Annotated in this window: 48 protein-coding genes, 2 pseudogenes and 1 CRISPR repeat array; of the genes and pseudogenes, 17 read left to right on the top strand and 33 right to left on the bottom strand. The window is 33.1% G+C overall.

All coding sequences use genetic code 11. The features are described from left to right. From PLX19_RS22640 to PLX19_RS22600, 9 genes are all read right to left on the bottom strand, one after another. The coding region (locus PLX19_RS22640; RefSeq protein WP_272191109.1) for a hypothetical protein at window positions 1-1,078 on the bottom strand (1,078 nt) is incomplete at its 3' end. A 13-nt stretch (window positions 1,079-1,091) separates the two neighbouring features. After that, window positions 1,092-2,180 carry a hypothetical protein gene (locus PLX19_RS22635; RefSeq protein ID WP_272191108.1) on the bottom strand — a complete coding sequence of 363 codons (1,089 nt, stop codon included), beginning with the start codon at window positions 2,178-2,180 and terminating at the stop codon, window positions 1,092-1,094. 96 nt (window positions 2,181-2,276) lie between these two features. Beyond that, window positions 2,277-2,570 carry a hypothetical protein gene (locus PLX19_RS22630; protein ID WP_272191107.1) on the bottom strand — a complete coding sequence of 98 codons (294 nt, stop codon included), beginning with the start codon at window positions 2,568-2,570 and terminating at the stop codon, window positions 2,277-2,279. Window positions 2,571-2,593: 23 nt separating this feature from the next. Further along, window positions 2,594-2,782, bottom strand: coding sequence for a hypothetical protein (locus tag PLX19_RS22625; protein ID WP_442869085.1), 189 nt, complete (start codon window positions 2,780-2,782; stop codon window positions 2,594-2,596). Window positions 2,783-2,871: 89 nt separating this feature from the next. Next, window positions 2,872-3,321, bottom strand: coding sequence for a hypothetical protein (locus tag PLX19_RS22620; protein WP_272191105.1), 450 nt, complete (start codon window positions 3,319-3,321; stop codon window positions 2,872-2,874). A 520-nt stretch (window positions 3,322-3,841) separates the two neighbouring features. Then, on the bottom strand, window positions 3,842-4,090 hold the full coding sequence (locus PLX19_RS22615; protein WP_272191104.1) for a hypothetical protein: 249 nt from the start codon (window positions 4,088-4,090) through the stop codon (window positions 3,842-3,844). 95 nt (window positions 4,091-4,185) lie between these two features. After that, on the bottom strand, window positions 4,186-4,761 hold the full coding sequence (locus tag PLX19_RS22610) for a TraM recognition domain-containing protein (RefSeq protein WP_272191103.1): 576 nt from the start codon (window positions 4,759-4,761) through the stop codon (window positions 4,186-4,188). Between the two features lie 200 nt (window positions 4,762-4,961). Further along, window positions 4,962-7,121: a SpaA isopeptide-forming pilin-related protein gene (locus PLX19_RS22605; protein ID WP_272191102.1), complete on the bottom strand. Its 2,160-nt coding sequence runs from the start codon at window positions 7,119-7,121 to the stop codon at window positions 4,962-4,964. 159 nt (window positions 7,122-7,280) lie between these two features. Beyond that, window positions 7,281-7,490 carry a helix-turn-helix transcriptional regulator gene (locus tag PLX19_RS22600; protein ID WP_272191101.1) on the bottom strand — a complete coding sequence of 70 codons (210 nt, stop codon included), beginning with the start codon at window positions 7,488-7,490 and terminating at the stop codon, window positions 7,281-7,283. Window positions 7,491-7,634: 144 nt separating this feature from the next. Between PLX19_RS22600 and PLX19_RS22595 the strand changes: the two genes are divergently transcribed. Continuing rightward, window positions 7,635-8,027, top strand: a complete 393-nt coding sequence (locus PLX19_RS22595; RefSeq protein ID WP_272191100.1) for a helix-turn-helix domain-containing protein — start codon at window positions 7,635-7,637, stop codon at window positions 8,025-8,027. 396 nt (window positions 8,028-8,423) lie between these two features. Here the strand turns inward: PLX19_RS22595 and PLX19_RS22590 are convergent, their stop codons facing one another. After that, entirely contained in the window at window positions 8,424-9,554 is a 1,131-nt protein-coding gene (locus PLX19_RS22590; RefSeq protein WP_272191114.1) for an AimR family lysis-lysogeny pheromone receptor, read from the bottom strand. Between the two features lie 781 nt (window positions 9,555-10,335). Between PLX19_RS22590 and PLX19_RS22585 the strand changes: the two genes are divergently transcribed. Next, on the top strand, window positions 10,336-11,301 hold the full coding sequence (locus PLX19_RS22585; RefSeq protein WP_272191099.1) for a Replicase RepFR55: 966 nt from the start codon (window positions 10,336-10,338) through the stop codon (window positions 11,299-11,301). A gap of 481 nt (window positions 11,302-11,782) precedes the next feature. On the opposite strand, the gene PLX19_RS22580 is transcribed toward PLX19_RS22585, so the two are convergent. Next, the gene (locus tag PLX19_RS22580) at window positions 11,783-12,403 is read right to left on the bottom strand and encodes a DUF3967 domain-containing protein (protein WP_272191098.1); all 621 of its coding nucleotides are present in this window, start codon (window positions 12,401-12,403) and stop codon (window positions 11,783-11,785) included. Window positions 12,404-12,682: 279 nt separating this feature from the next. Here PLX19_RS22580 and PLX19_RS22575 point away from each other — a divergent pair, with 279 nt between their 5' ends. The 4 genes from PLX19_RS22575 to PLX19_RS22560 all read left to right on the top strand — a co-directional run bounded on the left by PLX19_RS22575 (window position 12,683) and on the right by PLX19_RS22560 (window position 14,909). Beyond that, the gene (locus PLX19_RS22575; protein WP_272191097.1) at window positions 12,683-13,906 is read left to right on the top strand and encodes a ParM/StbA family protein; all 1,224 of its coding nucleotides are present in this window, start codon (window positions 12,683-12,685) and stop codon (window positions 13,904-13,906) included. Between the two features lie 19 nt (window positions 13,907-13,925). Continuing rightward, complete coding sequence (locus PLX19_RS22570; protein ID WP_272191096.1) at window positions 13,926-14,252, top strand: hypothetical protein; 327 nt, start codon at window positions 13,926-13,928, stop codon at window positions 14,250-14,252. A 39-nt stretch (window positions 14,253-14,291) separates the two neighbouring features. Then, on the top strand, window positions 14,292-14,564 hold the full coding sequence (locus PLX19_RS22565; protein ID WP_272191095.1) for an RNA chaperone Hfq: 273 nt from the start codon (window positions 14,292-14,294) through the stop codon (window positions 14,562-14,564). 90 nt (window positions 14,565-14,654) lie between these two features. Beyond that, window positions 14,655-14,909, top strand: coding sequence for a hypothetical protein (locus PLX19_RS22560; protein WP_272191094.1), 255 nt, complete (start codon window positions 14,655-14,657; stop codon window positions 14,907-14,909). A 295-nt stretch (window positions 14,910-15,204) separates the two neighbouring features. Here the strand turns inward: PLX19_RS22560 and PLX19_RS22555 are convergent, their stop codons facing one another. The 4 genes from PLX19_RS22555 to PLX19_RS22540 all read right to left on the bottom strand — a co-directional run bounded on the left by PLX19_RS22555 (window position 15,205) and on the right by PLX19_RS22540 (window position 18,837). Then, the gene (locus PLX19_RS22555; protein ID WP_272191093.1) at window positions 15,205-16,416 is read right to left on the bottom strand and encodes a replication initiation protein; all 1,212 of its coding nucleotides are present in this window, start codon (window positions 16,414-16,416) and stop codon (window positions 15,205-15,207) included. A 602-nt stretch (window positions 16,417-17,018) separates the two neighbouring features. Further along, window positions 17,019-17,366, bottom strand: a complete 348-nt coding sequence (locus PLX19_RS22550; RefSeq protein WP_272191092.1) for a short-chain dehydrogenase — start codon at window positions 17,364-17,366, stop codon at window positions 17,019-17,021. A 271-nt stretch (window positions 17,367-17,637) separates the two neighbouring features. Beyond that, window positions 17,638-17,796, bottom strand: coding sequence for a hypothetical protein (locus tag PLX19_RS22545; RefSeq protein WP_272191091.1), 159 nt, complete (start codon window positions 17,794-17,796; stop codon window positions 17,638-17,640). A 255-nt stretch (window positions 17,797-18,051) separates the two neighbouring features. Next, the gene (locus PLX19_RS22540; protein ID WP_272191090.1) at window positions 18,052-18,837 is read right to left on the bottom strand and encodes a bacteriophage abortive infection AbiH family protein; all 786 of its coding nucleotides are present in this window, start codon (window positions 18,835-18,837) and stop codon (window positions 18,052-18,054) included. Window positions 18,838-19,301: 464 nt separating this feature from the next. Here PLX19_RS22540 and PLX19_RS22535 point away from each other — a divergent pair, with 464 nt between their 5' ends. The 5 genes from PLX19_RS22535 to PLX19_RS22515 all read left to right on the top strand — a co-directional run bounded on the left by PLX19_RS22535 (window position 19,302) and on the right by PLX19_RS22515 (window position 21,950). Then, the gene (locus PLX19_RS22535) at window positions 19,302-19,511 is read left to right on the top strand and encodes a hypothetical protein (protein ID WP_272191089.1); all 210 of its coding nucleotides are present in this window, start codon (window positions 19,302-19,304) and stop codon (window positions 19,509-19,511) included. 119 nt (window positions 19,512-19,630) lie between these two features. Next, a complete protein-coding gene (locus PLX19_RS22530) occupies window positions 19,631-19,927 on the top strand; it encodes a hypothetical protein (protein WP_272191088.1) in 297 nt (98 codons plus the stop codon). A 1-nt stretch (window position 19,928) separates the two neighbouring features. Further along, window positions 19,929-20,114, top strand: a complete 186-nt coding sequence (locus PLX19_RS22525; protein WP_272191087.1) for a hypothetical protein — start codon at window positions 19,929-19,931, stop codon at window positions 20,112-20,114. A 101-nt stretch (window positions 20,115-20,215) separates the two neighbouring features. Further along, window positions 20,216-21,397 carry an FtsK/SpoIIIE domain-containing protein gene (locus PLX19_RS22520; protein ID WP_272191086.1) on the top strand — a complete coding sequence of 394 codons (1,182 nt, stop codon included), beginning with the start codon at window positions 20,216-20,218 and terminating at the stop codon, window positions 21,395-21,397. After that, window positions 21,336-21,950 (top strand): replication-relaxation family protein, encoded by a 615-nt coding sequence (locus PLX19_RS22515; RefSeq protein WP_272191085.1) that lies wholly within the window; start codon window positions 21,336-21,338, stop codon window positions 21,948-21,950. The genes PLX19_RS22520 and PLX19_RS22515 overlap by 62 nt, the downstream gene beginning before the upstream one ends. Before the next feature lie 5 nt (window positions 21,951-21,955). Here the strand turns inward: PLX19_RS22515 and PLX19_RS22510 are convergent, their stop codons facing one another. The 8 genes from PLX19_RS22510 to cas3 all read right to left on the bottom strand — a co-directional run bounded on the left by PLX19_RS22510 (window position 21,956) and on the right by cas3 (window position 32,365). Next, window positions 21,956-22,180 (bottom strand): helix-turn-helix domain-containing protein, encoded by a 225-nt coding sequence (locus PLX19_RS22510; protein ID WP_272191084.1) that lies wholly within the window; start codon window positions 22,178-22,180, stop codon window positions 21,956-21,958. A 760-nt stretch (window positions 22,181-22,940) separates the two neighbouring features. Continuing rightward, a CRISPR array of direct repeats spans window positions 22,941-24,099; the repeat unit is 32 nt; unit sequence ATTTCAATCCACGCATCCATAAGGGATGCGAC. A 167-nt stretch (window positions 24,100-24,266) separates the two neighbouring features. Then, on the bottom strand, window positions 24,267-24,557 hold the full coding sequence (gene cas2 / locus PLX19_RS22505; RefSeq protein WP_272191083.1) for a CRISPR-associated endonuclease Cas2: 291 nt from the start codon (window positions 24,555-24,557) through the stop codon (window positions 24,267-24,269). Between the two features lie 9 nt (window positions 24,558-24,566). After that, complete coding sequence (gene cas1c / locus PLX19_RS22500; protein ID WP_272191082.1) at window positions 24,567-25,598, bottom strand: type I-C CRISPR-associated endonuclease Cas1c; 1,032 nt, start codon at window positions 25,596-25,598, stop codon at window positions 24,567-24,569. Further along, window positions 25,595-26,254 (bottom strand): CRISPR-associated protein Cas4, encoded by a 660-nt coding sequence (gene cas4, locus PLX19_RS22495; RefSeq protein ID WP_272191081.1) that lies wholly within the window; start codon window positions 26,252-26,254, stop codon window positions 25,595-25,597. The genes cas1c and cas4 overlap by 4 nt, the downstream gene beginning before the upstream one ends. Next, window positions 26,244-27,104 carry a type I-C CRISPR-associated protein Cas7/Csd2 gene (cas7c, locus tag PLX19_RS22490; RefSeq protein ID WP_272191080.1) on the bottom strand — a complete coding sequence of 287 codons (861 nt, stop codon included), beginning with the start codon at window positions 27,102-27,104 and terminating at the stop codon, window positions 26,244-26,246. The genes cas4 and cas7c overlap by 11 nt, the downstream gene beginning before the upstream one ends. Window positions 27,105-27,106: 2 nt before the next feature. Beyond that, window positions 27,107-29,017 carry a type I-C CRISPR-associated protein Cas8c/Csd1 gene (gene cas8c, locus PLX19_RS22485; RefSeq protein ID WP_272191079.1) on the bottom strand — a complete coding sequence of 637 codons (1,911 nt, stop codon included), beginning with the start codon at window positions 29,015-29,017 and terminating at the stop codon, window positions 27,107-27,109. Further along, entirely contained in the window at window positions 29,014-29,733 is a 720-nt protein-coding gene (gene cas5c, locus PLX19_RS22480) for a type I-C CRISPR-associated protein Cas5c (RefSeq protein WP_272191078.1), read from the bottom strand. Before cas5c ends, cas8c begins: the two co-directional genes overlap by 4 nt. A gap of 199 nt (window positions 29,734-29,932) precedes the next feature. Next, window positions 29,933-32,365, bottom strand: a complete 2,433-nt coding sequence (cas3, locus tag PLX19_RS22475) for a CRISPR-associated helicase Cas3' (RefSeq protein WP_272191077.1) — start codon at window positions 32,363-32,365, stop codon at window positions 29,933-29,935. Window positions 32,366-32,579: 214 nt separating this feature from the next. On the opposite strand from cas3, the gene PLX19_RS22470 reads away from it, so the two are divergent. The 3 genes from PLX19_RS22470 (at window position 32,580) to PLX19_RS22460 (ending at window position 34,551) form a co-directional block, all read left to right on the top strand. After that, window positions 32,580-33,854 (top strand): Y-family DNA polymerase, encoded by a 1,275-nt coding sequence (locus PLX19_RS22470; RefSeq protein ID WP_272191076.1) that lies wholly within the window; start codon window positions 32,580-32,582, stop codon window positions 33,852-33,854. Window positions 33,855-33,868: 14 nt separating this feature from the next. Next, complete coding sequence (locus tag PLX19_RS22465) at window positions 33,869-34,198, top strand: YolD-like family protein (protein WP_272191075.1); 330 nt, start codon at window positions 33,869-33,871, stop codon at window positions 34,196-34,198. A 143-nt stretch (window positions 34,199-34,341) separates the two neighbouring features. Continuing rightward, window positions 34,342-34,551, top strand: a complete 210-nt coding sequence (locus PLX19_RS22460) for a hypothetical protein (RefSeq protein WP_272191074.1) — start codon at window positions 34,342-34,344, stop codon at window positions 34,549-34,551. A gap of 263 nt (window positions 34,552-34,814) precedes the next feature. Here PLX19_RS22460 and PLX19_RS22455 read toward each other — a convergent pair whose 3' ends face one another. Continuing rightward, window positions 34,815-35,789, bottom strand: a complete 975-nt coding sequence (locus PLX19_RS22455; RefSeq protein WP_272191073.1) for a TnsA endonuclease N-terminal domain-containing protein — start codon at window positions 35,787-35,789, stop codon at window positions 34,815-34,817. Between the two features lie 408 nt (window positions 35,790-36,197). Here PLX19_RS22455 and PLX19_RS22450 point away from each other — a divergent pair, with 408 nt between their 5' ends. After that, entirely contained in the window at window positions 36,198-36,788 is a 591-nt protein-coding gene (locus PLX19_RS22450) for an HAD-IA family hydrolase (protein WP_272191072.1), read from the top strand. Window positions 36,789-37,216: 428 nt separating this feature from the next. Here PLX19_RS22450 and PLX19_RS22445 read toward each other — a convergent pair whose 3' ends face one another. The 6 genes from PLX19_RS22445 to PLX19_RS22420 all read right to left on the bottom strand — a co-directional run bounded on the left by PLX19_RS22445 (window position 37,217) and on the right by PLX19_RS22420 (window position 47,365). Continuing rightward, window positions 37,217-37,669, bottom strand: coding sequence for an SMI1/KNR4 family protein (locus tag PLX19_RS22445; RefSeq protein WP_272191071.1), 453 nt, complete (start codon window positions 37,667-37,669; stop codon window positions 37,217-37,219). Between the two features lie 3 nt (window positions 37,670-37,672). Then, window positions 37,673-41,383 (bottom strand): PA14 domain-containing protein, encoded by a 3,711-nt coding sequence (locus PLX19_RS22440; RefSeq protein WP_272191070.1) that lies wholly within the window; start codon window positions 41,381-41,383, stop codon window positions 37,673-37,675. 421 nt (window positions 41,384-41,804) lie between these two features. Then, window positions 41,805-42,410, bottom strand: coding sequence for a hypothetical protein (locus PLX19_RS22435; RefSeq protein WP_272191069.1), 606 nt, complete (start codon window positions 42,408-42,410; stop codon window positions 41,805-41,807). Between the two features lie 50 nt (window positions 42,411-42,460). Continuing rightward, window positions 42,461-43,030 (bottom strand): hypothetical protein, encoded by a 570-nt coding sequence (locus PLX19_RS22430; protein ID WP_272191068.1) that lies wholly within the window; start codon window positions 43,028-43,030, stop codon window positions 42,461-42,463. Between the two features lie 30 nt (window positions 43,031-43,060). Continuing rightward, window positions 43,061-46,495 carry a carbohydrate binding domain-containing protein gene (locus PLX19_RS22425; protein ID WP_272191067.1) on the bottom strand — a complete coding sequence of 1,145 codons (3,435 nt, stop codon included), beginning with the start codon at window positions 46,493-46,495 and terminating at the stop codon, window positions 43,061-43,063. A 249-nt stretch (window positions 46,496-46,744) separates the two neighbouring features. After that, window positions 46,745-47,365: a recombinase family protein gene (locus PLX19_RS22420; RefSeq protein ID WP_272191066.1), complete on the bottom strand. Its 621-nt coding sequence runs from the start codon at window positions 47,363-47,365 to the stop codon at window positions 46,745-46,747. 255 nt (window positions 47,366-47,620) lie between these two features. Between PLX19_RS22420 and PLX19_RS22415 the strand changes: the two genes are divergently transcribed. Then, window positions 47,621-48,286: a recombinase family protein gene (locus tag PLX19_RS22415; protein ID WP_272191065.1), complete on the top strand. Its 666-nt coding sequence runs from the start codon at window positions 47,621-47,623 to the stop codon at window positions 48,284-48,286. 59 nt (window positions 48,287-48,345) lie between these two features. On the opposite strand, the gene PLX19_RS22410 is transcribed toward PLX19_RS22415, so the two are convergent. The 3 genes and pseudogenes from PLX19_RS22410 to PLX19_RS22400 all read right to left on the bottom strand — a co-directional run bounded on the left by PLX19_RS22410 (window position 48,346) and on the right by PLX19_RS22400 (window position 53,026). Further along, window positions 48,346-51,123 (bottom strand): binary toxin-like calcium binding domain-containing protein, encoded by a 2,778-nt coding sequence (locus tag PLX19_RS22410; protein WP_272191064.1) that lies wholly within the window; start codon window positions 51,121-51,123, stop codon window positions 48,346-48,348. A gap of 429 nt (window positions 51,124-51,552) precedes the next feature. Further along, window positions 51,553-51,864 (bottom strand): annotated as a pseudogene (locus PLX19_RS22405) (DDE-type integrase/transposase/recombinase); the annotation flags it as partial. A gap of 85 nt (window positions 51,865-51,949) precedes the next feature. Continuing rightward, a complete protein-coding gene (locus tag PLX19_RS22400) occupies window positions 51,950-53,026 on the bottom strand; it encodes an ETX/MTX2 family pore-forming toxin (RefSeq protein ID WP_272191063.1) in 1,077 nt (358 codons plus the stop codon). A 1,059-nt stretch (window positions 53,027-54,085) separates the two neighbouring features. Here PLX19_RS22400 and PLX19_RS22395 point away from each other — a divergent pair. Next, a pseudogene (locus PLX19_RS22395) lies at window positions 54,086-54,776 on the top strand (IS6 family transposase). The last annotated feature ends 117 nt before the right edge of the window (window positions 54,777-54,893 follow it).

The following is a 54,893-nucleotide window of genomic DNA, read 5'->3' as shown; positions in this document are numbered from 1 at the left end:
TTGGCGGATCTACCGGAGGTTTCGGTTTGTCTCCTTCATCCGTTGGCGGATCTACCGGAGGTTTCGGTTTGTCTCCTTCATCCGTTGGCGGATCTACCGGAGGTTTCGGTTTATCGCCTTCATCCGTTGGCGGATCTACCGGAGGTTTCGGTTTGTCTCCTTCATCCGTTGGCGGATCTACCGGAGGTTTCGGTTTATCGCCTTCATCCGTTGGCGGATCTACCGGAGGTTTCGGTTTGTCTCCTTCATCCGTTGGCGGATCTACCGGAGGTTTCGGTTTATCGCCTTCATCCGTTGGCGGATCTACCGGAGGTTTCGGTTTGTCTCCTTCATCCGTTGGCGGATCTACCGGAGGTTTCGGTTTATCGCCTTCATCCGTTGGCGGATCTACCGGAGGTTTCGGTTTGTCTCCTTCATCCGTTGGCGGATCTACCGGAGGTTTCGGTTTGTCTCCTTCATCCGTTGGCGGATCTACCGGAGGTTTCGGTTTGTCTCCTTCGTCCGTTGGTGGATCTACCGGAGGTTTCGGTTTGTCTCCCTCGTCCGTTGGTGGATCTACCGGAGGTTTTTGTATCACATCTACAATACTAACTACTGTGTTATCTTTTTGATTTCCAAATACAAATTGATTATCTTTTGTTTCTGTCGGAATACTGTTGGATGTAACAACCGCTACATCTTTCGTATTAAGATGGTTAGATTTTGATAACTCTTGATCGAATAACGCAACAACACGTTCTGCTGCTTCACTTGAGCTTTTCATCTGACTTGCAATTTGTTTATCCGAAGAATGCTTTTCCATATGATCTAATACAAACGCAACATTTTGATTAGCTTCTTGGTTTTTTACTGCATTTTCTGCTAAAGAATCAAAATCCTTTTCTTGTAATCTTTCCGGTTCTTTCTTTTCTTCTTGTTTCTTTTTCTCCTCTTTTTTTGAAACAGATGCTTTTTTATCTGTTTTCTTACTATTTTCAGAGTCAAATAAATCACAACCAGATAAAATACCCACAGATAAAGATGTAAACGTAACAGTAAGCCCCGCTTTTTTTAAGAGATTCTTATAATCGATTGGCATTTCTTTTCCTCCCCTATACTTCTTTCAATGCATTATCAATGCTTTCAATTTTTTTCTTTTTCTCTTCATCCGGTAAAGTTGATTGTTCCACTTCTTTCTTTTCTAACTCTTTTACTTGTTTCATTAAGCTTTTATTTCCCTGTGTTTTTGCAAAAGTAAAACACTCCTGATATTTTTTAAGTCTCAAATAAACATCTACAATTATTTTTTCTCGTCGACCATCTATGCTCACCTTATCTTTTAAGCGTATAACTGCCTCATCTTTTTTTGCTAAAACCGCTTTTTCAAAATCAATCACATCATTTTTCACTTGGATCTCATTTATTTTCTTCAAGTTATCAATGGCTACATAATAACTGACGACACTTTCAGCAAATTTTGGTTCATACTGTATGGCTTTATTTGCGTTACCAGATAGTAAATAAGAAAATAAGACCGCCTTTTGATTCTCTTTATCTAATTCTTTATAATCTAATTTTTCAAACTCTTGAATGGCTTTTGAATATTGCTGAATGGAAGCTTGTTGAAGTCCATTTACCAAATGTGTATTCGGCTGATTGGTTCTTGCTTCAACAGGGTTTGATGGAACAGTATATAAGGAAAAAACACCCACAGCACCTACTACAATTCCTCCAACTGCCCCACCGATAATTTGAAACAAATGTTTTTTGTTCCCTTTTTCCTTTTCTAAAGAAAATGTTTCGTTCACTAGTTGTTCCTCATTAATACCGCTCTTTTCTTCTGGCTCATTTATTTCTTCAGGTGGAGCAATTTCTTGTAAAAACTCTTCAATATTTTGTCGCATAAGCCCTAACAGTTCTTCTTTTTGTCTCTCTTGTTCTTCATCCATTTCCATCGCAGACAGTTTGTTTTCTACATGTTCATATAAATGAGAAGCATAACCAGATCCTAAAGACAATGTCCCCTCATATACCTCTTCACTGTCTTGGTCTAAAATATAAAAATCTACATTCGCAACTTCTTGCTGTTCCTGTAATTCTTGTTCTAAACGATGTGTCAGCTTACAAGCATCTTGTAATGAAATCTTTTCAAAACTTTTAATTTCAGAAATTGTACTTTTTGTAAACATAACCCTTAACATAAACTCTTTCCCCCTCTCCTTTCTCACTCACAATGGCATAGAAAAAGAAGCTATACATATGCATAGCTTCTTTACAAAACATATCTTGTTGTATCTTTACATCCAGAAAAACAGAATCGATCCAAACTTAATGTTACTATTTACTCCTTCCGCTAACCCTTTAGCTCCCATCACAATAATTAATCCTAAAGCCGAACCAATAAACCAACCAATACTTTTATGTCTTCCGCGCTCTCCTCCCCAGATGAGGTAGTATCCACCGATACAAAAGGCAATGGCCGCGCTAATTATACCCAAACGTTGCGCCCAGGTTAAAACTGATTCGCCTGTATTAACGAGACTGCCCATTCCATCCCCAGCACCTAGAATTAATTGATTTAATCTAAACATTTTTACACTCCCCTTTTTCTAAGTTATATAGCTTCACTTCTCTGAACTTCATTTCTCGGAGAAAGCGTTTCTGGTTTTTCAGGAGAATTTGTTGTTTCCTTCTCCTCCCCTACAAATAGAGTGAGCGCTTCTAATATTAGATCCTGATTCCCTTCAATATACTGTTGATGTTGTGTGTGCAACCAATTTTGATAACTTTCCCCCTTAACCATAAGTAACTTTTCCACTAAGTCTCTGGACTTCTTCAAATCTCGTTGTGTAACAGTTGGATTAGACAAATTCTTACCACCCTTCTGTTCTCTTATTTATTGATGTACATTTCCTTCATGTTGCGTACAAACACATCTAGTTCTTTTTCTAACTCTGATGGTTTGTATTTATCCAAGGCAATTTGTTTCTTTAACTTTCCTTTTTGATAATAAGCTAATGTTTCTCCATTTTGTTCCAAGCCATAGTAGTCTTGGCTTTTATTCACATCGAATGCCGAATGATTACTATCTAATTCTTTACCATTTTCACTATTGTCTTTTAAAGCTTTTTTAACTTGATTCATATAACTTTCTCGATCTTCTTTACGGAAAGAATACATTACAAATCCTGTTCCATCTTCTGACATAAATTTCTTCATCTCCGAAGGACTCAATACTTCAAGTTCTCCCTTTTTGCTATTTGAAAATACCAGTGTGGAACCAATCCCTAGAACGGCAACGAGTGCAGCAATAACAGCAATAAGTTTTGATTTCCGAGTCATACATTTGACCTCCCTATTGTTATTCAACAAGCGATTTTGGAGTCTACTGAGAGTTCAGATTATTTCTCCACATCTGGTTTTTATTATAGCAAGAATATTGGGAAATTAATGATAATTTACCATTTATGGCTGAGATATGGTAAACCCTGTATTGGCGTGCATATGAGAGTCCATCCCGACCGACCCTCATAAGCCCAATACTGCACAACGTTTTTGGCATAAACGTAGAACCTTATGTATCTACTGTCCTTTTGTTTTCATCGCTTCTTCAGAATGTCAGAATGGGAAATTCCTCACGATTATTCACTCATACAGATTACTGATACACTGCATATTTCCCTTGATCACAGGCGTGTTTTACGTACACACACACCGAACTCCGGTAAAAACCGGTACCGTATACCTAGCCCTTCTAGTGACCATTTCGAAGGAAGGCACGCATTTATAATTTTCAAAGATCAATTGTGCTAAATTTCTCCCAGCACACTCCAAAATCGCTTGTTAGCTCTCGAAAATCAATCTATTTTCGCCGTTGGCACACGGTTGTCAATTCATCGCCCTGGTTTCTTCTCTTGGCAATTACCTTTTGTTTTCCATCCATGACCGACCGGACACGATAGTAAATCTCTGCAACCTTTTCAATACTTCCTGTTGTATTCTCTATCGCTACCGCTCCTTTAAGCTGATACACTTTGCCATCGAATGTTTTGACACTTTGTGCACGTGACGACGATATATCATAGAATGCAAGTCTTTGCTCTTTTCCCATGTCTATCGTCTCCTCACTTCTTTTAAATATAAATGTATAGTTTTCTAGCCATCTATATCAGTACGAAATGCAACAAAGAACCCTAGAAAGACAGACTACGCTAGAGTCGTTGTATGACATGAAGTTGTAATTCGTTGTGCTCCTTGTTTTCCATATATGCTTTGTAAAACAGAATGAGACTCTACTACGATAGAAGTTTGAATATTGTAGGTTTTACTTTCTTGTAAAAACTGCTCCATATGAGGGATAGGGTAATGATTAAATTGATAGAACACGAGATGAATCGGTCTTATTTTCTTTTTTTCAGTCAAAAATTGAAGGAAACGGGATAATGCTTCTCCTCTATCTTGATAAGTACTAGTGACCAAATCGATACTTATATACATAACAACCTTTTGATGATCATTTATTGGTAATGGTTCTGAATTACTTAACAAACTTTGTTGTATAACATGGTATCCTTGATCTTGTTTATGCTTATGTGTGTCTTTAAAAAGTTGGCCATCTGGATCAAAGATAAAGATATACTTTTGTTTGGATTTTTTCACATCCCTAATTACAGCTTTATATGCCTCCTGAGAAGCCTTTGTTACATCTATACCCTTTTCCCTTTGATTCAAACCTTTTGTCGCTTGTAGAAGTCCTAAGCACCTTCGAACGACTCCTAGCATGTCTGTCTCTCCTTTCTTATTTCATTCCTTTTAACTCATATTTTTATCCAAATCCAAATAACTATTGCCCAAATCGGAAATACAAATATAAACGCATTTCGACATCCGATAAAAAAACTTAACGGATTTTCTTCTGTTTCATTTGAGTAATCTTGAATTTTCACTGCATTACTTTGTTTCACCTTACAGTTAACCCTTTCTTAGTTATTAGATTTCTTTCTTGTTTTAAAGGCATAAATTGCAAAACCAAGCACAATACATGTTAGTCCCGCTATTACATAAATTGAACTGTCTTCCTTAGCGCCTGTCATTGGAAGTGCTTTGCTTTCAGACTTTTTCTCGTTTTGTTCTGGATGTTTTTCATTATCTTGAGGTTTTTGTGGTTGTTCTTGTTGTGGTGTTTCTGGTGATGGTTTTTTCTGATCTTTCACTGTATGTTTGATAATTTGGCCATCTTCTTTAATTTCAAAAGAGAATGTTTCTTCATTGATGAGATATCCTTTTGGGGAAAATGTTTCTTTATACGTATACTTTCCATATTTCAACTTCTCAAATTTTGCAATTCCGTCTTTATTTGTCTTACCTTTTACAATTTCCTTTCCTTGCGCATCGTAAATTGTAAACTCCGCTCCTGGAAGCTTGTTATTAACGTTAGCCACATCTACTTTTGTAATTTCCAACGAACCTGTAATACCTTTATTTTTTGCGGTTAATTCAATTGTTTTTCCATTCTCAAAGATATTAAAAGGAATTGGTTCCTTTGCAAGAACATATCCTTTCGGAGCTTCCTTTTCTACAAACTTGTAAGATCCAAACGGTAACTGATCTACTTGAATCACACCGTTTTTATCTGTTTTGTACTCGCTGATTTTCTTTCCTTGACTATCTTCAAGGATAAAAGTTGCTCCCTCTAACTTCTTATCGGGATTCTCTCCATCTACTTTAAGAAGTTTCACATTACCTTTGACTTCTTTATTTTCTACTGTAAATGTAAGAGTTTTACCTTGCTCTTTAATCTCAAATGGGTACTTTATTTTGTTTAGAAGATATCCTTCAACACCTTTTGTCTCTACAAAGTAGTACTTTCCATACGGAAGATCCTTCACTTGAGCAATTCCTTGTTCATTTGTAGTGGTTTTAGCAACTTCTTTCCCATCTACTGTGTACAAAGTAAACTCTACGTTAGGAAGTGTTTTTCCACTATCGCTTAATTTTTTAATCTCGATGTTTCCTTTTATCTTGGCGTTTTGTACTGTAACTGTTGCAATCTCACCAGTTTTCACTTCGAATGTTTGAATTTTATCATTCAGTACATAACCAATAGGTGCTTTTACTTCCTTCAAGCTATACTTTCCGATTTCTAATCCAGAAAGACTTGCTGTTCCACTCTCATTTGTAGTGATTGTACCTACCTTTTGATTCGCACTGTTGAAAACGTCGAATACAGCACCTTGTAACACCTGTTTTTGGTCGTCTACTTTTGTAATCTTTACTCCTCCAAGAGATTTCCAGTTTACAAGTAGATCTGTACTTACTTTTTCTTCATTTCTTTCTAATAGAACTGTTGCATCTTGTACATGGTCATTACCTTTATAAACTACTGCATGCAATTTAGAAAGACTAGAAGATACTTTTAAGGAAAAATTACCGCTCTGAGAGGTTTTTGGTATAAGAATGCGAAATTGTTCTCCTAAGTTAAATTTTTGTTTCTCTTCTCCATTTATTGAAATAACTTTTGTTCCATTTGGCGCGCCATTTAATTGAACAGTAAACATACCATTCTTAGCGTTACTTTCTACTTGATACAAGGTCGTTTCAAAGTACTCACCGTTTAATTTTGCTTCCTGGTTATCTTTTGGTGTTACATTCATGTACATTTCCTGTGCTTCTTGACTGGCATTTGCTCCATTAATAATGGTTTTAACGGCTTTTGCTACATTAGCATTACGGTGCTCAACTTCATTAATATCAATCTGCCCTAAGGATGCCCAAACACTTAACTGGGTCGCATAATGTGCCTCTTTCCAATTCGAAACACCTAATTCTTCTGGGCTTTTTTGTGGATATCCATTCAACAGGACACGATACACAATATTATCGGTACGCCCCATCTCTGGAAGATCATCACCACTAGGACTTTTCTTTCCATAAGTTAAGCAATACGCTATTTGTCCGTTTGCATTCTTCAATAATTCTGTTCGGAGATCTTTCCCGTACATAGGACTATAACTCCAATTCATTTCGTATGTTTCCCGATTAATCACTTCAGCATTTGCCTTAGTAATAGGGAATACGAAATTTAGAATAACTAGAAGCATACTCGTAACAATGAGTAACGTTTGATACGATCGTTTCAACATGACTAACAGCTCCCTCATATGATATGCAGTTTTCAAGGATCAGCTTTAAAAGACTTACTTTTCAGATTTGTAAGCTTAAAAAATAGTAATAAAGCTGTATCTTTTCCGTGTTATTCCTTTACAATATAAATGTATAGTTATTGTTTATTGGAAAACGTTTTATTCTAACTTTGCTCGATAATACGTAGCTAAAAACAGTTTTTCAATCGGCTCATTAAAGAGATTAGCGAGAACCCTTGCTCGTTTCTCGATGAGCCCTTTTTTACCCGTTTCAATATGATATAAAGTTTTTACAGGTATATTAGAAGCTTGAGACACATCTAGAATTGTAAGACCTTTCAACTCTCTAATGTTACGTAACATAGTCAATTCATCACCCCCTTAAATACATTCTATTCTCCTAAAAGTAGAATGTCAATCCGTTTGGGATAGTTTTTTATCCCTTAGGTGAATTTTTTAACGACAGGAAACGATAATATTCTTAAGGTACACAAACCGATTGGAGTGAAATAAATGATACAGAATTATTTTGGAGAAAATGTTAGAATCCTAAGAACACTCAAAGGATTAAGTATGAAAGAACTTGGAGATGATCTAGGAGTCGCAAGTAGCACTCTTTCGAATTGGGAAAATAACAGAAAAGAACCAAGTTTTGAAATGCTTCAGAAGATCTCAATTTATTTTAATGTAAGTACTGATCGACTCCTAAATCATAAAATTAGTGATAATGAGGTGCTTACAACTGAAGATAGAAAGGTTATTGTAGAACGTTTAGCACAAGATTTGTATGAAAGTTATAAGAGCATTCCAGACAAGGATAAACCACTATTAGAAAATGAATTAATTGAGTATGCCAAGTATTTAACACATAGAATTGAAATTAAAAACAAATTAAAGAACAGTTAAAACTTGTCATTCCTCTTGAGTATTTTCGATTAGAAGCAAGATTTCACGGTAAATTTCTAAAATTTGATTGTCCTTATCAATCATTTCATTAAACCATTCTTGATTAAAATCCATTGTGTTTTAACCCTCCCATATTATACTTGGATATATATGTTTTTATAAAGTGGCACGAAATTTTTTGGATATTTAATAATGAACCATCCTCAAAAAGTACGAAAGACGCTACTTATTAGTAGCGTCTCTCCCATTTAAACAGCTCAACCCCCTCCAGGATCAGCTCTTGAATACATATCATATTTATTTGTCTCTAGTGATTGTGCATGTTGTGAATCTGGTAATTCTAATTGAAAGAAAGATGTCAATATCATTACCGTGTATAACGTAACGGCAAAAAATTTACTCACTTGACTTCACCTCTTCTTTTAATAGCTCCTTCTTAACATATTGAGAATAAAAGACATTACCTGTTAATTCAAAAGATTCTAAAGATTTTTTTAATCCTATTATATCATTATTCACCTTAGAATACGAATACATCTGGAAAGGAGTGAATTTTTTTCCGTTCTTTCTCAATTCCTCATATAAAGAAATTCCCTTTTCCCAATCACCATACATACATTCGTAAAATGCTAGCTCCGATTTATGAACAATATCAAACCTTATTTTATCTAAATTAATACCATTTTCTATGTACAAATGTGCCAAAGTGGTATGAAAGGCAAGATATTTTTGTGCCTTTTGTGGAACCTGAATGTCTTCACATAAAGAAATTGCTCGCTTAATATACTTTTCAGCTGTATATGGACATTCAAATGTAAAACTTTCACCTAAACAACACAAAGCTGTAGCTTTAATTATAGAAATATCCATCTCAGATTCCAAAATTTCATAACAGGTATTCCGACATCTTTCTAAATCGTTTCTTATTAAGTATATATAAGCTAACCGCTCTTTATATTTCATCTGTAAACATTTTTTAATATAGTCTTGTTTTACTTCTTTTAGAATAACTTCTGTACGATCAGCATACGGAATAACAGCATTATAATTTTGTTTATCATACATAGCTTCCATATATAAAATACTTAAAGCTGCTTGACAATCTGTATCTGATGAAAAATCGTTTGCATATATTTCATCAAGAAGTTGTTGTCCTCTTGCAATGTTTTGATTCCTTTTATTTTGAATTTTATAAACGTCCAAATACTTCTTTAACCCTTTTTTATCATCATGTTTTTGTATAATTTGTCTTATTAAATCGTACTCTCCCATTGCTTGACAATAACATAACGCTTTTCGAATATTTAGCGGTGTTTTACATAATAGAATATACTCATGAATCATTTGTCTTTGCTCTTCTGAGTTATCACAAATAAGATGAATGAATTTTAAGAAAACTTCAAATTTAAATTCGTCCGTTTTGCATTGAAGTCCATTGTCAATGGTAGTTTTACTTGTTTCAATATCCTTTGCAAGTTGTCTACTACTGATTTTCTTCTCTTCTTTAATTTTCAACAACTTTTTCATTAAATTCTCCAATGTAAAGCCCCCCTCCCGAGCACAAGACACAATACCCAATATAAATTACAGAAAAGGCGTTCTGATCTATAGTGTACTATTTTGTTATATTCTTGGAAGCTAATAATTTACTATTGCTATCGGGTGATCAACACTTTGATAACACTATACATTCAAAGTAATGAAAAATTGTCTTGTCATTATGTTTTTACTTACCGTCACTTCCTTATAAATTGTATAATTAGAAATATTTTAACACGAGGAACTTATGGTTAGGTGTACACCTTCCGTCTCTAAAGTATTTCTAATTATTTTACAGAAAATTCTGACTATTACTCCATCTTGAAAGTACCGATTTCACAATCCATATTATACCAAATGTTTAGATTAAAATTACATCATATGGTAATTAATTTAAAATTCAAGTCTTTTTTATAATGATTTGGAATGAGTTTTTACACATAGGATAACAAAACCAACCTAGGGGGATTGATATTATTTTAATAACAATATAAGATAGAATGAAAGATTGTATTTTTTGAAGAAAAAAAGATTTTAGAGAATATATAAGCATAAAAAAAAACCCCACTACACTCAGTTTTAAATTGGCTTCGAGTTTGGCGACCTGAACCAATTTAAAACCCCAAGAATAGTATGGGTCTTATTTCACATTTTTAATATTCACTTATAGTTAGAATTATAACATAAGATGAATATAATGTGAATAAGAACCTCTATTTTTCCAACATTTTTCTGAAAATATGTGGTGGGATAAATAGGAGGTTTTTTTGTGATATTACAAAATTTTTTGCTTAGTCGAGCAAAAGTCGAACTAAGTCCTCGAATCAAACACCTATCCAAAACACCTGGGGCTATTAATCAAGCAATCAAGGAAGTTATTACTTACATTGATAAAATTGTTCTAGAATATGAAGGTATTACCGCAAACGAGTTTCTTACTAAAAGAAAATATGAAGCATTAGAAACCATTTTGTCATACTTAGTACAAGAAGGATATTCCCAAGTAAGACAAGAACGTATCAGCAAAAAATCTGGCATTTCAAGGCCTGTTATTAACTACATTTTCAATTGGTTAGAAGACTTAGAAATATGTCAACAAATCAAAGTGAGACGACATGGGAAAATTGCTCCATCGGTTTACATCTTGACTATACATAACAACTACTTAAAAATCATTGAATATTTTAAGGTAAAATGGGCTTTAGCAATTGATATATGCTCTACTTTCACAAGGTTTTTAAAGGAGAAAATTTTTAAGAAAACGGCAAAAACTAATCACGAAGACATAGAAAGTAATCCACCGATGTCATCAAGTGGTTTAAATATTTTTAGCATAGAAGAACCAAATCGAAAACAGGATTTAGAAGATTTCTTAAGTGGAGATCAGAAAAAAACGTATCGTTTTATAACAAGTCAACCAGTAACATACTTAACTGAACAAGATGCTTATACTATTGCTTTAAGAATGCCAAAAGATATCGATTGTTATCAAAGATGGGATTTTGAAAAATGCGTTGAATGGTTCCAACATAATCAAGCTGAAATAAGTAACCCTGCTCATTTTATGAAAATGTTCTTTCAAAAATCTAAACAAAGAAAAGAGCGTATGGATCATAAATTACAAGAGTTAGATAATACAAAGTTTGGTGAAGAACGCAAGAATAAAGTACAAATCTATGACTGGCTTAATGATCCTAAGATGGATACTGTACTACAAAAATTAAAGGAATTCTAATTGAATATATAAAAAAACATATATAATCTAACCTTGCTCAAAAAAAACATAATTAGCAAGGTTATTTGTCATTCCTTTTACAATTTTTCCTCCTATTCTACATTTCTTAAACACTCAGAGTCTCAGTATTCCCCTTAAAATATATGAATTTTTGTACTCCAATCATAAAATTCCCCTAGAACATTCAGTCTTCAACTGACAGAACATTCTATCTTTTACTGACGAATTTACTATGAAATTTACTAAGAAAAAATTCTAGATGTCTTGTTAGAGTAAGGACAATGACCTAAAAATTATTTCTAATGTTTTTATTGATTTTAATTTTTTAAAACAAGATTTAATAAATATAGTATTCTATAATTCTACATTGTTTTTTGTATTTATTAACGAGGCTTGTCAATTTAATACATAATAAGGGGAAGCCTGTAAATATTCTTTACAAACTTCCCTTCATTTCAACATGGAGACTTTCACATGTAATTCACTTTTTAAATAATCGTGAAAACCATGAACCCTCTTGCTTTGTTGATGCAACAATTTCTTTCGTTGCTTGCACTTCTCGAATTAACTCTAAAAGTTGTTGATCCTTATTATTTACTATTTTATCGATCATTTTTTGTTGATCCTCAATTTTATTAAGGAGAACTTTATTACTTTCTTCTAATTCTTTTATATGATGTAAAAGTTGTATATTTAATGATTCTTGATTTTGAAGGTAAATAGCAACCTCTCCCATACTCTCATACATTCTTTGAAGAACAGGCTTCGTCATTTCATTATCTAGATCGGACTCTTCCTCTACAACAATATAATTTACAGTTTTCTTTAACATATTTTCTATCACATCTGGTGGTTCTTGAGCATCTTTCATATTAGCAATCAACTTAAAAAGCTCTAGTGATTCCTTGGAATATCTAAGGGTTCTCCCCTTTGTGCCCGGTACAGTAGGTAAATAAGGTTTAAATTGATCTCGCCAGGCTTGAAGTGTTGTGCGGGGCTTCCCTATATGCCTGGCTATATCAGCAAGGGAATATGTTTTTTTATATGATCCTTCCTGGTTGCCGCGCCACCCTTCATAATCATGGTCTTCCCTCGTCGTCATATGTCGTCACCTCGTCATTATATGTTGACAGTTTAACGTTACTTGTCGTCATCTATGTTCGTCATGTCGTCATTTATTCGTTATTCGTCTAATTCGTTTATTTAAGGAGATTTCCTTTTAGAAATTTCGATTATATAGGCATAAAAATAGAACTTTTAAAATAAGTATTACTTAAGTCGCACTTAATATTAAAAGAGGTTGCTTTTTGAGTTAAATGTGCTAAAATATAATTAATAGTAACACTTAAGTCGTACTTAAAATGTGAAGGAGGAATTTATAATGAAAATCGGAAGAAATGTAGCGGATTTCGGAAATAGCTTTAATAACTTTATGGTAGATGGGTATTATTTTGAGCTTGCAACAAACGTGGTTAAGATTTCTAAGAAAAAAGCTGAAGATTTACTTGTAGATCGTATTTCAAATCCAGAAGATTTATTGGACAGATTACTAATTTCAACTGAAATCGAGGGTGAAGAATCTTACTATTTAGTAGGACAGTTAGCTGAAGATAATCAATTAGCAAACTCTCATGTTAATAAGATGCACGATAAAATTAAAAGTCCTATTCCTTACATAAGTTTCCTAGGAGCTATTGCATATTATCATGCACTAAACGCTGATAATGAAGATAATATAATTGAAATTGATTACATGAGTATGATGTTACCAATATGGCTTCTGAAAAGAGAAGAAAAATTCAGCATTGCACATAAAAAGATGGAAGAAAGATTCAGTGGTGAGCATAAAGTTAAAGTTTTAACACCAGGAATGGAAAAGGAGTTAACCATTACAGTTCAGAGAGCAAAATGTCTAAATGAATCAGAAATAGCAAGACATTCGTTAAAATATAAAATGGTAGCAAAAGATAAAAATTCAGGTGTAATTAGTATTGAAAAACGCCAGGAAGCTGAAAAGTTTGATGATTACGAAGTAGTTTTAACTGATATCGGCGGAGGCTCTACAGATGCTGTACGACTTGGTAAAGGACTTACAACACCAAAACATAGGGATTCTTTCCAAGTAATTGATATTGAGCCGTTTTTGGGCTATCTTGAACGATTCAGAAAAGAAAAGTTAATTCAGTTCTTTAAAGATTTAAGAACACTTGAGAAATTTATTGTTAATAATTACAAAGAACAAAGATATGTATTAATGAACGAAAATACTGGTGAAGAATACACTTTTACAGATGAAATTGTAGAAGCCTTACAAGAATATGCAAGAATTTTAGTGGCTAAAGTACTTGATGTATTTATTCCATCAAGCACTAACACAGTATTGAAATTTATCTACATTGGAGGAGAAGCACCAGTTTTAGAACCATATATTCGTCAAGCGTTATTAGATCATATGTCTGAAACGGCGGCCGAAAATAACCACTTCTTCCTAACTGATATTATCAAAAGTGATGAAAAAGAGGTATTCACACCAACTTCACGTACAATCAACCTAGTTGCGTTAGAATTAAAAGCAATTAATGAAACAAAAGAACAATTAGCTTAAAACAAAAGGATGTGCTGATATGTCTAAAAGGAGAAAGATGGCACTAGGTGCTGATAATATGCCAAATGATGTTTATCAGATCCTTAATGAAAAAGCTAATAGTAGACAGCTAACATCATATGTTGTTGAATTAGTACAAGAGAAAAAACGCTATGAACAACTAATGAAAAAGTTAGATACAGTTGAAAGCAAACTAGATTTACTACTCACTAATGGTTTTGTTCCAAAACCAACAGAACAAGAATTTAAAGTAGAGGAATCAATGCTTCAAGAAGGAAAAATTATTGATGCTAAAGAAGTAATTGGTGGGTTTGCTGAAGAAGATAATGAGGAAGTTGATTTTTAAATAGGGATATAAATAATAAATGTATTGGGAGGATGAAAAATGGTTTTGAAATTTGATGCAATCCTACAGTATTTAGACCACTGCAAAATGCCATGTAAGTTTGTTTTACAGAACGGAAAAACATTGACTGGTATTATTGATGGCCGTGATCCATACATGATTTATGTCCAGACTGATGATAAAACACATTTTTTATTTAAAGGGGCTATTGTAGATCTGATTCCCGATGAAAAGTTAGATTTAAAAGAAATTAGTAAAATAACTTCACAATGGGAAAAATCAAAAGTAGCAAAAAAACAACAATACGTATAAATACAGCATGGAGTGCTTACTTTTAGGAGAAAGCACTCCATTTTTGTATTTAATAATAAAAGAGGTGACTCGTATTATATGGAGATTCCGATGATTAAACAAAAAAACTGGCTAAAAAGATTAAAGAAACTCGGATATTACATTGTGATTTCTGGAGGGATTTTGGCTGTATTATATTTTCTAACATCATTTATTTTACAAGTTATAGGTGTATTGTTAATTGGAATATTTGTAGCAATAGGGGTTTATTACCTATGTTATTTGATATTTGGGGTTGTTAGCTTACTTATAATTGTTGGAAGTGTTATAGGCACAATAGGGGTTTTAGCTTATTTTCTTTTGTAGCATCTTGAATGCGAATCCCTTTATACATGCTATGCTATAAGTACAAACAGAAGCATTTTTCATTTCACAATGTATATAATAAAAAAGAGAGCAACATGCGCTAACATGTGCTCATCTTCAGATAACTGCTACCGTCAGATGGTGGCTATCAACGATTATCTTTTACGCCCCCCTTTTTTCTTTTGCTTTGGTTGGCTGGAAGCAAGGGTGGTTTTTCGTTTATCTAAAAATTTCTGTTTGAGTATATGTTCAGTCACTAAGTGAGCAATGTGCTAACTTTGCAGGGATTAGTGTTCTATCTTTTTTTTCTTCGATTCATTTTTATACACTCATAAATTTTATCCATCACAAATCCCTCATGTTCGCTCCAAATCTTTTCAGCTTCATCTAATGTAACTAAGCCACTTAATTCTTCAATAGCTGTATTTTTTACTAAAAATGTAGCTACAGCGCCTGTAGATGTTGAATATTTTCTAATTATGTTATCTATAATATTATTAATCTGAAGTAAAACATTACTATGTAGTTCTTCTTTTGTTTGAATACCTGGATTTAATCTTTCCTTATCCTCCAGTTCTTTTAACCGTGAATTGAGCAAGAATTCTACATAACCTATTGGTGAATCTATATCTGATCGAAAGCGAATATCATCTATTATCTCTAATACAATATCTTCATGCTCTTTCCATTTTTTGAATACTTTCGGAAATACTTTTTCTTTACAGCGTTCTTCAAAACGTTTGATTTTTTCATCAAATGTATTTAGCTGTTGAAACCGATCTAATTTTTTTTCAAAAGTAATTAAATCTGAATCTTTCTTTTTTTGACTACGTATTATAAATCTAATCCTTTGCACTTTTCTACCTGATTTGATTTCTTCAAACTCAAAAGAAATATCTGTTTTTTGATTCAATTCCTTTTGAGAAGGTTTCAATACACGTTGCTTAAAATTCGCATAGTTGGGATATACATCCATTGCATCTAAATAGTATCTTAGATTTTCAAGACTAATTGTGCGTTCTTTTAAATCCTCATATTGTTTTAATAGTTCATAAATACGTATTGCATATGTACTCTTTAGCTTAACAACATTAGCCAATCTATAACTTGTAAATTTGCTACTTAGTTCTAATAAAAAGGGCTTTAATAAAGGATCAAAGCGCATATCAATTGTTCCTTTATTTCTATTATAAATTGCTGAAGAGAGCCAGGATACTTGTATGAGCTCTTCGCCTACTCGAATTTCAATCACTTTTGATAATAATTCCTTTGTGATTTTACTTAGTTCAGTATATTTAGTAGATCCACTTAACCCAAGTAAGTCGTGAAATTGTTTAATTGGGAATGTATATGTTTTAAAATCTCGATCACTCGGTTCAATATTACTAGCCAAACAAAGTAACATCTTTTGCTCAACCAGATTTAAACGCGAATTTGCTTCGATTAAAGTATTTGATTTCGAAACAATATTGTTATCTTTAATCTGCAAATCTTGATTTGGAGACATACCTACATACATCCTTTCTTTCCTACCCCTACTTTTATACTAACTATAACAAATATCTAACCTTTGTTATAGTTAATTTTCTTAAAGTACAATGTAAGAGATATATAATATAGAACCAAATTTGTTATCTTTGGAACCACTTTTGTTATGGTAAAAACCAAATTCATTATCTTTAAAACCATTTTTGTTATAGTTAAGTAACCAAATTTGTTATCTTTAAAACCATTTTTGTTATAGTCAAACCAAATTTGTTATTTTTAAAACCATTTTTGTTATAGTTTAGCAACCAAATTTGTTATCTTTAAAACCATTTTTGTTATAGTAAAAACCAAATTTGTTATCTTTAAAACCATTTTTGTTATAGTTAAACGCCACAATCACTTATATATCAACATATTTCGTGCACCTAAAACATATAAACATATAAAACATATAAAACAATTATTATATAAAACAAACAAAACATAGAACATTATGTTGATTGAATATAATTATATTATGTAACCATATTAAAATAGGGATCTAATTTAAATAATACCGAACCAGTGAGTCTAATAAAAATATCCTAATTAAAAACGCTAAAATCAATAATAGCCCCTTTTTTAAATTCCAAAGTGAATCATATATTTATTTTCTTCTTTTGCTTGAATAATTTTTTTAGCTAATTCGTTAAGATCAGCAGATTGCTTCATACCTTTGTGAGATATAACCACATCTAAGAATTGAGATAATGATTCAGGTGGAATAATCGTAATACCTGAATACGCTAAACCGTATTCGGAACGTTTTAACGAATGAAAATACGTTTTCATTGTTGATAAAGATTTAAGTAAATTGCTGATAGTATCATCATTTACACAAATACAGTTATGTACATCTGGAGTGTAACTCTTGTAAGTCTTTTGATTATAAATGTCATTAATTATGCCAAATTCGTGATTTAAAGCCATAAATTCAAATCCCCTTTTGATAACTTACTTGACTAACCGAATATCAAAATATTCTTATTTTCATTAAAAGAAATTAGGATATTACACTTTGACTTTACCTTATTTTCTTTTGTAGCATCTTGAATTGCAAATCAACTTATACATGCTATAATATAAGTACAAACAAAAGTATTTTTCATTTCACAATGAATATAATAAAAAAGAGAGCAACATGCGCTAACATGTGCTCATCTTTAGATAACTGCTACCGCCAGGTGGTGGCTATCAACGATTATCTTTTACGAAAACCACCCTTTTTCTTTCGCTTTGGACGGCTGGAAGAAAGGGTGGTTTTTCGTTTATCTAAAAATTTCTGTTTGAATATATGAGCTGTCACTTCACGAAGGACAGCTTTTATAATTTCTTTTAGAAACTCAAGAAAAACTTCCATGGCATGTTCACCCCCCTTCTTTTCCAAATGGAAAAAAGGAGGATAGCCCTTCCACCCTAACCTCACAGTTATCTTTTCACATTATAGCATAGTTTCTAATTCTTAGAGATTATTGTCGAACATTATAGATACTAAAAACACCTTTAAAGCCGCATTCTCTTATTTTTTCTTTAAATTCTTCCCTTCTTTCTTCACGATCATAGTCATTTAGATACCACGTAATATTTTCTGAATGGACTTTTTTAAGTACTTCTCTTATATAGACAAATCAACTTTTGAAAAGGAAAAACCGTAAGAATAGATTTTATCAATGTTACACAATCCATCGAAAAATGATTTTGAAGACGCAATAATGCTTTTAGTATCTTTTTTTAAATCCATGTGTATTTTCAGTAAAGATTCTTCGGAACCCCAATAGCTGTTTTCGTAATCTTCTGGGAAATTCTCCCCGTGACCGAGAACAATTTCTCCCCCTTGTTCACCATGGATATGGAATACGTTTTCTGCATAATAAATTTCCTCTAGTACTCTAGTGTAATTGAAGGTCAAAAATGTATCCCTTTCTTTATCAATTAATTTCTTGAATTTCATGTTGGGGTTAACACTCGTCAAGGAAATAGATTCAATCCAATTCGGGAAAAGTTCTTTTATTTTAATAGTGACATGATAAAAGTGCCTGGCCACACTTTCGTATCGATCAACACGTTTCCAAACATCGTTGTCGTCATCATCGTCGTCAAGTAAATATGACATTTGTGAAAAAGACTCTTCAAAATCTAATTTCCCTAGGCTACTCTCAATATCCTTCCAGTCTCCATATCCTTCAGCCTTAGAAATAACATCCAGAAGGAACGAAACTACCTCTTCTTTATCGTATTCCTCTCCTCCATTCGGTAAGATCGTACTTGAAATCATGTAGGATGGTGACATACCTTTTGCATTTGGATACTTTCGAAGTAAGTATTTACGAAAGTCTTCATAGCTTGAGGGTAATTTATGATCTAGATCAAACCCATTCCCAATAATAAATAGACTGCTCAAATAAAATCACCTCATCTTAAACCTTTTTATATTTTAAATTAACGTATAAGAGTAGTCCATTAAATGGCACTCTTGTATTTTTTTGAAGTACAAATTTGAAAAAGTGAATGATCATCATATTTATTAAATGCACCTAGAAATTTATATGGATGGTGAAGAGTTATGAGCCAATATCAAATGTTGTACAGTACACCTTATTTGTATTCTTCGAAAACCTTACGTCAAATGTTTAATAAAACAAATGAGGAGGAAGATATTTGTGCGATACGGGACCATATGTTGCTAATTTTAAAAAAACTGTTCCCCTTCAAAATGTAAATTTAGTTATATGAATATCAGATTTATTATTTTTATATTTCTGTAATTCTATAAACTACCCCTCACCTAAACTTTACTTAATAAATAAGTCTAGTTTTTTTGCATATATATTAACTGTATGCTGAGGAAAGGAGATTGATGGTACAGTGATTTATCAATATGAGATTGATTTTTCCGTAATGTATAAAGACAAGGTAACAACCATACAATCCACAACAGTCCAAGCAAATTCATTAGAATTCGCAAAAGAAAAATTAGAAACAGAAACAAAACGAAGACTAGGTAATTGTGAGATTTTGTTTCATTCCGCAAGCTTGCAAGTTTCAGAAGACGAAAAGTATAATATTGTGATCTAAATCCATTGGGAACCACCCGATGGATTTTTTTGTCCTTTTTTCAAGTACAAATTCGAAATATGGCATCACATTCATATGTATCTAGAGAACCTAGAATTGCATATGGATGGTGAAAAGTTATGAGTCAATATCAAATGTTGTACAGTACACCTTATTTGTATTCTTCGAAAACATTACGCCAAATGTTTAATAAAACAAATGAGGAGGAAGATATTTGTGCGATACGGGACCATATGTTGCGATACGATGTGTATTTTGATCGACAATATCGAGCTTATTTTTATTTGAGTGAAAAAATTGAGGAGAAGCTATTTGGAAATGAATGTGCATTATCTTGGGATGAATTATTAGAGGATTACCAACTATATAAAGATCGTAAAGGAAACTTGTCTATTAAACCGAAAGGGTGGAAATAACATGTCTATTATTGGAGAGTTAGGAATTGTTTATGGTGTGACTGGAGCCTCAGTTTTGGGGATAAAATTTCTAAAGAAGAAAGGTCTTTATCTTCCAAGTTGGTTGCTACGTGCGGGTCTCAAATGCTTGTTGATTGGAACCGTTTGGTACGTGCTAATAGATATACTAGATGTGTTTCTACGTTAGTATTACAACTGGTAGTTGAAGATAATTATAGTATTGCCTATTGATTTAGCCTTTTTAACCTTCCATACATGCTCAACTACCTACAAGGAGGTATGGAGGATATGTTGTCACTTTTATTAATCCCATTAACCTTTATAACAGTTGCTTATTTTAATCAAAATAAAGGAATAAGTGATAAGAAAAAAATTGCAACTTTTTTTGAGATTACAAAGGTTTGTGTCCAACATAAAGGTGAATTACAATACCCCATCTTTGTAAAAGAAATTGAAGATGACATAAGCAAGAATTATGTCTACAAGTTACCATTAGGTGTGCCTAGCCAACTGATAAAGAAATTAGCTGAGGTGTTAGAAGAAGGATTATATAAACCTGTTAAAATATCATTCCAAGAGAGAGAGCTATATATTCGAGTATTTAAGCAACAAATACCTGAGAGGTGGAATTGGTCTAAGGATCTTTTAAAAGAGCACACATGGGGCGTTATGATGGGGAAAGCATTAGATAAACATGTATATCATGATTTTGAGAAAACACCACATATGTGCGTAAGTGGCATGACTCGTTTTGGAAAGACAGTATTTCTAAAAAATATAATGACGAGTTTGATTCTACAACAACCTCAACATGTAAAATTTTACATTATTGATTTAAAGGAAGGTCTAGAATTTAGTCCATATAAAGATCTGTCTCAAGTAATAGAAGTAGCTGAAAATCCAGAACAGGCGTTGGAGATGTTAGTTAGATTACGTGAAAAGATGGTAAAACAAATTGAGGTAATGAAAAAGTCCTATTTTACCAATATTATAGACACATCAATTAAAGAGCGTTGTTTCATCATAGTAGATGAAGGAGCAAATCTTTGTCCAACACAAGGGTTACCTAAAAAACAACGGGATTTATTGTTTATATGCCAGGAGATGCTATCTGAGATTGCAAGAATTGGAGGGGGTTTAGGCTTCAGGTTAATTTTTTGCACGCAATATCCAACTGCTGATACTTTGCCAAGGCAAATCAAACAAAATAGCGACGCAAAATTAGGTTTCCGTTTACCAACAGCGGTCGCTTCTCAAGTAGCCCTGGATGAATCAGGTCTTGAAGAACTCCCTTCCCTTCCTGGAAGAGCATTATTTAAAACGGATCGTACAGAAGAAATTCAAGTTCCTTATTTAAAGGATAAAGATATGTGGAATTTATTGAAGCAATACAAGGTGGTGAAGGAACATGAGGCATCAAACCCTCAAACAGAAAGCGAGACAAATCGAGATTTTATCCACTTTGAGTAAGTTAGACTTTGCAACCAGGAGACAATTGCAAGCCATTCATTGCTTAGGTAGTATTCGAAATGCGAATCGGATATTAAAGGATTTACAACCATATTGCCATGTCACTAAATTGGCCCGTGAACATGTTTATTACCTCAATAAAAAGGGACGTGATTTATTAGGGTTCACTAAGGAAGTAAAGAAAAATAGTCAATTACAACACATATTAATGCGAAATGAAGGTTGGATGTGGCTTGGATTTCCTGAATGGAAAACGGAGCGCCCCATAGAAATTTCAATCAATGGTCAGCAACATCAAATCATTCCAGATGCAATTTATTTTGAAAATAAAGTCCCCCATTTTGTTGAAATAGATCGTATGCAACATATGAAAGCAAATGAACATAAAATACAGTTATATGGCCATATAACAGATATCTATAAACGACAGAATAATATTGTTCCAGTAATTATCTTCTTTACATTATCGAATTACCGTCAATCCAAATTAGAGCAATATGCTGTAAAGCAAAATGTTTTTATGAGGACATTTGTGATGGAAGATGTTTTTTAATAAATTTATGCCCAAAAGTCAGTGGAATCTACATTCTTACCAGTTAACTTCCGTAAAGTTATAATGATACGATTAGAATTTTTAGTTGTAGGTGATACGCTATCCAAACTGCACAATCGACTCACAGTAGAGCGGGTAACCCCACTTTTTGAAGATAATTCTTCTTGTGTAATTTTATGTTTGTCTAAAAAACGTCCTAAAGCTGATCTAGGCTTAGAATACCAATTCATATTATCCACTTCCTTAAGCTTTTATATACAGCTTGTCCAATAATCTCATTTTTTAAAAGTCACTGAAAATAGGAATTTTATTAATTGTTGAGCATAATATAGAATTAAGGATAAAACTAAAAAATATGTAATAATTTTGAGGAATCTAGCATTCATAGTAATAGCTACAAGTTGCTGATACACTAGCCTAATGGCAACTTGTTGTAAAGGGTATGCTTAAAAATAAAAAGCTGAAACCCCTTCTGTAAGAAGGGGTTTCAGCTTTTTGTGTTTCATAGGTTGGTAATTTAATTTTAATTATTTTATATAACTGATTCGTAATATGTCGAATACTATTCTTCCACGTTTATTTGCAATAAAAGTTTTAAAAATTTCACGCACCATAATAGGATATAGAAAATGTAAACCTAGAATAAAGGTTCACATTTTGGGGAGTGAATAGTTTACAACACAGTTGCACGCATCCATAAGGGATGCGACTTGCTCGGCTGAACAAAAAGTTTTTTAACAACATATTTCAATCCACGCACTCATAAGAGGTGCGAATGTACCTAAATTTTTATGTGTGCTATACATTCTCACTAAAAAATTAAGGGGCTTTCTAAATCAATTCCTTCAATCGTTCTAACGTTTTCTTCCCACTGCTATTCAATATGAGCAACATAACTAGGAGTTAAATTTCGCATACTAGGTTGATTTCAATTTGTGCACCCACAAGGGATGCGATCTTTTCTCATTTGATTTACCAAATCCATATGATATTTCAATCCACGCATCCATAAAGGATGCGACATTCATTATATACTCGTGTTGAATATTGAGCATAATTCCAATCCACGCATCCATAAGGGATGCGACACTAAGCATTTTAGCCAACTCGTGAGGCATCACGATTTCAATTCACACATCCATAAGGGATGCGACGGCTATATCTTCTTAAAACTTAGGTAATACTAATATTTCAATCCACGCATCCATAAGGGATGCGACACCCAGAGGCAAAAGCTATCAAGAATCTACTTGAATTTCAATCCACGCATCCATAAGGGATGCGACGGCTATATCTTCTTAAAACTTAGGTAATACTAATATTTCAATCCACGCATCCATAAGGGATGCGACACCCAGAGGCAAAAGCTATCAAGAATCTACTTGAATTTCAATCCACGCATCCATAAGGGATGCGACGGCTATATCTTCTTAAAACTTAGGTAATACTAATATTTCAATCCACGCATCCATAAGGGATGCGACAATCTATCGACAAATATTTCAAAATCAGTTTACAATTTCAATCCACGCATCCATAAGGGATGCGACTAGATGATGACTTGTCAGTTATCTACAATGGACTAATTTCAATCCACGCATCCATAAGGGATGCGACTATTGTACTTTCGAATCTACCTGCACCTTCAAAATATTTCAATCCACGCATCCATAAGGGATGCGACAATCAAGGTTTATCACGTTTATAAACATGTTACATTTCAATCCACGCATCCATAAGGGATGCGACACTTCTTTTTATTTCGTCAAGTTCTTCTAGTTTTATTTCAATCCACGCATCCATAAGGGATGCGACTAATGCAGAAGATTGATAAACTGCTAATTTCATTATTTCAATCCACGCATCCATAAGGGATGCGACGCGTCCGTTTGATACAGACAAAGTGTTTATGGAAATTTCAATCCACGCATCCATAAGGGATGCGACTGCTACTCCTACTCTGTTCTTACTATCTAAGTTAGAATTTCAATCCACGCATCCATAAGGGATGCGACAAGAGGTTATTGGTGCGTGTTTACAAGGCGATTTAATTTCAATCCACGCATCCATAAGGGATGCGACTTCCTTCATCTTTTCCATTTCCGCTTTCGGATCATATTTCAATCCACGCATCCATAAGGGATGCGACTGTGATTTTTGTTCAAAATACGCATAAATACGTAAATTACGTTCAAAGATACGCTATTTTCTTTATTAAATAAAGGAGTTTATACAGAAAATTATAAAATTCAATTGTAAATCATAAAAATTAAGGTGCGAATGTATCTAAATTTTTATGTGTGCTATACATTCGCACTAAAAAATTAAAGGGCTTTCTAAATCAATTGATTCTTTTACACCAATATGTTCTACCTTGTTCTTATAATTTTTACCTAGACGATAAAATCTGAGGCTATCCTGATCTTTATCAATAATATTAGCAAGCTCTATTTTTAAAGCTGTAAACTGAGCTGCATCTATAACACATTCAAATACTGAGTTTTGGACACGTTGACCATAATTCTGACATATTTTCGAGACCTTGCGTAGTCTTTTTTTTCCTGCACTAGTGATTGTACTAACATCATATGTAATCAATACTAGCAAATGCTGCACCTACTTCCATAAAAATGGCGGATATTCATCTAAGTCATTACGTAAAAAGCGGGCCAACAATAAGGCTTGTGCATGCGGTACTAATCCCCACGATATCTTCTCACCTAGGTATGGATGTGTTATCTTCTCTTGCTTTTTATTTTGCCAGGCTGTTAAAAATTTCTTTCTTGCCTCATTCGTCATAATTACAGCACCATTTTCTTTTTTTAAAAAATCCCCTTTATTCATGACCTTTTTATTAATTAATGACAAGACAAACCTATCTGCATAAACGCCACGCAACTCTTCCATTACATCCAAAGCTAGAGAGGCTCTTCCCGGTCGATCTCGGTGTAGAAAACCAACATATGCATCTAACCCAACACCTTCTAGTGCGGATGCTGTATCATTTGCCAATAATGTATAAGCGAATGATAACATTGCATTCACATTATCTAATGGGGGTCTTCGAGAACGTGTATGGAAATAAAAGTCCTCTTTCTGTTGTAATATCATTTGATTGATTAATTTATTGTAGCTAATAGCTGCTTGACCTTCCCAACCTCTTAATCTTTCTAAGTTTTCACACTTTCTTACTTCAAGAATGATAGATGATAAATGTTGGGATACTTCTTTGAATTGTGTGACATCGATTCGCAACGGATAATCTCTTGTCATTCTTTCAATCATCCATTTATTATTGTAGATTTTACTTGTAATAAAGTTACGTGCAATTTTTGCAGATGCTATTTCATCTTCAGATGTAGAATATTGTTTCTTTCTTAAAATTACATTACCCTTGCTTTGCCCTATCACCCTCGCAAGAAATCGACCATTTATTGTTAAAAATACTAGTGAAATATCTCTTTCTGCGCAATAGCCCATTAACGCTGGGCTTGCACCGGTGTAGCCGAAGGAGATAACAGATTCTAAGTTATGAAGTGGCAGTCTACCTAGCTTTTCTTGTTCCTTCAAAAGGACGATATTATCTCCATCTAACGATAAATACACGTCTGGTTGAGTGATAAACAATGTGTTAAGAAGTTTTTTCATCCCGTAATCTTCCCTTCAATATAGCTTTTCACAGATCGTTTATTCATTAGTTCTGGTAGGCAGATGTGTTGAAGGGAGCAACTTTTGCAAAATGGACCTGTCTTTACTTTAGGTGTATGTTTACGTTTATAATATTCGTGCATTTCTACGGCAATCAATCTAACTTTTTCTTTCACATCAATTGTTAAAGGTACTTCAATCCTATGTTTGATTTCGTTATAAAATATATACCCTATGCTTATTTCACAAAGTAGCATTTCCTCTAAGCATATAGCTTGCGCTGCTAATTGTAGTAAATCTGCATCGTTGTTTTTTGGTTTTCCTCGTTTGTATTCGATAGGATAAACAGCGTATTTTCCTTCAGTACCAGATATTTCAACACCACTTTTATCTTGAACAAACTCAATTACATCACAAATGCCTGTAATTTTAAGCTCATTTGACTTTACAGGCATCGCGCGAACAGTGAGTTTGTTCCCTCGTTTCTCTCTAATAAATGGTTGATCAGCTTTTTGATGAAGATGCTGTCCTTCAATCGTTCTAACGTTTTCTCTCCACTGCTGTTCAATATGAATGAGAGCCCATTGCCGTTTGCAAAATTGAAAATGTTGAATACCAGATAACATGAGATAACTATCTTCTTCATTATAGTCCATCAATAATCTCAGCCCTTAAACCATCTAACTCATGGACATTGATGATATAATCATCAATTGTTTTCGGTTCTTCAATAGCCCGTTTAATATCCAGTAAACGGTGTACTTTTGCAGAAGAGTACTGACCAAGCTTTGACTTATGCTCCCACCAGCAAACCTTATGTACTTCCATACTTCCTTCAGGACGTGCTGCTGATGCATCATTTTCAAACAATGTAACAAGTGCGTCTTTAATTTTTCCCGCGTCCTCGTTAGTAAAACCTGTCTTTTCTGCTAATTGTGTATTAATGCTTCCATAAAAAACATAAACTCCAAAATCGACACGATGCTTCATCCCCATAGTATCTGAACCTTTTTCCTTCCCAGGCTCTGAGTTCACACTTTTCGTAATTTGCATGCTAGTGATATCAATCGGATCAACACTTGTTGCTGTATGAATAGAAACAGGGCCCCTTACTCCGACAGAGACACCTTTTCCAGCTCCTCCTTTGAATGCAAAAACTTGTCCAAAACTTCTTACATCAATCCACTCCTTGCATGCAACTGCAGCAAATTTCTCACTAGGATTCTCTTTCGATTTTAATGCTTTTACTAAATCTGCATTCGCTTCTGCTCTTTCCCTTAAGCTATTAAATTGGTCAACTTTCCTGTCATTTGCCTGAACAAAAATAGATTCCTCCATATCCTGAAGGCGATTTCTAATCTTTCTTTTAATGGCTACATCAGAGATTTCACCATAACCATCATAGTTTTGCCTTGGACGATTCCCGTTCAAAGGGTCTCCATTTGCATTCGCTTTTGTAACAGATAGAACAACCGCAAAGTCGATTTTATGATCTAAAATTGTCATGTTTAATTCTCCTCCCCATTATTAACTGCTTTATCTAGCGAAACATCCTTTTCCTTTTTTTGATACAAATCATGCCGCTGGCTGTAAAAGCCTAATAAATATCTGCCAGATAGCGGTTTATTATTAAAATCCTCAATTTTTATTTTTGAACCAATCTCATCTATTAATTTGTTATAATACCAAACCTTTTCTCCTAAACGTGCTTGATATGGTTGTAGAGCACCTTGAATCGTCCTCCACGTTCTTTCCGGATGCTGAGAAAAAGAATGCATGTATCTTCTGGCGTTTGTAGCACGTTGATCCCTTGGATCTAAAGAATTTCTTTCCAGAACATCCGCAATTGCAAGAAGACGTCCAAATAAATAATCACGGTCATTATTTTTCTTATCTAACGCCATTTGATATCCCTCCCGTTTATTGATTAATGCACATGCAATGCTTAATGTTTTTTCCCATTCCCATCGTTCCATTGACACAGGGTTTGATGCACGTTGAAGGGCACTTCTGACGATGTCGAATGGAATTTCCCGCTCGTCCACAATACAAGGTAGCATACGCTCCATCAATCCTTTGACCACTTTCTCACTTGCCTTTGGCCCATAAGCAGCAAACGCAATATCTTTCGTTGATGGTGCCCCATAAAATTCCACAAATTCATTATTTTCATTTTTACGATAGCGGTGTACCCATACACAAGTGGAATGCCAGTTTTTTAACTTGTTTAAATAAAGTTCTTTATCCATATTACGGTAGTATAGAACAGCTAATCTGCCTGTTGTCGCTGAATCGAGCAACAGAATATTTATATTAGCACCAGTCAACAAATTATTTTTATAGCCATCAATTGCCTTAGCGACTTCATCTGCAAATTGCTCATGTGTATAAGACTTAATTTCTTGTTTTTCCGTTGATCTTAAATCCATTGAATAAATGTCGTAACTATCTTCTAAAAAATCTGGAACATCATCTGCATCATTACCCCAGACAAGGAACACACGTTGATCAACGATTTTTCCCTGCTTATTAATGAGCCATTTCAATGCATTATGCGCTTTTTGGGATACATCATAACTTATATTTGCGACATCATTTGCCTTGTTAAATCTCCCTCTAAACGTAAAGCCGCTCGTATCATTTGCGGAAATCAACTTCGCTTTGTCCCCTGCATTTCTGATCTTATTGGCATGCTTTTCCGTACTTGGCATTATTTTTCCTGTTACATAACAATAATCCTCTTCAATCAAAAAGTCGTTATAAAACTTGATAAAAGACTCGTACATCTCAGGATCTTTCCAGACATCTTTCAACATCTCATTCGGAGAATACACATTAAATCTTACGAAAGCGCTTACTTGACTACCAGTAACTGATGAAAAAATTGGTGGCTTTTCTCCAAGTAAAGTTTCAGCTTCTTTATCCCACGTGTCAATTAATTGCCCATTAGCATCCACATACAAAATGCCTTCTTCTACTAAGTCCTTGATCAATCTCCGCTTGCTTAAATAGCGATAAATGCTTTTTACCTTGTCTGTAGCATATGATGATGATGCCCATTCACCCAATTGGCTTATGTAGTAAGAGAACGGCTCTTCTTTTTTGATTTTCCCGCCATAGGTAACAAAATCCCCCGCCACATAGCTTAATTTGTCATGAAGAGGATAAGGGGCTATTTGGTTAGAACGGCTCGCTGAATCCTCCGTACATGGAATCAATGTACTTGCATCACTTTTGTTAATGATTGTCGCTGAGTGAAATTCTCCTTCTTCCGTGATGGAAACTTCGATATGTGCTGTTTGGGTGGTGTGAGAAATAGGCAACAACGTATATTCTTGACCATTATATTTTTTTTCAATTTTGCCGATTCGGTCTAAATTCGATTGATATGTCTCGTATAAATTCAATAGCCAGTTCATGTATTCGCCTCCTCTTCTAATTGCTTTAAAAGCACATCAGCAGACTCGACGTTTGAATGGTTAAAAACCTTCGGCTTCATTTCTGATATTTTACGGACTTGCGTACATTTTTCAGGCCGAATAAATTGAATGACTCCATCTTTCATTACCGGGTTCCATAAACGCACTTCCATTTCATTTCTACCAGTTTCATCTGGGTAATTGATTCCATGAACCATCGTACCTAGATGAATGTCTCCATATCCATCATAAAATCCTTCACCTTCGTCAAATTTAGCTGGCTCCACATAACCTTGGCATTCACGAGCACCGAGGAAAATATCCCTCCGCCCTCCGACTTTGAGGGAGCGCTTAAAGATGCTGTAATGTTTATTTTCGTTACGATCAAAGGCCATATCTGGACGATTCAGGTTGAATTCAAAATGGGCTCTTACACGATAACGAACATCCTTTAAATATGTATAATTAGCAAGCGTGTTTCCTCCACCATATTCAATAGGACGAATGCCTTTCGACTCCATTTTGATTGCATTCATAATTCTTATTTCATCGACAATCATAAGAAGAGACGGCTTCCAGTATATCGATTCGACGATGCCCTTAATAGATTGATAAGTCGGCACCTGATAGGATAGCTTTTCTCCCCCCATTTTCATCAAAGGATCTGTAAAAAGAGCGTAATCACCAAATAATTCAAACTCAATAGAATTTCTCAATGATTCTCCTCCTTTTTTGATTTTTCTAATAATTAAATGATATCTTTTCCCTGTAATGATATCAACAATTTTAATTATATATTATACGAAATTTATGAATTTTTTGTGAATGTGTTATAATAAATTGTCACTATTATATGTGTGGATTGAAAGGTATACTATATGATTAAAAAACCTATCTCAAACAAAGATAGGTTTTTTAAAATATCGCTGACTTAAAATCGCTCTCATTATGAACATCCAAACCATATTCATCATTATAAGCCCCTTCCTTCAGGGCTAAAATTTTTCCATCAAGATAGTATACAAGTCCATCGTTTTTAATCAATTGTTCTTTTTCATAGTTGAATAAGTTAACTGTATACTGCTGTGCCTTTCGTAATAATCGGCTAAGCTCCTCAATCGAACTGCTACTATTTAATTCAGCAATGATATCCTTGCCTTCTCCATATGGGACAATGACTGAAGTTGCTAGATCATCAATGACGTGGAAATGTTCGGCTGCCGTCCTGTAGCTATTTATAATAAATAACGGAACGTCTTTCTTTTTATCGTATTTATGAAAATATGCCCGGCGATAGCTATTTTCTTTTCTCGGTACAGCTAATAGCTCCATCATGTCCTTTTTGAGCTTCGGAATAAAATAATTCAAATTAGATTCAAATTTTGTATAATACTCTTTGAAATACTTATCCATTGCTTGCCTCGATAAAATATGACCTCCGTGGTCTCTGCTGTTGCGCTTCAAATCCACTAGAACTTTTTTTGCAACTTCTTTGCCAATTTTAATCTCTTTTAAACGGCTTAAATTTTCCTCTACATGATCAATTACATAGACATTTTGTATCCCCTTTTCCCCATGGCGATTGCATCGGCCTGCAGCTTGTGCAATGGAATCTAACCCAGCCAAGGACCGAATTACACACTCAAAGCTAATATCTACTCCAGCTTCAATCAATTGGGTGCTGATACAAATGATTTTTTTGTCATCTTTAAGTTGCTGCCTAATTTCTTCTAAAATTTCATTTCTATGGGTGGCACACATAGAAGTACTTAAATGGTAAATAGGAATATCTGATTCTTGGCTTTGTAATCGTGTATATAAATCCCTCACTACTGATTTTGTATTTAAAATAACTAAGACACTTTGAACTTCCTCAATCTTTGTATTTATAAATTCTGTGAGTTTATCATTATTAAAAGTTTCATTAGTTGCTTTATCAATGATCTCTACCCGTTTAAATGCTTCAATTACATAATCGAGGTTATCAATCATTTCAGCATCTGTATTTATATCTAGTTTCTGTTCCACAAAGTCCAAAGCGGGTTGAGTAGCAGTACAGAGAATAATACTGGAATGCCCATTTGTTTTTAAAAAGTTCAATGCCTGATTAAATAGTGCTACGCATGAAATAGGAACCTTCTGAACTTCATCAAAAATAATAACCGCCTCACTTAAATTATGAAGCCTTCTAATATTCCTGCTTCCTTTTGCATAAAACACATTTAAAAACTGAACCATCGTTGTAAAAATGATTGGAGAATCCCAATTATCTTTTGCCAGCTTTAATTTTTGCTGAACACTCATAATGCCCTCTTGATTTTCATCATTATCATTCGCATCTTCTATAACGTTAGAATGATGCTCTAAAATATTTGCCTCATCCTTTAATATTTTTCGAACTTCATCTGCATTTTGCTCAATAATTGTTGTATAAGGGACAACATAAATAATTCGTTTTTTGTTATGGAGTTTGGCGTGTTTTAGTGCATATCTTAAACTTGCTAATGTTTTACCGCCACCAGTTGGAATGGATAACGTATATATTCCTGATGGTTTCTCAGCAAATTGATCACACTGATCTGACATCTCTTTTCTTAAGAGGTTAATAGGTGTATTGGCATTTTGCTGTTTTTTAAATGAAGTGATTTTTATCATGAGTCTTTCGTAATATACATCGAATAACTCTTCATGATTTATTACTGATTCGACGGTCTTTTTTTCTTCAAATAATCTTGTGTTTGTTCGATCGGCATCAATTAATACACTAAAGATACATTTAGTTAAAAACATTAATTGTTTCTCATTATTTTCTGGGGATTCTTTAGCTAAAAAGTTTTCTAGTTCTACAGTGGCTTTGTCAACATAATCATGAAAATCTGTTTTGTTCATGACATGTTTAAAAAAGAATAGTTTTGACATATCAAATTCACTCAATTTTTTATCTCGCACTCTGTTTAAATAAGTTGATTCTAAATCGGGATTTAAAAAATCTTGAAGGTATCCATGGTGAGAAATAATGGCATTTCCTACGATTTCAGATATTATCCCTTTGTAAGGAATAATATTTTCTGTATGGAAGAATTGATATAAAAGTTTTCCACCTGCAGTTGAATGATCGACGCTTCCTCTTTTAGGTGGGGAATCAGGGTTATTTACTGCTTCTAATATATATTCTCTAAATTCATTGGTATATTTACCTAAATCATGGAGCATGCCTGCTAAACCAGCTAAATGTTTTATACCGATTTTTTCTCCATAGGTTTCAGCTAATTCTTTTACCCCTAATAAATGCTCTTCGACAGTTTGTAACTGCTTGTCATTTTCGCGGATGTGAGCAATATAGTTCATACTATCCCCCTCCAATATGTAGCTTTAAAAAGTCGACCCTCTTACTATTTTAACATGCAAAGAGAAAGATAGGACTTAAGGGTGCGATGTCTCTCTTCTCTCTTAATTACGGTCTATATAATTTCACGTACCAAATTTTTAATTTAAAAAATGATTGTATAATCTAAAATAATAGGTTTATAATAAGAACAAACGTTCTGTTTCGGAGGGTAAAATGATGTTCGATTACTCAAAATGTATGAATCGGATGATATTTTGTATAGACCTTTGTGCATTTTTTGCCAGTTGTGCTTGTGTGATGCGAGGTCTAGATCCACTAAAAGTGAAATTAGCAGTTGTTGGGGATACGGACAGAAATGGATCTATTGTATTAGCAGCCACGCCTGAATTAAAAAAATTAGGGATTTCTACAGCAACCAGATTATACGAAATACCAAAAGATCCAAACACCATTATTGTAAATGCAACAATGAGAAGATTTGTTGAGATTTCAAATCAAATCACAGAAATTTATACGAAGTATGTAGCATTAGAAGATCTACACGTTTATTCCATAGATGAATGCTTTCTAGATATGCAACAAACAGCACATCTTTTTGGGCGAGATCCAATTATAATTGCTAAAAGGATTCAAAAGGAGATATATGATACAACTGGTATAACTGCATCCATTGGAATTGCGCCCAACCTATTCCTTGCAAAAGTTGCATTAGATGTAGAAAGTAAACATTCAAAATCCAGGATTGCTATGTGGTCATACGAAGACGTCTCGAAGAAATTATGGAATATCAAGCCTCTTCAAAAAGTATGGGGAATCGGATCAGCTACTCAAGAAGCTCTACACACAATGGGTTTATTTTCCTTAAATGATGTCGCAAAAACACCAAAAGAACATTTAATACAGCGATTTGGCAAAGTAAAAGGTGAAGAGCTACATCGTTTTTCATACGGCATCGATGAAAGCCGGATTTCTAATAAATACATTCCTAAAAGTACCTCAATAACAAAAGGACAAATATTATTAGAAGACTGTTTTAGTCTAAATAAATTAAAATTACTTATTTTAGAACAGATTGAGGAAACTTGTTTTAGATTACGATCTATTGATAAATGTTGTAGAACGGTTGAGCTTGGAATAGGCTACAGTAAATATATTGGCGGAGGATTTAAGCGAGCAATTACCCTTGAACAACCGACCTGTTTAACTGAAGAGGTTTACGAAGCATGCTTACAACTCTTAAAAAAATTTCATTCTGGACATCCTGTGCGCCAAATACATATAACTTTAAAGAATTTGACTAGGGACGATGCAATTCAAATGTCTTTATTTGAGGATACTTCCAAAAAAGATGTTCAAAGGAAATTAGCAAAAACAATGGATGGTATCCGTCATAAGTATGGTAAAAGTTCGATTATGAGAGGTATAAGTTACATTCAAGGGGCTACACAGCGTGATAGGAACAATAAAATTGGTGGTCACAAGGCATAAGGAGGAATACAGTCATGATGGATAGAGGTATGATGAGATGGGCGCCATTTTCGGCAATAAAGGAGCAATTTGAAGGGTTAAGTGAATTGTATGAAAGACAAAGTCATGTTCCAATGCCAATTTTAGATGAACAGCAATTAGAAGCTATAAATGACGCTGTATGTGAGGCGATGTCTGAAAATCTTGAAGTAGGGATTTCATATCATAAACAGAACAGAATCCATTTGGAAACGGGTTATATCCACTATTATGATACACTTAGAAATGAATTAAGAATTATTAATAATGATAACAAGGTACGATACATAAATATCAGCTATATTATAGATGTAAAATATATGTGAAAACAAAAAATAAGTTTATAGTTCAATATATTGAGTTTTTTTTCAGAATATATGTTATTATCCTAACTTGACTTTAGAATTGTATCTTTACAAGAAATAGTAATGGAGAAGATCTATGCGCTATACAAGCATATAAAGAATTTATGGAGGAGCAATCTGAACTACATGATGATGAAAATTATCAGCAACATTTAAATGACGAGCATCATACATATCAAAATCAAAATATCCGTGAAAATTATAATGATTGGACTGATTATATTGAAGCTCAATGGAACAAGGGAAATATGATTGAAAAAGAGGATAGGGAAACGAATATCCTAGTTTATTATACTGAAGGTTCCAAAAAATGAGCTTAACATGCAATTGATGAAAGTAAAGAAATATACTATTAAAAGAAGATAAAGATGTACCTTTTGGAACATATGAAAAGAAGAATCCAAAATGGATTCTTCTTCAGCTTTATATAGAAAACTACAAGGTAAAATATAAATTAGGAAGCTTTTATAAAAGTTAACCGCCAAAAATGGGAAAATTTTCAGATGTGGCGAATTATTTCTTAAATCGTTGCCGTACCCCTATTCCTGTTCAATGAAAAATAAGCAATCAAACTAGCTTATTTTTCATTGAATATACTAATGATAATAATCCCTACAATTAAAATGATAAACCAATATTGCGAGAAAAAGTTATCTTTCTCTTCTGATGTTCGATTATTAGTTGTCCTAGAATCAGACATATAACGGTTCGAACCAGATGATTCTTGGTAAGGAGAACTAGTCGAGGTGGAGTGTAAAACATTTGTACGCTTATTAAATTCTTCTTTATTGGATGGTTGATACTTCAAAAACTCTTGCTTTATATCAGAAGAAATATAATTCTTATAGCCTCTTACAATAAAATGATAACCACGTTCTTTTGCATACAATTTTGCTGCTTGAAACTTCGCCTGGTTTTTTGATAAGGACACGTCTGCTGATAGTTTAACTTCGATAATTTCTTTTGTACCATCCTTATAATGAACCTCAATATCAGGGAGATAAGTATGAGCTTTATTTTGATATGTATAAGGGATATGAATATTTTCTATCCAAAAAGCTTGTACACGTGGATTCTGATTTAGTTCTTCATATACCTGTTCCTCAAGGGGGCTTCTACAAATACCAGTGTTTCTTAACTTTTTGTATTGTACGGGTTTAGGATATTCTTTTCCTGTCTGACTATCTGCGTTCAATACAGACGGGGTATTCGGCTGAAACATTATATACGAGCTTGATTTATAATCTCGTATAAGTGGGGAGATACTCACAAATTTAACTTTTTCAAATAAGTCACCATTTGAACCCCATTTTAGTTGTTTTAATGATGGTAAGGTCTTTGTAGAAGATTCGTTAGAAATTTTACATGTATCAATTTTAGAATTCTTAAAAAACCTCCATTCTTTTCGATAATGACAATAAGCAACAAAATACAATGATCCTCCGTTACCATAACGATATACTGCTACGACTTCTACTTGTCTCTCTTTCCCATTGTATTTCATTTGCAAACATCGTTGTGATTCAAGTGCCTGTACTATTTTGGTTTTCATACCCGTTCCTCTTCCATCCGATTTAGTTATAACTATTAGTTAATCTTTAATGTATCAAAGTAGAACAATTGCTACAATGGTGGTTCCAAAATTTATCTCTATAAGAGGTACCGCCAGCATTTCGGAAAAATCCCACGCTAAGAGCATGCAAGATTTTATACAATTTTTTGATTAATCCAGTAACAAACGAGAACTCTAGAACCGCGCCAGGACAAGAATGTATAAAAAGATGCATTTAATCATAGAAAAAGACAAAGGCGGATTCCTTGTGAGAGTTAGGGGCCGCCTCTTTGTCTTGCTACCGATAATGAGACGTTATGTTAACTAACAATGTATGGAATATACAAAGAAAACAAGAGCATGGCTACCACATTCTTGTGATAAAATGGAATAGAAAGGGTGATTTAATTGAATATTTTATGGGACTTTGACGGAACACTTTTTAATACATATCCTGCCTATACCAAAATACTCTCTCTAGTACTTGGAGAAAAGATAGATAAACAGGAGATTTATAAAAAATTAAAAATTTCATACTCACATGCACTAGACTACTATAATATTTCCAGTGACCAGAAAGAGAAAATTAAAAGCTTAAAAAAGGAATTGTCTCCAAAAGACATGAAACCATTTGATGGCGTGGAAGAAATTTTGAAATTTGCAGATAAGAATGTAATCATGACACATAAACACAGAGATGGAGTTTTAGCAATTTTAAAATATTATGGATGGGACAAATACTTTGTAGATATGGTTACGATTGATAATGGTTTTCCTCGCAAACCCAACCCATCAGCATATACTTACTTGCATCAAAAACACAAAATTGATCTAGCTATTGGAGATAGAGAATTAGATTTGCTACCTGCAAAAGAATTAGGGATCATAACATGCATGTTTCAAGGTCAAAGTGATGTAGCAGATTATTATCTAAACGATTACTCAGAATTTTTTAATAAGGGTATTCCATTATCAAAACAGTTATATCTTCAGCAATAAATCGCTGAAGATATATGATAGATTTATTGACTTCCGCTTTCGAATTTTACGTCAACTAGCCCCTCTTTTGAGGAGCTAGTTGTTTTTAACAATAGCAGATATGATATTTCACTTTTGGAAATTGTCTTAGCGTATAAAATCAGCATTTGGCCGTCAGTCCCCCAATAGGTCGTGATTGGAAATAAAAGTAAGTATATAGCCTGTTTTTACACGTATCTCGGTCGAACCCCATATAGATAGAAAAAGAACTCAAGAAAAGAAGATAGATTCCTTTCTCAAGTTCTTTTTTGATGTGATAAACGGTTGGTTTTGTCCCTCATTTTTTTCAGCAATCTTTTTTATAAATTATCGGACTTTATTAAAAAGCTATACTTTGAGCACCATCTCGTCTACAAAATTAACTATACTTTTTAAATCAAAAAAATTAATTAATCTTCTTCATAAAAATTATCTACAGATTCTTGTAAACACTCTAATAAATAACTATAAAAATTCTCATATGTAATATTATAACACTCTTTAGTAAAGCGACTCCATAAAATTATAGGGCATTCATCTTTATTCATTTGACCTATATCTAGACATGTTACTGTGCCATCAACGTCATTTAACATAATATATTTTGAAGGTAAGCTATATTTCTCTCTATATATATTATTGTGATATACAACTGATGACTCTTCAGGTGTAGCTTCACATCCGTAAATCTCCATACCTACAAGCCCTCCACTACCATATGTCTTTAAGAACCAATGATAGCTTTTGGGGAAGGTTACGTTTAATTCTTGTTCAGCATTATGAATATCTCTATCGCTTACTCCACCTAAAAAATCACCTTCTTTTTGATACATATCAATAATTTTTGAAATTTCTTCTTTCATTATTTACTTTCCTCCTTGATGTTCTTGAGCGCGCATTTTCCAATAGTTACCCCTGAAATTATTATACTGTTTAACTAATTCTTTGTCGTTTCTAAAACTTTCCCCATCTTCAATCAAACCGTGTAACGTTTTAGTATATTCATCATGTTTATTAGCAGGAATTTCAACCATTGCTCCTGGTTCGTTTTGTGTTAAATGATGTAGTTCTATCTTATGGTTATCCTTAGTAAACGGAGAACCTCCATCAAGTGCAATTTCTAAATTTGATTTCCCAGCTTTATTTACACTTGGAGGGGCTACATAACTCCAATCTATGTCTCTCAGTTGATAGACTCTTCTACTGATATCTTTTGTTTGTCCAGATACTTTAACTGTTCCAGTTACTTCATGTGCATTATATCTATAACCAAGTTTCTCTAACCATGATAAATTTATTTTTGTACTAGTAAATTTTTGACGCTTCGTTACTTTGATTATCGATCCTAAAAATGCTCCTCCAACTTTAACTTCTCCGCCACCAATAAAAGCTAACATGTTTAGAGCATAATCTGAAGATCGAAGATCTTCCTGAGTAGCTAAATTCTTACCTGATATTAATTCACCAAGGGCTATAAAATTCCCCGAGAATGGTGCACCACTTAGCAAGTTATACATAGCTTCATCACGTTGTTGTTGACGTAACTTTTCTTCAGGTGAAATCGTTGGGAAAACTTCTGAAAAATCAAAATCAAAATGAATTGTCTTTAAATCCGATGATGTTGTTGTGTTGTTAGGCGCATCCAGTCTGCCATTGATTTGTTTAACCATTCTATCGACACTATTAAGAGTTTGGTCCATGCTTTGGTTCGTTCGATTGAGTGCATCTAACATTTCTTGCATGCCTTCGTTTGATTTAGCAAGTGCTTGATTTATTCCAACTATCATTCCATTTGGACCATTTAATGCATCATTCATTATTTGCATGCCTTCATTGGCTTGAGCAATTGCTTTATTCATTCCATCCAGTGTAACAATTATCCCATTTTCCCCATTTAATGCGTCATTCATTTTCTGTATGCCCTCAGTTATTTGGGACGTTGCCTTCTCTATACCTTTTTCTAACTCTGCATTACTCTGTTTCAATTCTTTATTCATTTGTTCCAAATCTTTGATCATCTTGTCAAGTTTTGGCCAATCCATATCTATTTTTATATCCGGTATATCTTTTATATCCATTTTTATATCTGGTATATCTATTTTTATATCTGGTATATCTATTTTTATATCTGGTATTTTTATATTATTTAAGTTTTTAAATATTTGTTCAGTAATTTCATCATCGTGACCTTTGTTAACAATATTATCAATTTGTCCCAATGTAGCATATATACTTGGTTGTTGATCATATTTTGTATTTGTCGGCTCAACAGGTTCCATTGAAAAGAAGGTTAAAAATCCATATACATATCTACCGTTAAGCAAAATTTTATCAATGTCATTAACAACAGTAACAATTGTGCCCATTGGAAGCTTCCCAATTGGAGGCTTAAGAATATCATTAGATTCTTTATATTCAATATCTTTTGTTAGTTTATATTTCACACCATTTGGAGCTATCCAATGAACGCCCTTTTCACTTTTAATTTGATACCATCCACCAGGTTGTTCACCAATAATAGATGCTGTACCGGAGGATATTGCACCCTGAGGATCAGTTAAAAAATAGGTTTTGAATAAATAAACTTCTTTTTTCACTTCATAAGAAATACCTTCAGGAGCTATCCATCTATTCCCATATGGCGTTTTAATTAACTTCCACCCTTCAGGTTTTTCATCTATTAAAATAACTTTTTGTGGCATTAATCCATATTCTTCTTTATCAGAAAGAAATGATGCTTCTTTATACAAAGCTACATTTTGTTTTAAGTCATACGTAATATCTTTAGGAGCTATCCAATATTCTCCTTTATTGATTTTAATTTTAAGCCAACCATCTTGTTGGAATTCTATAGCTTTTACAATTTGTGGATTAAGAATTTCTTGAGTTTTTTTATTCAAATTAGGAGAAGAATAAAGTATTTGCTTATTTTTAATTTCATAGTTTACTCCTTCAGGAGCTATCCATCGTGTCCCCTTACTTGTTAAAATTTTCTTCCATCCGTCTGATTGTTCATCTAACACTGTTACCATTTGTGGCGAAACTGTTCCATCTTCTTGTTCTTCAAAGGAAGGTGTAAAATATTGTTTTACATTTCGTTGTAAGTTGTATTTTATACCTTCAGGAGCTATCCATTTTTCAAAAGTAGAGGTTTTAATTTTTTTCCATCCATCTGAACGCTCTTCTGTTACCACGACTGTCCGTGGATATACAATATCATTCGTTTTCTTAAGAAAAGAAGGCTCATCATATAACTTAGTAGGAGTCTGTACTACAAACTCTTTATATGAGGGACCTTGGTCTTCTTTTGGTTGCTCTTTACTTTTATAGTACTTTGTTTGTATTAACGCATTACCACTAAGTTCTAAATATTCTATTACTACTTTATGGGTACCGGCAGTCATAGGAACAGTAGCTTTACGAGTATCTCCTGCACTTCCTATCCAAGAATCAATAACCTTCACATTATCTACATATATGCGAACTCCATCATCAGTCTTCGCCTCAAACACGTAATCTCCCTGAGAAAATTCATCGTATTTTGTATAACGAGCTGAAAAGTTATCATTTGGAATATTTGTATTTGGAGATCCACCTTGCCAATCAAAGTCAATATTTTCAATCTTATTTTGAGAATTTTTATCTGCTACAACAATAGCATCACCTTTTAGATCCTTATTGTTATAGTATTCCGCAATCCAAGTGTTAGATTGTATAGCTTTGCTATACGGTTGGATATTGAACTGAACATTACTTCCTCCACCTAATTCTAAATACTGTACTTCTATCAAGTGGGTATCCTTTTCATTAGTTTTACCAATAGCTCCAGCAGCTGTATTATCTTGAATTGTAATTTTTTTAGCATGTTCTTTGTCCCATTTTCCAGTATTCCATTCATCTATGACGGGTTTTCCATCAATATATACCCGCATACCATCATCCGCTTTTCCGCGAATTATATATTCACCTGCTGGTAACCGTTTTACTGTCGTATATCGAGCTGAAAAATTATTTGTTGGTACTTTCGAAGTCGGTGATCCTTCTCCATTATTTTCTACAAATGATTTCTCATCGCCTTGTGGTGCAATCACTTTTGCATCAACAGGATATCCATCTAAATTAGTATTTGGATAATAATAAGCTAGCCAAGAATCGAACGGTACAATATCCGAAAAGATAGCTGCCTGACCAGTATTTTCATAAAAGTCAGTTTGAATTTTATGATTCCCTTGTTGTACATTGGTCACGATAGCGCGGTCAATTTGTCCACCAACGTCATACCAACGATCAATCACTTGTTTTCCGTCAAAAGAAACTTTTACACGATCATCAGCTAGTGCTTGTACAAAATAATCGCCTGCGTTTAATGTTCTTGATTGATCAAATTTAGCTGTGAAATTGTCATTTTTCACACCTGAAGGTGCTCCGTAACTCCAGTTATAATGTACTTCACCACCTTTTTGTTCATACGTATCATTAATTTCTGCATACCCATTTAAAGCTGGAAGGGTTAATGTCGTTACAAGGAACATACTGGTGCACTTTTTAACCCATCCCCATTTCCTATGTATTACCATTTCGTTACTCCTTCTATTAAATTAACAAAAATACAAAATTACACTTGAAATGTAATATATTCCCGCCATTACTAATAATATGACATTTTAATGTTTTTTTATATGGATTTTAGGTTGAATAAACGAATAATCTTTGAAAACATTTTTTTATTTCATTAGCTGGTTTATGTAGTATGTATTATGTTGTAACTTTGAAATAGCAAACATTCCATACTCATAACTTAAAAGTTTTGAATCTGTTTTTGAAGTGTTGTAATATCTGTATACAAATGGGTGTCATAACTTAGAGTCTAAAGTTATCTAAAAAAAGGAGCAATTAGTTCTTAATTATTGGTTTTATAACATAAAATTCCCCCTCATTATGTAAATGAGGGGGAATTAATTTTAGAAGCAATTAAACAAATTTTAATTCCATTGAAGATCAATTAATTTCATTGATTATTTTTCCATTTTTATCAATTTTCAATTCCCATACTTCTTCAGAACTTCCCTTATCCGTTTTTAATTTGAATTTCACCGCATATACATCATAATTTTCATGACGTTGTATATTTTCTATTTTTCCATCTGTAATAAGTTTACCCTTTGTAATTGTTGTATAAATTTTTTGAGATAATTCCTGCAGTTCTTGCTGACTTAATTTACTTATATTTTTCCCTATAGCCGCTTCCGAAAAAGCTAATGGAAGCAATTTGTCTTGCGTATAGAGTTGATATAAAAAGTTTTTTACAGCCTCATCGTTTGAATCTTCTATTGATTTTTTTCTGTTTTCTTTTTCCTCTAATGTATATGCTTGTTGTTCTACAGGAGTGTCTACAGATTCCTCAGTTGAATTACTAGTAGTGCCTTTCTTATTTTCTGAATTTAGATGTTCTTCTTTTTGTTTTTCTGAGGAGCTTTGCTTAGATTCAGCATATACTTCATTACTCTTCTTTTTTTCAACACCTGTACTATAAATTAAGTAACCAGTACCTAAAAGTATACTCATGGATAATATACTTAATATCATTAAAGTTTTTCTTTTCATCATTTGTCACCTTCTACTTGAAAAATACCTCATTAATGGTGTTGTTGAGATTAAGCAAATCTAAATTCTGCGAGATCTATAAATCTAACGTTTTTAAATTTATGATTTTCAATAATTTCTTTCACTTTTTCTGTCACAATAATGACCCTAGGCCAGTTTTTGAAGAAAAACATGTCTGAACCATCCCATTCTTTTGTATTTACACTTAAGCCTTCTATAGTACGTGTATTCTCTAAAATTTTTCCACAATGCTGACATTTTTTTATTTGCTCTCCATTACTGTGACATATATATCCCCCATCACCATGAACAGCCAATTCTTTTAATGTTTTTACATGATCCAAAGGCAATTTCATAAATGGTATTGCTTCCTCTTCTAAAATAAAGGGCTCAAGAGAAAATCCTGTTATATTATTGTCTAATAATGCCTTCTGCATTTTATCACTGATAAATTTATATGAAGGTGTAGTGTAAAAATCTGCCATTCTTTTTCCTTGAAAATATATTCTTAATGGATGTTGTTTTACCCTCAATATTCCACCACATGTGTCACAACTTTCTTTAGCAAATGTGTTAACACCTTCTATTGGTTCTGCAAAATTAGCATAAGTTTCTCTCATGATATAAAATTTCAAATTATTCACTTCCCATCATTTTTTTGGTTTGGCTTGATATGGTTTCATTCCAGCTTCTTCTACCATAGAGTTTAACTTATCTTCTATCTGTTTTGCAGTAGCATTTTCATTCTCTGCAATCCATTCTTTCCATATCCTGTTCCAATTTTTACCTAGTGGACTTTTATTTGTATGGATACCATTAAAGGCTTTAAGTCGATGTAAACCTTCTGGTAAATCATAATAATATTTAGGGTCATTTACATCTATACCATGTTCTTTAAACCATTGTGAATGTTGCTCAGGTAGTCCATGGTGGACTTCACCTTTTGCTGCAGTACCTGTATATTTTTCAAAGATACTTCTTTGCTTATCCTTTCTTTTTGTCGCCTGAACTAACTCTTTAGCCTCTTTTACAGCACCCTTTGTTAACTTAACAGAAGTCTTTGCACCCTTACTAATAAGCTCACCAACAAACTTACCTTCTCCACCACCTACTACACTTAATACTAGCACTAAACCATCATATGTTGAGCCTTGATTATTTACTAGCCTTGATAAGGCCATTCCTTGTCCTATGACAGGATACCATTCAAAGAAAGACATCATTCTTTCGTCTAATTCAGGATCATAATACCCTGATGGGAAATTGTAATCTATATCGTTTATTTTAAATCCTGAGAAATTGTATGCGTTAAATTTAAAGTTTAAATCCATGTTATGTATTATTCTTCTAGCCTCATCCAGATGACTCGTATCTATATCTATCTTTGGAATATTTATAGTTATCTCTGGAATCTCTGGAATATTTATATTTATCTCTGGAATATCTATATTTAGATCCGAAAAGTTAAATGTAAAATCGAAATTGAGATTGGACAAATCAATAATCATTTGATCTAGAGCGTCATTCATTTCTGACATCGCTTGATTCATTTGTTGTACAGCTTCATTCATCTGATTAAAGCCTAATAACGTTTGGTTAATTATCCCGTTAGCACCATTTACAGCCTCATCGATTTGCTTTATGCCCAGATTCACTTGAATTATAGAACTATTTATTTGGTCCATAGCGCCATTCATATCATTTATGGCTTGATTCATTTTACTCATGCCTGCATTCATTTGATTTATGCCTGCATTTGCCTGATCCAAGCCAGCTTTTAAATCAGCATTTATCTTTTCTAATTCTTTAGGGAGTCGCTCTAATTCAGCCTGAGTCTGATCCCAAGATTTATCTGGGAAAAAAGGTGCCATTCCCCCATATGGTGAGTAGTCACAGACTCCCACTTGATTATTTTCAATAAGACTAAGATTATCGATCCAAACCTTTCCGTTTGCTTTATTATTTGGATAAGAGATTTGAATTATAATTTCAGCTTCTGTGATTTGTTCAGGGGTTTTAAATATCAATCTTTTATTAAACCAATCTGTGTTCGACTTTTCGGGCAAATGGGTAATTTTATAAATATAATTTTCCGAAACAGGAGCATTATTTCCGTGTAAGACAACATTCATTTTTACAACTGCATTATTTAAGTTTTCACTCTTAATCCAGCTATCAAAAACATAACTTTGGTTTGGTTTCACCTTAACGGACTGTTTTAGTACCACATTTCCATAATCATTGGTCTTAGGTTTAACATCTACTTTTAAAGATGCATTCCCCATACCTTGTGGTGCATGAATTGTTTTATCTTGAGATAAGGTACTTAAATCATTATAGGGTTCGCTTTTCCAATTATCGGTTATATTTGATTCGAAACTATTATTGGATATTAAATTTGTCCCGGTTAATTTAATATCAGAATACTTGATTTGAGAACCATTAACAGGAGTCAAATTTACAGAATCAAATAAAATGGTACCATATGAATCTGTTGTAGCAAGCAGACGAGTTGCTGACAACTTTACAAGTATTTTTTTTGTGGATAATGATGTTTTAAAAGTAAATTCTTTTTTCTCCCACTTATCTTGGGAAGTAAAATCAATTGTTTTTCTTTGCAAGGCATCGGTTACATTATTCCCATCACTATCCTTAAATTGTAAGTCAACCTGTGGTTTGATTCCTTTAGAATTAGTTGTTTTTGTCCAACCACTAAATTTGTAGGTCTTTAGTGGTTCTACAGAAATTTCTTGGTATGCATTAATATCATTCCCAAGCCACTCACCTTTACTTAATTTTAGTAATAATGAATTTCCACCTTTACTTTCAGGTGATTTTTCATTTTTACTTTGAGATATACTTCCTTTTTCATCGAATTTTAAAAACTTCCAATTTGAAACTGCACTTTCTTCTTCGAAATCGCCATCGTTTAATACATTATTTGCATTTATATTGTTATAATCTATTTTAGATAGAAGTACACTACCAACCCATATATCCCCGCTTGTTTCACCGAAGAGAGTCCAACTTGGTGTTAATACAATTTCTACATATTTAGTTGTGGGAGAGGTTTTGAAAAATAATCCGTATTTTCTCCAATCTGATATATTCTGCACTTGCTTTTCATATCTTGGATTATCATCTGAAATAGAATAATTTTGCTCGTCTTTTAAAGAAACTTCAAGAGTAGAATTAAGATTACTACCTAAACCTTTAATTAATGTATCTAAGCTATAAGATTGATTAGGTTCTACAGGAATTCTTTGGACTAATTTAGGTAAAAACTTGTCATATGACAATGAGCCTTTAGGAACCTCTATTTTATAAGATTGCTTATCATCTAAAGTAACTGTTTTCATATCAATGGAAGTTTTTCCAACAGTTCCAGAGGTGCTAGTGTCTACTTTCCAATTATTAAATTTTGCTGTTTGTCCAACGTTCTTAGGTTGTATAACTCTTAAATTAGCTGAGTCAAACCATATACTCCCCTTGGATGTTCCTAAATTCCTTCCAATTTGAATCTTAACTTCTATAAATGTTGTTGTTGGAGAAGTGGTAAAAACATTTTCGTTTTTATTCCATTTTTCTTTTGATTTAATTGGATATGTTTTTTTGTTTTGTTCGTCATTTATAACATTACTTTCATCTTTATAGAACGTTAAATCAATGTTCCCAGAGATATTTTCACCTGTCGTTTTGCTCCAAATACTCATAGAGTACGTTTGATTCGGGGATACCTTAACCTTTTGTTTATACTCTACTAATGTAGATGATCCCAAACTCCATTCATCTTTGGATACATCAACTCGAATAGAAGATACACCAGATCCTTCAGGAGGTTTTTCTTTTGTATCTTTAAAGAGTTGTGCACCTGCATTTAGAGTTTTTTCCCATATCTGTTTCTCTAGATCACTTTCAAAGTCTCCGTTACCAATAAGGTTATTATTGTTTTGTAACTCTTTACTTTGAGGAGATTCTTTTTGCGTACTGGTAGAAGCTGCATATCCGTTTAAAGGTGGAATAATTAGTGCCATTACAAAGAAAATAATAGCTAACTTTTTAAAAATGCTGTTCTTAAATAACATTGCTATCGTATTACTCCCTTCATTAAATTAATTGAAATAAAAAACATAACTTCCACATTATATAATATTTGGATAATATTTTATATAGCTTTATAAATTCATTTGAATAATATTGAATTTTTCGAAAATAAAGTTAATGAGAGACTATTAAGGGAACCGTATGGTCAATAACAAACAAAATGGAGTTTAACAAAAAGAACTTGTAGCAATCACTACAAGTTCTTTTTAAGAAAACGTTAATAAGACAAACTATTCATTTATTTTTTCCTTATATAGTTTAGCAAGCTTATAAAAAGAAGAACGTTTGATGCCATACTTTTTCATGGCCCCTACGGCTGTAATCGAACCGGATTTCCATTCCTTATAAGCTTCAATAAATTCTTCTGTTATCTCGACAGGTGGACGCCCTAAATGCTTACCTTGTTTTCTGGCAAGAGCAATCCCCTCGGCTTGACGTTGTTTAATATCAATGCGCTCTTTTTCTGCAAAGGCTGATAATATTGTAAGAGTTGCTTTTTGAATTGCGCTTTGAATGACATCATTTGTACTTTCACCAGTGTAATTGACGTTAATATAGGGTTCTTTTATAAATTGTAAATTTACTTTATGTTTTTCATAGTATCTAAATTCTTCTAATGTATCATTCATATTTCTCCCAAGCCTTGTTAAGGAATCGAACACAATCGTATCTCCTGTACGAACAAGACGCTTTAGCATTTGGTAACTCTCTCGCTCCATATTTTTTCCAGATTCTTTATCAATGAAAATATCCCGATCTTCTATCCCTAAATCCTTCATATTTTGAATTTGTCGTTCTTCGTTTTGATCTCTACTTGAAACTCGTACATAACCAAATTTTTTATGTTTCATATGCTACACCTCATTGATAATTATAACATTTATATCTATAAAGGTATATATAATATACAGATGTCTGTAAAGTGAGAAATGAACATTTGCGGACGCGGTTTTTCATAGGTTTCTATATATCTGTAAAAGTATACCTTTACAAACGTAGGAGCCCTATCTATGAAACGTTGAAACATCAAGTTTACAAAGGTGATTCGAATTATTTTATAAACGTTTATTTTTAATGAACACCTTTATAAACAAAATGGTATAATTGTGGTAACAAATGTAAGGAGAATACAAAACGTGGCAAATATTTATGGATATATACGTGTAAGTACAAAAGATCAAAATGAACAACGTCAGTTACATAAGATGATGGAACGAGGAGTGGAAGCTCGACGCATTTTTGTCGATAAAGCAAGTGGACGACATTTTGATCGCCCTCAATATCAATTATTACGAAAAATATTAAGTACAGGTGATATTGTTTACATAGATGCCTTAGATCGTATGGGCCGCAATTATGATGAGGTAATTTCAGAATGGAAGTATATAACAAGAGAATTACAAGCTGATATTGTTGTTTTAGAAAATGAAACATTGTTTGATAGCCGGAAGTTTCGTGAGATGGGGGATATGGGCAGAGTAATGGAGGATCAATTTTTATCTTTACTTTCTTATATTGCAGATCAAGAGCGTAAAAAAATTCATAAGCGACAAGCTGAAGGGATTGCCGTAGCTAAATCTCAAGGTAAGCATTTAGGGCGTCCTCCATTTAACCTTTCAACATTAAGTTCAAAGCAACTATTTATAATAGAAGAAACTTATCCAAAGTGGAAAAAAAGAGATATTACAGGTGCTAAATTTATGGAACTACTCGAACTAAGAAAAAACACTTTTTATAAAATAATGAAAGAATATGAAAATACATTAGAATAAAACCAGCGAATTTGCTGGTTTTATTCTAATGATAGTATAATTTTATGAAGTTTCTCCGATTAAGGATAAGATATTGAATATCTAATTTCAACATGCTCTTCGCTTGAATTTCCACCATCTAATTGAACTATCCCTGTATCTTCTTCAACATGTTTTGGTATATTAGGATCAGCTAGGATTTCATCGTCACCTGTATTATCATCTTCTTTTACGTCCCCATAAAAAGTGTATTTACCTGTATTAGGTGTATAAAATTCTCTTTTTATAGTTACTCCATTTTCAATTTCTCCATCGTTTGATTTGCTCCATATAGTCATTTTGGTGATATTTTCAATCAGGGTGTTTTCACTCTGGGAATAAAAATCAATCGAACCATATGGTTCAACATTATCTCCAGGATCTTCAGGTTGATAAAATGTTATAGTAGCTTCCAATATTCTACGTTCCCAATTTTGTATATCTATATTATCTTTCTCGTACCATAAAGCGACTATCGCTTTTACATTAGGATCATTTTTATAAATAGCATTTATCTGGATACGTGAACTAGCATTCACCGTTCCATGATTATATGTTGTAAAGTCTACCTTTTGTATACCATCTTCTAATGTTTCAGATCTTATGCCAGTTCCCCAGCTTGTTCCATTCACAACTACTTCATAATCACATATATATTCAGGATCAAGTTTGAAATAAACTCCAAGAATTTGCGAAGCATCTTCATTCATTTCCCAATGAGTCACATCCACTGTATGTGCTTTTTGTATCATTCTTTCAGTTATCTCACTCGTTAATGTTTTAAGCTTTGTTACTGTGACATCATCAAAATAAATATCCCCATTATTTGAATTTAAATATATTTGATCTACTGAAGTTAAATCATCCAAAACTTGAAACTCAAGTTCAATTCTCTTCCAATCTGTACTTAATTCGAAGGTACTAACTTTTTTTCTAGTGTTTTTTGAACACTGTATCCCCATTTCCACGGACGCATTTTCATTAATCGCTTTTACGTACATGCTAAGAACATATTTTCCACAGTCCACCAGCATGGATTCTAATGTTCCCATATTATTGGTTCCTTTAAAACAACTTCCTTCGATTCCCATGCCATCTTGATGAACAGCACCTGACCACGTAATTACAGTATTAGTAGAACTATTACAGTCATCCGTTATACAAGGTACTTTTATCAAAATCTTCATTCCTTGTTTTAGCAATAAATCGTACATCTCTTTTTCCGGGTTTTGTTCTAACTGAGTAATAAAATCATCTGCTGTATATTGATCGTAAACAAGTTGAACAAGCTCTTCGCCAATCGGAGTGCCTTTATACGATAACTGTCCATCCTCATTTGTAGTCAAAAATGCAATCTCTATTGCATTTCCTAAAGTAATTTCTGGTGTGAAGTCAAGATTATCATTATAATTTCTGGCAGCTATCCTTCTTTCTAAAACCTCATCTCCAGTATCTAAGATTAAACATGCTGTGGAATCCTCAATCTGTGTAAAATATCCCACCCAAGAATCACCTGAATCAGCCACATTTCCGCTTATTTGAATTGTTTCAATATCCATTCGTTCTCCACCTTGAAGTCTCTGCAAACTATCATAGTGAATCATAAATTCTTTATTCGAATCAATGTCAGTTAACGCCATTGCATTTTGTCCATCTGCTGGATAAGTTGCTCCTGGTATAAGTGAATTTCCGATATTATTAGGAGGCGCTGTTATTGTTATGATGGTATCATCACCAATAATAAAATTATTTGTTGGTTGAACTTGATAAATGGGAGCTGTTCCAGTATTAAAATATCGTATATTTGCATTTAAATAGGCAGCTTGTCCTGTATTAATATGAAGTTGTGTCCCGTTACTTTCCTCATATGTGTGTGTAGTTGATGAGGTATTTGAAAAACCTAACGAAATATGTCCAGCAGGTTTCTTTCCTTCTACTCCGCCTCCAATTTCTATACCCTGTGTAGTTGACTCAGTCTTACTAGAAGAAATCGTATTTTGCTGTGAGTTCGTGAAATCAATATTATCAGATACAAGTAACTTCTCCATACTTACTCCAACTTTTGGATAAGCTGCTACTAATGGATTTCTTGCTTCTAGAGAAACCGCACGATCTATATTCCCCATCACTTTTTCTAAATCTGTATAAGGATCTCCAACCGTACTCGCTTTTTTAGGATTGGAAACATATTTTATATACGTACCTTCATATGAAGAATCCCATTGTATGAGATTTGTACCATCAAAAGTATAACCATTCTCTTCCCATTCATCTGGAATTCCATCATTATCAGTATCAGTCATTTCTTTCGTTACATCTCCAAATAAACTCATTTCAGGGTAGAATAGAGTATCTTTAAAATTTGGAAGTAACAAGCACTTTTGAGGAATGATTTCTTTCTTATTAGAATAGCACCAAAATAATTGATGACTTGCTAAATCGTTATTTATTCCCCTAACCTGACATTCAATTCGAACTTGATATATTTTTCCTTTTTCTAATTTGACTGTTTTTCCTGTTACGATAATATTATTATCAATTTGAATTAAAACCTCACCGTTCAACAGGGTTGAAAAAACATATTCATCTGTTTTTTCTGGTTTAAGATATCCTAACCATCTAGCGGATTTAATTTTTTTCTCTTCAATATTAAATAGCGAGAACAAATTCTTTTTCTTTAAAGATAAATTGCTATTTCTTTTTTGGGTAATTAATAAAAGATCATTGAAATTCTCCCCTGAAAAATAAAAACCGAGTAAACCATTACTGAATAAATTATCTGTATCAGTTTTTTCTACCAGTTGTATTTTATCTTTCATTTCCCATCCCTCTATTCCAATAATTTTCAAATAAAGTAATACATTTCCATATTACCATACTATCTAAATAAAAACATTGAATAAGTTGAAAATTCAAAAAAGAGGTTGGATAAATTATATTTTTCTAAATATCAACTTTCCAGTATTAAATAGAACATTACTTAATTAGGAAAATAGACTTAACGTACACCAAACACCTTAAAATGGATCCAAATTGTGTCTAAACGTACAATTTTCTTTTTTTGATATGGTGAGGCCTACTAAGCGATTTGTATCAAAACCATTTAAGAGCATTTTTGTTACAAAGGAATCCAAGCTATTTATTGTCTTTTTATAGCTTAGAAAACCCTTAACGTACGAAAATCAAAGATTTAACTTCCAAAAAAATGTCTTAACGTGGGTTTTATGTCATTTGATTGGCGGGACCCCTACATGTTTATGGTCCTGTTCTATGAGATCATTCAAATACTTGATTGTACAATGAGTTGTATGTTTATAAAAGCCTTGTTCCTTTAATTTTTTGAATGCACAAAGTAATGCTGGTGCTTTATCTGTTATTAGAACCGTTGGTTGTTCTCCAAATGTTTTCACTAATCTTTTCATAAAGGCATATGCAGCCTGATAATCCCGTTTTTTACGAAGTTGAATATCCAATGTGTACCCTTCTTTATCAATTGCACGATACAGGTAACACCATTTTCCTTTGACTTTTACACGTATCTCGGCTGTACCCCAAATATAGCATACATAGAATAAGGGAATGCAGTATAGATCAGTCTACAAGCATTCCCTTGGTAAGTACTATGTTATGAAATTTTACTGTCTCTTATTTTGATAAAGTTCCATCTTGTACTTTTTCTTTATACTCTTTATATGACATTTTTTGTGGTGTTTGACTTCTATCTTTTGGAGTAAATTTAACTTGAATAGCTGAATAATAACCACCTTCTCCGCTATAGTTAAAGGTTGCATTATTAATTAGTAACTTTTTATTCACGTCATCGAGTTTTAAATATGGTGGTATTCCTGGAACAACTCCATTATTTTTGAAAATATTATAGATATCTTCTGAAGTTAATGTAACTGTTTCGGTATGCACTACCTTATTAAGATTACCCTTCTTCACGATAGGCATAGTCAGTGTTAAACCACCTGTTACATATGCATCAGTTTGGAATGATCCAGAGAATTTTGCTTTTTTTGTTGTACCGTAATAAGTTGTTGTTCCACCAGGAGCAGCAACCACTGATTGTGACTTGTACGTAACTGTTTTTTCATGACTTGAAGTGTTTGTATCAGTATGTGAATAATTAAATTCAGTATTAAGTTTGATGGACTGTGAAACTTCACCTAAATCAAATGGAATACTCACCTTCCATGTAGTCGCTGACTCGAGCCCTATTTTAAATCCTTCTTGATTTGTGTAAGTGTTCGTTTCTACATATTTCTCTGTTACTTCCGGTGTAACGGCTGTTTGTTTTTCAATCCCATCATCATTATTAATCGTTATTAAATTCGTAATGCCTAAATCTTCATAACTATCTATATATGGTGTAACCTCAAAATGAGTTCCATTTGCTGCCACTGTAAATCCAGTTACTTGCTTAGATAATTGGTATGGCGCTAAATAAGATAAACCAGTCCACTGTATTTCTTCATCGTCCGCTATTTTAAATTTCTTACGTAATTCAGGAGTATTCTCTATACCATAACGTGTTCTAGAAAGAAAAGCTCTTTCCATATTTTCTTTCGTATAAGTAGTACCCTCTCTATACGTATTCGGATCATAACTAGATGATGCTGCATGAGCCGGTGTACTTGGTAAAGTCACAATCCCCGTACCTAACATACATGCAAGTGGCGCAACTACTAATAATTTTTTGAGTTTTTGACCTTTTTTCATTTTTCTCTCTCCTAACTTTACAAAATCTAGGTTTCTAGTAATTTCTCTACAAAATAGAAATTACAAAATATGGCATTTCTTTTAAGGTTGCAGGTGTTACTTTCATACCCTTATCAACTTTTCGTTTTAGCGTTTCCCTTCTTTCTAATGTTAAATATCTAAAATCCATATCAATGTATATAAGTTGAATTTATTTTTTACCCTTTCAAATTCAGTAGCAAACTCATCATCCAAATTGCTTTTATAGGGCAATATATTTTAAGGAATTTGGTGATAAGAGAGAGGTGTAAGAAAATGTTTAATTCAACTTATATATAAGAAGATTATTAGTTTTTTTGTTCTAAAACTTCTAAATCGTATTCCTCTTATTAATCGATATGAAGATTTAATAAAGTATAAGTATCTTTGAATCCATTAAAACACCACTTTCATAACAAGTAAACAGCAAAAAATACATTTAAAAATTGTATAATTAAGTTTTTTTATATGCAATTCATAAGAATTATCTCAAAAAAATATTATTTATTTTTGATTCTTACAAGGCAAAATAATCCCATCCTCGTCCCCCTAAAGTTTTTATAAATACATTCTTATTTTTTTTATGTTAAACCCAAAATAAACTTAATTTAGACGAACTGATATCCATAAAATATAGATATCATTCGTTTATTCACCTGATTTTCTCTACAAAAAATTCTAAAATATATTTAATTTAGTGTGATTTATTATTTAAATAAAAATAAAAACTTTCTTTATATAATAAATATTTTCAATTATTTTACATTTATTTTTTAGGTATGTAAAATTACATATCGCGATATATAATTTTACATATTTTTTGTTGATTTTTATCTTAACAGATCACCTGCTAAAGCAGGTAGATTTTTACATAAATGTCCACGACTAAAGTCGTTCTTGGGTGTTTTTTCCCAAATCCCCGAAATGGGGGAATTAGCTTAATTGGGGTGGTTCTGGTGCAAAAAAACGAAGCCGCTTGCAAGTAATCTCCTAAAATTGGACATACTGATACTATTATTCTAAAAAAGGTGTGTGATCAGTATGAAAAAGGAAAATTTGTTCAAATGGAAGCACTATCAACCTGATATTATCTTATTAACGGTACAGCCTAAGTTTTCGTGATTTGGTGGAAATGATGGAGGAAAGAGGATTATTCATTGCTCACACAACGATTATGCGATGGGTTCATCAATATGGACCTCAATTAGAAGAGAAAGTACGACATCATCTGAAATCAACAAATGACTCATGGAGAGTCGATGAAACATATATTAAAGTAAAAGGGCAATGGATGTATTTATATCATGCCGTTGATTCAGAAGGTAATACGATTGATTTTCACTTAAGTAAAACTAGAGACCACAAGGCTGCAAAGCGCTTTTTTAAAAAGGCTTTGCGGTCTTTTCATATTTCAAAGCCCCGTGTGATCACAGTAGACAAGAACCCAGCCTATCCTATGGCCATTGCTGAGTTAAAAAAAGAGAAAAAGATGCCTGTAGGCATCCAAATAAGACAGATAAAATATCTAAATAACATTGTAGAACAAGATCATCGTTTTATTAAGAAACGTGTTCGTTCTATGTTGGGGTTCAAATCATTTAAAATAGCAATCTCTATATTGAGTGGTGTTGAAGCTATGCATATGATGAAAAAAAGACAACTTCACCGGCAGGTGAAGTCTGTACAAAACGAGGTGAAGTTCATACATAAGTTGTTTGGAATTACATCATAATTTGTAATTAAACAGACTGTGTAGGCTCTATGTCTCTATTAAATGATTTTTGCACCAGAACCTTAGAAAGTACTTTCCTTCATAAGAGAATACTAAGTATTAATATTGATATTTGAA

It is taken from the genome of Bacillus sp. BP-3, assembly GCF_028401955.1.
GTDB lineage: Bacteria > Bacillota > Bacilli > Bacillales > Bacillaceae_G > Bacillus_A.
The sequence above is the reverse complement of the archived record's forward strand: the minus strand, read 5'-3'. Positions and strand labels throughout refer to the sequence as shown.

What these genes read in the sequence shown, in the direction of transcription:
- cas1c (WP_272191082.1), bottom strand. Translation starts at nt 25,598, where the DNA reads ATGAAAAAACTTCTTAACACATTGTTTATCACTCAACCAGACGTGTAT.
- PLX19_RS22630 (WP_272191107.1), bottom strand. Translation starts at nt 2,570, where the DNA reads ATGTTTAGATTAAATCAATTAATTCTAGGTGCTGGGGATGGAATGGGC.
- PLX19_RS22410 (WP_272191064.1), bottom strand. Translation starts at nt 51,123, where the DNA reads ATGAAAGATAAAATACAACTGGTAGAAAAAACTGATACAGATAATTTA.
- PLX19_RS22520 (WP_272191086.1), top strand. Translation starts at nt 20,216, where the DNA reads ATGTTGTCACTTTTATTAATCCCATTAACCTTTATAACAGTTGCTTAT.
- PLX19_RS22460 (WP_272191074.1), top strand. Translation starts at nt 34,342, where the DNA reads ATGGAGGAGCAATCTGAACTACATGATGATGAAAATTATCAGCAACAT.
- PLX19_RS22470 (WP_272191076.1), top strand. Translation starts at nt 32,580, where the DNA reads ATGATGTTCGATTACTCAAAATGTATGAATCGGATGATATTTTGTATA.
- PLX19_RS22610 (WP_272191103.1), bottom strand. Translation starts at nt 4,761, where the DNA reads ATGCTAGGAGTCGTTCGAAGGTGCTTAGGACTTCTACAAGCGACAAAA.
- PLX19_RS22465 (WP_272191075.1), top strand. Translation starts at nt 33,869, where the DNA reads ATGATGGATAGAGGTATGATGAGATGGGCGCCATTTTCGGCAATAAAG.
- PLX19_RS22420 (WP_272191066.1), bottom strand. Translation starts at nt 47,365, where the DNA reads ATGAAACATAAAAAATTTGGTTATGTACGAGTTTCAAGTAGAGATCAA.
- PLX19_RS22560 (WP_272191094.1), top strand. Translation starts at nt 14,655, where the DNA reads ATGATTAAACAAAAAAACTGGCTAAAAAGATTAAAGAAACTCGGATAT.
- cas4 (WP_272191081.1), bottom strand. Translation starts at nt 26,254, where the DNA reads ATGGACTATAATGAAGAAGATAGTTATCTCATGTTATCTGGTATTCAA.
- PLX19_RS22525 (WP_272191087.1), top strand. Translation starts at nt 19,929, where the DNA reads ATGTCTATTATTGGAGAGTTAGGAATTGTTTATGGTGTGACTGGAGCC.
- cas8c (WP_272191079.1), bottom strand. Translation starts at nt 29,017, where the DNA reads ATGAACTGGCTATTGAATTTATACGAGACATATCAATCGAATTTAGAC.
- PLX19_RS22595 (WP_272191100.1), top strand. Translation starts at nt 7,635, where the DNA reads ATGATACAGAATTATTTTGGAGAAAATGTTAGAATCCTAAGAACACTC.
- PLX19_RS22510 (WP_272191084.1), bottom strand. Translation starts at nt 22,180, where the DNA reads ATGAATTGGTATTCTAAGCCTAGATCAGCTTTAGGACGTTTTTTAGAC.
- PLX19_RS22425 (WP_272191067.1), bottom strand. Translation starts at nt 46,495, where the DNA reads ATGTTATTTAAGAACAGCATTTTTAAAAAGTTAGCTATTATTTTCTTT.
- PLX19_RS22455 (WP_272191073.1), bottom strand. Translation starts at nt 35,789, where the DNA reads ATGAAAACCAAAATAGTACAGGCACTTGAATCACAACGATGTTTGCAA.
- PLX19_RS22625 (WP_442869085.1), bottom strand. Translation starts at nt 2,782, where the DNA reads ATGGTTAAGGGGGAAAGTTATCAAAATTGGTTGCACACACAACATCAA.
- PLX19_RS22570 (WP_272191096.1), top strand. Translation starts at nt 13,926, where the DNA reads ATGTCTAAAAGGAGAAAGATGGCACTAGGTGCTGATAATATGCCAAAT.
- PLX19_RS22445 (WP_272191071.1), bottom strand. Translation starts at nt 37,669, where the DNA reads ATGAAAGAAGAAATTTCAAAAATTATTGATATGTATCAAAAAGAAGGT.
- PLX19_RS22555 (WP_272191093.1), bottom strand. Translation starts at nt 16,416, where the DNA reads ATGTCTCCAAATCAAGATTTGCAGATTAAAGATAACAATATTGTTTCG.
- PLX19_RS22565 (WP_272191095.1), top strand. Translation starts at nt 14,292, where the DNA reads ATGGTTTTGAAATTTGATGCAATCCTACAGTATTTAGACCACTGCAAA.
- PLX19_RS22605 (WP_272191102.1), bottom strand. Translation starts at nt 7,121, where the DNA reads ATGTTGAAACGATCGTATCAAACGTTACTCATTGTTACGAGTATGCTT.
- PLX19_RS22400 (WP_272191063.1), bottom strand. Translation starts at nt 53,026, where the DNA reads ATGAAAAAAGGTCAAAAACTCAAAAAATTATTAGTAGTTGCGCCACTT.
- PLX19_RS22530 (WP_272191088.1), top strand. Translation starts at nt 19,631, where the DNA reads ATGAGTCAATATCAAATGTTGTACAGTACACCTTATTTGTATTCTTCG.
- PLX19_RS22435 (WP_272191069.1), bottom strand. Translation starts at nt 42,410, where the DNA reads ATGAAAAGAAAAACTTTAATGATATTAAGTATATTATCCATGAGTATA.
- PLX19_RS22590 (WP_272191114.1), bottom strand. Translation starts at nt 9,554, where the DNA reads ATGAAAAAGTTGTTGAAAATTAAAGAAGAGAAGAAAATCAGTAGTAGA.
- PLX19_RS22515 (WP_272191085.1), top strand. Translation starts at nt 21,336, where the DNA reads ATGAGGCATCAAACCCTCAAACAGAAAGCGAGACAAATCGAGATTTTA.
- PLX19_RS22620 (WP_272191105.1), bottom strand. Translation starts at nt 3,321, where the DNA reads ATGACTCGGAAATCAAAACTTATTGCTGTTATTGCTGCACTCGTTGCC.
- cas7c (WP_272191080.1), bottom strand. Translation starts at nt 27,104, where the DNA reads ATGACAATTTTAGATCATAAAATCGACTTTGCGGTTGTTCTATCTGTT.
- PLX19_RS22575 (WP_272191097.1), top strand. Translation starts at nt 12,683, where the DNA reads ATGAAAATCGGAAGAAATGTAGCGGATTTCGGAAATAGCTTTAATAAC.
- PLX19_RS22430 (WP_272191068.1), bottom strand. Translation starts at nt 43,030, where the DNA reads ATGAGAGAAACTTATGCTAATTTTGCAGAACCAATAGAAGGTGTTAAC.
- PLX19_RS22580 (WP_272191098.1), bottom strand. Translation starts at nt 12,403, where the DNA reads ATGACGACGAGGGAAGACCATGATTATGAAGGGTGGCGCGGCAACCAG.
- PLX19_RS22550 (WP_272191092.1), bottom strand. Translation starts at nt 17,366, where the DNA reads ATGGCTTTAAATCACGAATTTGGCATAATTAATGACATTTATAATCAA.
- PLX19_RS22615 (WP_272191104.1), bottom strand. Translation starts at nt 4,090, where the DNA reads ATGGGAAAAGAGCAAAGACTTGCATTCTATGATATATCGTCGTCACGT.
- PLX19_RS22635 (WP_272191108.1), bottom strand. Translation starts at nt 2,180, where the DNA reads ATGTTAAGGGTTATGTTTACAAAAAGTACAATTTCTGAAATTAAAAGT.
- cas3 (WP_272191077.1), bottom strand. Translation starts at nt 32,365, where the DNA reads ATGAACTATATTGCTCACATCCGCGAAAATGACAAGCAGTTACAAACT.
- PLX19_RS22545 (WP_272191091.1), bottom strand. Translation starts at nt 17,796, where the DNA reads ATGGAAGTTTTTCTTGAGTTTCTAAAAGAAATTATAAAAGCTGTCCTT.
- PLX19_RS22440 (WP_272191070.1), bottom strand. Translation starts at nt 41,383, where the DNA reads ATGGTAATACATAGGAAATGGGGATGGGTTAAAAAGTGCACCAGTATG.